Below are 54,875 nucleotides of genomic sequence, written 5' to 3'. Positions count from 1 at the left end.
GGGCGGCGCCGCCGGGACCCTGGCCGGGTACCTGGAGTACGCCCGGCTCGACGCCCCCGGGGAGTCCGGCGAGGACTACCCGGTCCGCCTCGCGGAGGCCTTCGCCGAGGAGACGGGGCTGCGCGCCCCGGTGCTGCCCTGGCACACCGTGCGCACGCCCGTCGCCGAACTGGGCGCCGAACTGGCCCTGGCCTGCGGCGCCCTGGGGAAGATCGCGGTCGACGTGCTCTCCCTGGCCCGGACCGAGGTGGCTGAGGTGGCCGAGCCCGGACCGGCCGGGCGGGGCGCCTCCTCCGCGATGCCGCACAAGCGCAACCCGGTGCTCGCCACGATGGTCCGCTCGGCCGCCCTCCAGGTGCCCGCGCAGGCGGCCGTGCTCGCGCAGTGCCTGCTCGCCGAGGACGAGCGGCCCGCGGGGGTCTGGCACGCCGAATGGCAGCCCCTGCGCGAATGCCTGCGGCTGACCGGCGGGGCGGCGGCCACCGCGGCCGAACTCCTCGAAGGCCTCGCCGTCCACCCGGGACGGATGCGGGAGAACCTCGCCCTGACCGGGGCCCTCACCGCCTCCGAGCGGATCGCCGCCGCCCTCGCGCCCGCCCTGGGCAAGGCCGAGGCCCGCCGGCTCGTCACCGCCTGCTCCCGCCGCTCCGCCGACGAGGGCACCGACCTCGCCGGCCTGCTCGCCGGCAGCGCCCGGGTCACCGCCGTCCTGGACCCCGCCGAGATCGGCGCGCTGCTCGACCCGGCCGGGTACACGGGGGCCTCCGCCGCCCTCGTGGACCGGGCCCTCGCCCACTACCGCTGACACCACCGCCACGCTCCCGGAGAGCGCCCGCACACCCAGGGGGACCCCCATGCTCACCCGACGTCGCCTGCTCGGCGCCGCCCTCGCCACCGGGGGTACCGCCCTCACCGGCGCGGCCCTCACCCCGCTGCTCACCACGCCCGCCGCCGCCGCGGTACCGGTGCTGACGCCCTTCCGGACCGCCATGCCGGTCCCGCCGACCCTGCTGCCGGCCTCCACCGCCAACGGCACCGACACCTACGACATGTACGTGGGCCGGGCCACCACGCAGATCATCCCCGGCGTCGACACGGAGGTGATCACCTTCAACGGCGCGTTCCCCGGCCCCACCATCCGCGCCCGCCGCGGCAGACCGGTCGTCATCCGCCAGAAGAACCGCCTGGACATGCCGGTCTCCATCCACCTCCACGGCGGGCACGTCACCCCGGACAACGACGGCGACCCCATGGCCACCATCGCCCCCGGCACCGCGCGCCTCTACCGGTACGGCAACGACCAGGCCCACGCCCCCCTGTGGTTCCACGACCACGCCCACCACATGGAGTCCGAGCACGTCTACCGCGGCCTGTCCGCCTTCTACCTCCTGAGCGACGACGAGGAACGCGCCCTGCCGCTGCCCTCCGGCCAGTACGACGTGCCGATCGCCCTGCGCGACGTCCGCTTCGACGACGCCGGACAGCTCCTCTACGTGATGGACGACTTCCAGAACCGGAACACCATCCTCGCGAACGGGAAGCCCTGGCCGTACTTCCAGGTCGCCGCCCGCAAATACCGTTTCCGCATACTCAATTCCACCAACATACGCTTCTTCACCCTCCGCCTCTCCGACGGCGGGGAAATCATCCAGATAGGCTCCGACGGCGGACTCCTCGAAACCCCGTACCGCACCGGCACGCTGAGTCTTTCCCCCGGAGAGCGCGTCGACGTCGTCATCGACTTCTCCCGCTACCCGGTGGGCACCCAGCTGGTGCTGGAGAACACCGAGGGCCCCGGGCCGGTCGAGCAGGTCGGCAAGGTGCTGCGCTTCGACGTGACGCGCACCGCCGCCGACACCAGCTCGGTACCGGCCCGGCTGCGCACCCTCCCCGCGCTCCCGCCGGCCACCGTCCACCGCGAGATCACCCTGCGGATGGACGAGGACGGACGGGCCGCCCCCGGCGCGTACATGAACGACCTGGTGTACGACCCGGCCCGGATCGACCAGTCGATCACCTGGGGCAGCACGGAGATCTGGACCGTCAGCAACGTCAACCGGTTCGTCCCGCACAACTTCCACATGCACCTGGTCCAGTTCCGGGTGCTGGAGCGCAACGGCGGGCCGGTCGGCCCCGCGGAGGCCGGGCTCAAGGACACCGTACGGGTCATGCCCGGCGAGACCGTGAAGGTCCAGGCGACCTTCGATTCCTACCGCGGGAAGTACCTCTACCACTGCCATCTCTTCGACCACGCCGCCATGGGAATGATGGCGCAAATGGAGATCTCATGACCTGGTGGCGCCGCAAGAACACCACCGAATCCACCGTATCCACCGAATCCGCCGTATCCGCTGAATTCCTTTCCGACGATTCAAGGAGCATTCCCGTGACCAACGTCGCCGTCATCTACTACTCCTCCACCGGAAACGTCCACAAGATGGCCGAGACCGCCGCCGCGGCCGCCGAGAAGGCGGGTGCCGAAGTCCGGCTGCGCCGCATCGCCGAGACCGCCCCCGCCGACGCCATCGCCTACAACCCGGCCTGGGGCGAGCACCTGGAGGCCACCTCGCACGTGGCCACCGCCACCCTGGACGACCTGGAGTGGGCCGACGCCGTCATCTTCGGCACGCCCGTCCGCTTCGGCCTGCCGGCCGCGCAGCTCAAGGGCTTCCTCGACACGGCGGGCGGCCTCTGGTACCAGGGCAAGCTGGTCAACAAGGTGGTCTCCGCCTTCACCTCCTCCAACACCACGCACGGCGGCCAGGAGTCGACGCTGCTCTCCCTCAACAACGTCTTCACCCACTGGGGTTCGATCATCGTCCCGCCCGGCTACGCCGACCCGGTGCAGTTCGCCGAGTCCAACGGCAACCCGTACGGCGCCAGCAGCGTCTCGGGCGGCACCGGCACCACCCCGCCCACCGACGACAACCTGGCCGCCGTCGAGTTCCAGGCCCGCCGGGCCCACCAGATCGCGACCGCGCTGAAGAAGGGCCTCGCCGCGCTCTGACCGGCGGCAGGCGCAACACCGTTCCGTCCCCGTGAGAACAGCAAGGAGCAGCAGCATGTCCCGGATCGTGATCGCGGGCGGCGGATTCGCCGGCGTGTGGGCCGCCAAGGCGGCGGCCCGCATCCGGCGCCAGGCCGGCCGGGCCGGCGAGGACGTCGAGATCACCCTGATCGCCCCCGGCGAGGACCTCGTCATCCGGCCGCGCCTGTACGAGGCGTCGCCCGAGCGGATGCGGGTCCCGCTGGACGGGGTGCTCGCCCCGCTCGGGGTGCGGCGGCTGCGGGCGGAGGTCACCGACGTCGACCTCCCGGGGCGGCGGGTGCTCCTCGCCGGCCCGGCGGAGCCGGTCCCGTTCGACCGGCTCGTGCTGGCCACCGGCAGCCGGGTGCGCAAGCCCGCGCTGCCGGGGGCCGGCGCCCTGCACTACATCGACACCCTCGACGAGGCGCACGCCCTGGACCGGCGGCTGCGCTCGCTGGACGGACTCCCCGACGCCCCGGGCCGGTTCACCGTCGTGGTGGTCGGCTCGGGGCTGGCGGGCGTCGAGCTCGCCGGGACCCTGCCCGAGCGGCTGGCGGCGTACCCCGGGGCGCGGATCGTCCTGGTCGAACGGGAGGAGCTGCCCGCCCCGGGTCTGGGCGACGCGGCCCGCCCGCTGATCCTCGACGCGTTCGCCCGGGCCGGCGCCGAGTGGCGCACCGGCTGCTCCCCGGTCTCCTACGACGGGACCACCCTGAGCCTGAGCGACGGCACCGCCCTGGAGGCGGCCACCGTGGTGTGGACGGGCGGTCTCGGCGCGAGCCCGCTCACCGCCCGGCTCCCGGGCCCCCGCGACGGGCTGGGCCGGCTGCTCGTGGACGAGCAGCTGCGCCTGCCGGAGGCGGAGGGCGTCTTCGCGGCGGGGGACACCGCGGCCGCGGCCGTGGAGGACGGCCGCACCGCCACCCAGAGCTGCCAGTACGCGATCCCCTCGGGGGCCACCGCCGGGCACAACGCGGTCGCCGACCTCACCGGTGAGCCGGTCGCCCTCTTCCGCCCCGACCCCTACGTGACCTGCGTGGACCTCGGTCCGTCCGAAGCCGTCCTGACCACGGGATGGGACCGCGCGCTGGCCCGCAGCGGCGCGGACGCCAAGGGCCTGAAGCAGCACATCAACACCCGGCTGATCTACCCGTGAGTACCGGGGAGCCGTGTCCGGGCTCACGGTTCCGGCCCGTGGACCCGGATTGACGGAGCGGGGACTTTAGGTGAGCCTTACCTTGCTTCGGCGTGGCAGACGGTGCCGCGCCCCCCGTTCCCCGCCTCCCCCGGAGCACCCGCATGTCCTCGCCGGCCGCCAGACTCGCGCCCCGCCCCGTCCGCCTGTACGACTCCTGGTGGACCGTGGCGGCGGGCGCGCTGTGCGCGCTGGTCCTCCTGGCGGCGGGGCTGTGGTGCTCCCTGCACGTGCAGGCCGACGCGTCCCTGCACTCCGCCGCCCTCTTCGCGCACCTGGCCTCCCTGGTCCTCGGCTTCGGCGCGGTGCTCTCCGCCGACTACTACGGGCTGCTGTGGGCCACCGGCCGCTGCACCCTGGACGAGGTGGTCGCCGCGACCGCCCGACTGCACGTGCCGATCTGGGCCGGCCTGGGCGGACTCGTGGTCAGCGGGCTCATGCTCCACCCCGACGTCCACTCCCCGCTGACCCTCACCAAGCTCGGCCTGGTCGCCGCCCTCACCGTCAACGGCCTCCAGGCGGGCCTGCTGGGCCGCCGCCTGGAAGCCGCCGAGGGCGAGGCGGGCCGCGGGCTGCTGCTCTGGGGCGGGGTGACCGCCCTGGTCTCCCAGGCCTGCTGGTGGGGCGCGGTCGTCATCGGCTTCCTCAACACCAACGGCTGACCGGTCCCGCCCGAGGTGACATCCGGGCCGGCGGCACCGGCCACCGCCCCGGCCGCCGTGGCAGCATCGGCGCCATGCGCTACCGATACGCCACCGAGGCCGACGCGCCCGCCCTGGCCCGGATCTTCGCCGCCAACCACCACGACGCCCTGACCGAGGAGCAGCGCACCGCGCAGGGCTTCGTCCAGGGCACCTTCGACACCGCCACCCTGCGCGACATGGCCGCCGCCGACGAGCTGCTGGTGGCCGACGACGGGCAGGGCCGCCTCGCCGGACTGCTCGCGCTGTCCGTCGCCGCCGACATGGCCGACCCGCCGGCCGCGGTCACCGGACTGCTCCGCGCCCAGCCCGGCCTCGCCTGGCGGGGGCGCCCGCTCGACGAGGTGCCGTGGCTGCTGTACGGACCGGTCGTGGTCGACGCCGCCTTCCGCGGGCACGGGGTGGCCCGCGGCCTGTTCACGGCCGCCGTCGAGACCTCGGCGGGCCGCGCCGAGGCCCTCGTCGCCTTCATCGAGTCCGGCAACGCCCCCTCCTGGCGGGTCCACGTCGACGCCTTCGGCATGACCCCGCTCGGCGACTACACCGTCGCCGGCCGCACCTACCACGCCGTCGCCACCGCCGCCGGGGCCTGACCGGCCCCTGCTCAGCCCTCGATGATCACCAGCGGGAGTTCGCGGGGCCGGGCCGTGGCCTGGTGGTCCTCGAAGCGGGGCCACAGCGCCGTCATGGCCTCCCAGTATGTCTCCCGCTCCACCGGCCCCGCCGTCCGCGCCCAGGCCGGGAAGGCCGCCGTGCCCACCTGGACGCGCACCTCCGGGTGCGCGACGAGGTTCCCGTACCAGGAGGGGTGGTGCGGGCCGCCCGTACCGGCGGCCACCACCAGCAGCCGGCCCGCGTCCCGCCCGTAGACGAGCGGCGTGCGCACCGCCCGGCCGGAGGCCCGGTCCAGGGTGGTCAGCAGCAGGGTGGGGACCCCGTGCCACAGGTGACCGTCCGCTCCGCCGCTCGACACGTACGTCCGCACGTGCTCCAGCCGCGGCCCCGGACGGGGGTCCGCGGGGTGCTCCCAGTCGACGGCAAGGGTGACGCTGTTCATCAGACCTCCCTAGGGCGTCCCCCCTCCGGCCAACGAGCCGTCACCGGTCCCGGATACGCCGCGCCCGCCCCGCACCTGTGCACGAGACGCCGAACGGGTCACGGCCCGGGGGGGCGACCCCGGGCCGTGACCCGCATGCAGCCCGCCCGGCCGGGCGCCGGCTACGGCAGGTAGCGCTCGATGACGGCCGGACCCTTCTCCGCGATCAGCTTCCGGGCCTTCTCGACCCGCTCCGGAGTCGGGTCGTGGCCGGTCGCCATCACCAGGTCCTCGGGGTCGTACGGCCGCTCACCGCCGGTGAAAAGCCGGTCCGACCGGGTGGGCTGCTCGTTGGTTTCACTTTCCATCGGAGACCTCCTACGGTGTCCCAGGCCCCCATCCTCCGGCCCCGGCCCCAAGAACGCACCTCGGCGCCCCCGGACCCCGCCTCAGACGGCGGCGAGCGTCACCGCCGCGCCGATCGCGATCAGCAGCCCGCAGATCGACAGGTTGACCCTCCGGTGCTCCCAGAACACCGCCACGAACTCGCGCAGCGTCGCGCTCGGCAGGAAGTAGCGGGCCGTCGGCGAGCCCACCACCTGCCCGTTGACCCCCGCCTTGCGGGCCATCATCGCGGCCCGGAAGGCGTGGAAGTTGTTGGTGACCACCACGCACCGGTAGCCCGGGTCGGCCGCCAGCATGATCTCCTTCGAGAACAGCATGTTCTCCTCGGTCGTCCGCGACCGGTCCTCCAGCGCGACGTGCTCCGCCTCGACCCCCTCGGCGATCAGCCAGTCCGCCATGGCCCGGGCCTCCGAGACCCGCTCGTCCGAGCCCTTGCCGCCCGACACCAGCAGCACCGGCGGGCGCGAGCCCCGGGCCAGCTGGGCCGCGTGGATCTCCTGCCCCTTGCGCAGCCGCGAGGCCAGCAGCGGCGGCACCCGGTCCCCGCCGATCAGCCCGGAGCCCAGCATCACCACGTGGTCCACGTCCCCGCGCACCTTGATCCGGCCGTAGAGGAAGGCGTACCCGAGGAAGCAAAGGAAGAGGAAGGCCACGTAGGCCACGACCAGGGTCAGGGTCGCCGCCACGCCGGTCAGGACCACGGAGTGGAACAGCGGGACGGCGATCAGCAGCGCGATCATCCCGAAGATCCCGAGCCCCGCCAGCAGCGACAGCAGGTTGGCCGGACGACGCCCCTCCTTGCGGACCATCGTCACCCCGTTGGCGATCAGGAGCCCGCCCATCACCATCGTGCCCACCGTCGGCGCGGCGAACGCGAGCGCGACGATCGGCAGCGCCGCCCAGCCCGGCAGCGCCGTCACCTGGAACAGCAGGGCGGCCGAGAACGTGATGAACGTCAGCCCGAACAGCACCGCGTTGCGGAAGCGGCGGCGGTCCTTGAACGCGCTGACGCACAGGGCGAGGAACAGGAGGGCGGGGAGGACGAAGGCGGCCATGCCGTTCATCGTATGTGCCGCCCGCGGCCCCCCGACGGGACGAAAGTCCTGCTCGAACCGGCTACCGCCGGAAGGGCGTTCTGCGCACCGACCGCCCCGCCAGTACGTCCGTGCGGCGGCCGTCCCGCATCACGAACCGCCCGTCGACCAGCACGTGCGGGATCCCGGTGGGCAGCCCGCGCGGTTCCTCGTACGTGGACCCCGCCGCGACCGTCTCCGGGTCGAACAGCACCAGGTCCGCCCGGTACCCCTCGCGCACCAGCCCCCGGTCGGGCAGCCGCAGCCGCGCCGCCGGCCGGCCCGACAGGTGCGCCACGCACTCCTCCAGCGAGAGCACCCCCAGCTCGCGCACGTAGCGGCCGAGGTAGTGGGGGAAGGTGCCGTACGCCCTCGGGTGCGGCTTCGCCCCGTGCAGGATGCCGTCGGAACCACCGGTGTGGACCCGGTGGCGCATGATCGCCCGGACGTTCCCCTCGTGCCCCACGTGCTGCAGGACGGTCGTGCCCAGCCGGTCCTCCAGCAGCAGCCGGCGCGCCCCCGCCCAGCCGTCGAGCCGGGTGCCGACCCGGTGCGCGTGCGCGGGGCCGGCCGTCCCCGACACCTCGACCGAGGCCCAGTCCACCGGCACCCCGTGGCACCCGTCGGACCCCTCCACCTCCAGCGCGTACCGGATCCGCTCGGCGGTCGCGTCGTCGGCCAGCCGGGCCAGCAGCGCCCCGGGGCCGCCCTCGTGCGCCCAGCCGGGCAGGAGGGCCGAGAGGCTGGTGCAGCCGGGGGTGTAGGGGTAGCTGTCGAGGCTGACGTCGACGCCCTCGGCCAGCGCCGCGTCCAGCAGGGCCAGCAGCTCCGGGGCCCGGCCCTCGTTCTCGGCGAAGTTCATGGTGGCGTGTGCCAGGTGCAGGGCGCAGCCGGTCTCCCGGGCGAGGCCGAGCATCTCGGCGTAGGCGGCGAGGGCGCCGCGCCCGTACGAGCGGTGGTGCGGGCAGTAGTAGCCGCCGTAGCGGGCCACGACCTCGCACAGCCCGGCGAGTTCGGCCCCGGAGGCGTACATGCCGGGGGTGTAGGTCAGCCCCGAGGACAGCCCGACGGCGCCGTCCTCCAGCCCCTCGGCGACCAGCCGCCGCATCCGGTCGGTCTCGGCGGGCGTGGCGGGCCGGTCCTCCCAGCCGAGCACGTGGGCCCGTACGGTCCCCTGCGGGACGAGGTAGGCGGCGTTCACCGCGATGCCCCCGTCCAGCCGGTCGAGGTACTCCCCGACCGTCCTCCAGTCGAAGTCGACGTCGTCCCCGGCCCCGTTCCACCCGGCGATCGCCGTCCGCACCTGCTCCAGCGTCCGGTCGTCCACGGGCGCGTACGACAGCCCGTCCTGGCCGAGGACCTCCAGGGTCACCCCCTGGGCGGCCTTCGCGCTGTGGTCCGGGTCGCGGAGCAGCGCGAGGTCGCTGTGGGCGTGCATGTCGACGAACCCGGGCGCGAGGACGAGCCCGTACGCGTCGACGGTGCGCCGGCCGCCGCCGGGCAGCCGCCCGACGGCGGCGATCCGCCCCTCGTGCACGCCGACGTCGGCGCGGTAGGAGGGCCCGCCGGTCCCGTCGGCGACCCGGGCCCCCCGTATGACGAGGTCCACGACCCGGCCCGCGCCTAGAAGAAGGTCCGCACGTACTCGCGGACCGTCCCGTCGGCGCCGACCACGGGGATCAGCGGCCACTTCTCGAAGATGGTGCAGGGGTGCGACATCCCGAGCGCCACCCAGTCGCCGACCTGCACGTCCTCGGCGGAGTCGGTCTCCAGCCAGGCGTGCTGGTCGGACAGCTTCACCACCCGCACCCCGGTGGCGGCCCGCTCCTCGCCGGTGGACGCGTCCCGCACGAGCTCCGCCTCGGGCAGCCCGAGGTCGTAGGCGATGTCGCGCTTGCCGGCGTTGACGAAGGCCTGGGTCGGGGACGGGCGCGAGACGACCTGCGTCCACAGCCGGAACGCGGGGCGCAGCCCGCCCTCCTCGGGGACCCGGTTGAAGGGGGTGAGGCGGGTGTACCAGCCGTGGTCGTGGGAGACGTACGCGCCGGAGCGCAGCAGCTTGAGCACGGGCCGGGACAGTGCGGGCAGTTCCCCGAACACGTCGGCGACCGCGTCGAACCAGGCGGAGCCGCCGGCGCTGACGACGATCTCCTCGACGTCGTCCGCGAACCGCCCGGCCTTGTCGAACTCCACGGCGAGCCCGGTGAGCCGGCGCAGCCAGGCGTGCACCTTCTCCGGGTCGGCGTCGGGCACCTCGGCCTCGTACCCGGCGATGCCGACGAGGCGCAGCGTGGCCGTGGCGGCGACGGCGTCGGCGACGGCGCGGCAGTCGTCGTCGCTGCGGGCCCCGGTGCGGGCCCCTTCGCCGGCGCCGAGTTCGACGACGACGTCGACCCGGGCGCCCTGCCCCTGGAGGGCGCGGTCCATGAGCTGGACCCCGCGCACGGAGTCGACGTAGCAGACGAAGCGGAACTCGGGGTCGGCGGTGAGCTCGGCGGCGACCCAGCGCAGGGCGGCGGGGTCGACGAGCTCGTTGGCGAGGAAGATCCGCCGGATCCCGAAAGCCCGGTAGACGCGGGCCTGGTGGGGCACGGCGGCGGTGATCCCCCAGGCGCCGTGGTCGAGCTGGCGCTCGAACAGCTGGGGGGCCATGCAGGTCTTGCCGTGCGGGGCGAAGGCCAGCCGGTGGCGGGCGGCGTACTCGCCGAGGGCGGTGAGGTTGTGGGCGAGGGCGTCGGCGTCCAGGGTCAGCACGGGGGTGGTGAACCCGCCGGAGTACAGGTCCCTGGCCTGCGCGGCCAGCTCGCCGACGGTCAGGCCGGCGGCCTCGGCGTCCGGGGGGAGGCCCTTGAAGCGGTGGTCGACGGGCTCGTCGGCGAGGCGTCGGACTGCGTCGCTGGGCATGAGGGGCCTCCTGATGGTGCGGGTGGTGCCGTTGGTGTAACACCGCTGAGGACGAGGGGTCAACGGGCCCTGGTTCCGCCCGAGGTTTGAGGCGACGGGCGCGGAGCGCGCGTACGGGGGTCCGGGGTCTCCCCGGGAAACGGAGAAAGGGCGGGGCGGGGAGAGGCTCCGCGCAGCGGCTGCCCAGCCCAACGGGAGCCACGGGCTAGCGAACCGCTCGAACCCCGGTCACCGGCGGCCCGTACCGCTGACACCATCGGGGAGGCAGCACACCCATCGACCCACCAGAGGACCACGTGAGCGAGAAGACCGCCGTCACCCCCGACTCCCACCCCGCCGCCCCCGCGAAGTTCTCGCACGGCGTGCGCAAGGGCAACATCCTCCAGGTCGCCGGCCAGGTCGGCTACCTGCCCGCGGCCGCCGGGCAGGCGCCCGCCGTCGCCGGGCCCACCCTGCGCGAGCAGACCCTCCAGACGCTGGAGAACGTCCGTTCCGTCCTGGAGGCCGGCGGCGCGAGCTGGGACGACGCGATGATGATCCGCGTCTACCTGACCGACACCGCGCACTTCGCCGAGATGAACGAGATCTACAACGCGTACTTCGACGAGCAGGCGGTCAAGGTGCCCGCCGCCCGCACCACGGTGTACGTCGGCCTGCCCGCCGGCCTGCTCATCGAGATCGACGCCCTCGCGGTGCTCGGCTGACCGCGGCGGCAGGGAGGGGCGCCCCCCTGGCGGTGGGGCGCCCCCGGCCCGTCACCCGCGCCTGGACGCCTGGGCACCTAGACGCAGTACTGGGCTTCCTTGCCGATCGACCGGTACATGCAGTCCGCGTTCTCCAGCAGCTGGAGCACCGCGTCCTTGTTGCGCGCCGTCTCACGGTCGATGACCTCGTCGGGCGGGTAGAAGCCGCCGCCCCCGCCGGTGTCGGACGGGTACATCTCGAAGGTGTAGGCGAAGATCTTCTGGTTGCCCCACAGCCAGTCGTCGATCGTGCCGTCGGTGATGTACAGGTCGCTGGACTGCTCCGGCGTGTAGCCGTTGCTCGCGGCCATGCTCGTGCCGATCTTCTTGTACACCGCGAGGTCGTCCGCGGTCAGCCCCGGCGCGGTGTCGTTGTACGTCCACCCGAAGGGCCACAGCACGAGCTCGCTGTAGGTGTGGAAGTCGATGGCGGCCTTGATCTGCTGCTTGCCGCCGACGATCCGGCTGCGCACGAAGTCGGAGACCACCTTCACCTCGGGCGCCGAGGCGGCCGACGGCCCGCGGTAGGTCTCGGAGCTCTTGCTGCTGCTGGAGCCGCCGCAGCAGCCCCACTTGTAGTCCCAGTTGCGGTTGAGGTCGGTGCCCACGGCGCTGGAGCCGGAGTTGGGCTGCCGGTTCTTGCGCCAGGAGCGGTAGGAGCCGGTGGCGATGTCGTACTCGCCGCCGTCCGGGTTGAGGTCCGGGATGACCCAGATCTCGCGGTTGTTGACCATGTTCGTGATCCGGGAGTCGCTGCCGTACTTGGAGCCGAACTCCTGGAGCAGGTAGAGCGCCATCTCCACGGTCAGGTGCTCGCGGGCGTGCTGGTGGGCGGTGAAGAGGACCTCGGGCTCGTTCTCGTCCGTGCCCACGTTGTCGCTGATCTTGATGGCGACGATGTCCCGGCCCTGGTAGGACTTCCCGATGACCTGCTTGCTCATGATCCCGGGGTACTGGGCGATCCGCTGGTCGATCTCCGCGCTCGCCTCGGCGTAGTTGTGGTACTTGGAGTCCGCCGACGGGAAGTCCATCGGGCGGTTCGCGACCCCGCGCTCCGAGCGGTCGGGCGGGCCGGCCAGCGCGGTCAGCTTGTAGCCGCGGGCGCGCAGCGCCTTGGCCTGTGCCGGGGTCGCGCTGACCACGACCGAGCGGGCGTCGACCTCGTCGATGGAGACCCCGCTGCTCAGCAGGGCCGTGCGCTCGGCGGCCGTGGACGGGCCCTGGACCTCGTACTGGACGATCGCCTCGTCCTGGGTGGCGGTCGAGGGGGTGGGCGGCGGTGCTGCCGTCGCGCTCATGCCGTAGGCGGGTGCGCCGAGCGCGAGCGCCAGCAGGGCGGCCGTGACGGCGGCCCTCCGGCGGGTGTGGAGCCGCATGCGTTCTCCTGGGTGGAGTGTGGGGGTAGCCGTGCGGACGCGCACAGCGTGCTCTTGTGGCATGTCCCGGTCAATAGCCCCGGGCGTACCCGGCGCTGCGCACCGGACCGAATCAGCCACCCCCACACACCTACCGCCTACGGCAGCCCGTGGACCTTCGGACCCACCGCGTTCGACCAGGTACTACCCGCCTTGGCGTCCCAGTTCGTCGACCAGGTCATCGCCCCGCGCAGTCCCGGGTAGGTCTTCGACGGCTTGAAGGACCCGCAGTTCGTCCCCCGGGCCAGGCAGTCCAGGGCGTTGTTCACGATCGTCGGCGAGACGTAGCCGCTGCCCGCGCCGCTGGGGGAGGCGGGGACGCCGATGCCCACCTGCGAGGGGTCGAGCCCGCCCTCCAGCTGGATGCAGGCCAGCGCCGTCAGGAAGTCCACCGAGCCCTGGGAGTAGACCTTGCCGTCGCAGCCGTTCATCGCGCCGCTGTTGTAGTACTGCATGTTCACGACGGTGAGGATGTCCTTCACCGCCAGGGCGGTCTTGAAGTACCCGCCCTGCGTGGACTGCATGTCGATGGTCTGCGGGGCCATCGTCAGGACCAGCGAGGGGCCCGCCTTCGCGGCCAGGGCGCGCAGGGCCTGGGTCATGTAGGTCGGGTTGAGCCCGTTCTCCAGGTCGATGTCGATCCCGCTGAAGCCGTACTCCTGCATCAGGGCCCAGGCGGAGTTCGCCAGGTTCGCCGCGGAGGCGGAGTCGTTGACCGAGATCGTGCCCTTCTCGCCGCCGATGGAGAGGATGACGGACTTGCCGGCCGCCTTCTTCGCCGCGACGTCGGCCTTGAACTGCGCGACGGTGTAGCCGCCGAGTCCGGCCGAGTCCAGGTTGAAGGTGATCGCGCCGGGCGTGGTCGTGGCGTCGGCGAAGGAGACGGCGACGATGTCGTACTGGGCGGAGACGTCGGAGAGCTTCTGGACGGTCGCCCCGTTGTTGAAGTTCTGCCAGTAGCCCGTCAGGGCGTGCCTGGGCACCGAGGGGTTCGGGTTCGGGTTGCCCCCGCCGCCGGTGGTGGTGCCGGTGACCGGCGGGGACTTCGGTCCCTCTCCGGCCGCGTTGTACGCGCTCACCTGGAAGGAGTACGAGGTCGAGGCGGCGAGGCCGCCGATCTGCGTCGAGGTGCCGGTCACCGTCTGGACGCGGGCGCCGTCCTGATACACGTAATAGCCGCTCGCGCCGCTGACGGCGTTCCACGAAAGGGTGAGCGCGTTGTCGCTCTGGCCGGAAACCGTGGCCGCCGAGGGGGCGCCGGGCAGGCTCGGGCCCGGGTCGGTGCCGCCGCCCCCGTCGGGGCCGAAGACGCTGAACTCGTCCACGAGGTAGGCCGGCTGGCCGTACCAGCCGTGCGTCCAGACGGTCACCTTGGTGGTGCTCGGGCCGGTGGTGAAGGTGGTCGACAGCTTCTGCCAGCCGCCGCCCGAGCCGGGGGTCCAGGTGGAGACGTCCTGGGTGCCGGTGCCGGTCGCGCCGAGGTAGACGTAGGAACCCTGCACCTGAGTGCTCAGGGTGTACGTGGAGTTCGGCTTGACCGTGACGGTCTGGCTGCACTGGGCGTTGTCCTGGCCCGCCGGGGTGGCGCGCAGGGCGCCCGCGCCGGCGTAGACGGGCGAGGGGACGACGGCGCCCGAGCCGCCGGAGCAGGTCCAGTCGGAGAGGCCCGACTCGAAGCCTCCGTTGCGGGCGACGTTGACGTCGGCGGCCTGGGCCGGTCCCGCCGCCAGGGCGGTGAGCCCGCCGGCGGCGAGGGTGGCGGCGATCGGCAGGGCGAGGGAGCGTATGCGGTTCACGTGGGCTCCGTGGGGGGAGTGAAGGGGGTGGGACGGAAGGGAGTTCGAGAGCGGTCCCGAGGGAGGGGGAGTGGGGTTCCCCGCGGCCAAGGGCTGGCGCAGCCAAGTTGGTCCAGACCAATCCCGGTGTCAAGGGTGTTTGCGAAGTGGCTTGAAATGAACGGGCTCCGGATCCCTGTTGTCCGGGTTTTTCGTCACCTGTGACATGTGCTTCCGGCACGGGAATCCCCAAGCCCCTGACCAGCCAGGGGTGACGCGGATATGGTGCTGGGGCAAGGGGGAAGGCGCGCCGGGCGTTTGCGGTCGCGCAGTACCGCGCGTGCGCCCCGGCGTACGTGCGCGTAGGTGACGGCCAGGGGAACCGCCGTCGCGTACAGGGTGAACGGGGGGATTCGCGTGCCGACCGCCATCGCTGTCACCAGTGCCGATCTGGTGCTGCCGGCCCCCGACCGGCACACCCCCGGAGCGGCCGTCCTGCACCCGCCCGGCGAGGCCGACCTGGAGGCCGCGCTCGCCGAGACCACCGCCCTGCTGGAGCGCCACGGCCACCTCGTGGCCCTCGTCCCGCCCTGGCTGCCCCCGGCCACCGTACGCCGGCTGCACACCGTACGGGCCATCCTGGAAACCGACCGGATCGCGCTCCTCGACATCGACCTCCCGCCGCTCGGCACGGCCGTGCTGGCCCGTCAGCTGCGCCAGCTCACCGTCAGCGACTTCAGCCCCGGAGTGCTCGCCTCCGCGGCCCGGCTGCTGTCCCACTACATCTACGCGGGCGCGGTGCTGGGCAGCGTCGCCAAACTCGACCGGATCCCCGTCGGGCTCAAGGCCCACGCCCGCTCCTGGTCGCCCAGCGCCCAGTTCGCCGTACTGGCCCACCCCCGGCCGCACCTGGCCCGGATCGGCGCCGCGGCCCCCGCCCACGGCGGCGTCCTGCCACCGGGCCCCGCCTTCGCCACCCACCTCACCTTCGCCCGCGGCACCCTCACCTCCGACTGGGTCACGGCCGAACTGGCCCCCGCCTGGAAGGTGCAGGGCGTCATGGAGAACCCCCTCCCGGCCGACTCCGCACGCTGGTGGGCCACCCCCAAGCTGGTCGAGTTCGCCGCCGCCATCCCGGACGTCTCGGTCCTCTACCAGCTGGTCGCCTCGGTCCGCCGCGAACAGTGCCGCTGGTGCGGCTTCGAGCTCATCGGCGACCGCTGCGGCTTCTGCGCCGCCCCGATCGCCACCCCACCCCCCGAGGCCGGCACCACCCCCCGGCCCCACGCCACAGCCGGCTCCTGACCGCCCGAACGAACGAAGAACGGCGAGGTACGACGGTCCATGAACTCACGCCAGCGCCGCGGCGTCATCCTGCTGCTCCTGTCGGCCGTGTGCGCCCTCGCGGCGTTCGCCGGGGTGCTCGTGGTGATCGGCGACGTCAACTCCAAGGTCGGTGCCGAGGTCGTCGCGTACCGCGTCAAGGGCGACATCGCCCCCTACAGTGCGCTGACCGCCGGGCAGTTCGAGGAGGTCAAGGTCCCCAAGCGGTGGCTGTCGGACACCGCCGTCGGCGACCTCGGGGCCCTCCGGGGCAAGATCGCGCTCACCACCCTGAAGAAGGGCTCCCTGCTCCAGAGCGACATGTTCGTCGACAAGCCCCAGCTCCAGCCCGGGGAGCAGGAGATCGCCATCATGATCGACGCGGCCACCGGCGTGGCCGGGAAGATCACCTCCGGCGCCAAGGTCAACATCATCGCCACCTTCAAGGGCGCCAAGGAGTCCGACCCCGCCCGCTCCGTGATCATCGTGGCCAACGCCCGCGTCCTGAACGTCGGCAAGCTCACCGCCCTCGACAAGGACGGCGACAAGAAGGGCCCCGCCGAGGCCGTCCCGATCACCTTCGCCCTGAACACCAAGGACACCCAGCGCGTCGCCTACGCCGAGTCCTTCGCGGAGCACGTCCGCCTGGCCCTCGTCGCCCCCGGCACCGACTCCGCCCCCAGCCCGACGGACCGCACGTACACCCTCGACGGGGACAAGTGAGGCGCGGATGACCACTCGAATCCTCCCCGCGGCCGGCGACGCCGACGCCGCCCGCTCCATCGTCGCCCTGCTCAGCCAGCTCCCGGACGCCGAGCCCGCCCCGCCCGTCCCCGACTCCACCACCCTCCTCGACACCCTGGGCCGGCTCGCCGCCGAGTCCGTCGACGAGCTGCCCGAGGTCGTCCTCGTGCACGAGCGGATCGGTCCCGTCCCCGCGCTGGAGCTCGTCCGCGAAGTCGCCCTGCGCTTTCCGGCGGTGGGCGTGGTCCTGCTCTCCTCGGACGCCGGGCCCCAGGTGTTCTCCGCCGCCATGGACTCCGGCGCCCGCGGCCTGGTCGGCCTGCCCCTGCACTACGAGGAGCTCGCCGCCCGGGTCGGCGCGGCCGCCCAGTGGTCCGCCGGCGTCCGCCGCCACCTGGGCCGGGGCGCCGAGGTCCTCTCCGGTCCGGGCGGCCGGGTCGTCACCGTCACCGGGGCCAAGGGCGGCGTCGGCACCACCTTCACCGCCGTCCAGTTCGCCCTCGCCGCCGCCGCCTCCGGGCGCCGCACCGCCCTGGTGGACCTCGACCTCCAGGCCGGGGACGTCGGCTCCTACCTCGACGTGCAGTTCCGCCGCTCCATCGCCGACCTCGCCGGCATCCAGGACATCTCGCCCCGCGTCCTGCAGGACGCCGTCTACGAGGACCGCACCGGCCTGGCGCTGCTGCTGGCCCCGGCGGAGGGGGAGCGGGGCGAGGAGCTCGACGAACGCGCCACCCGCCAGGTGCTGAGCGCCCTGCGCGCCCGCTACGAGCTGGTCGTGGTCGACTGCGGCACCCAGGTGACGGGCGCCAACGCCACCGCCGTCGAGCAGGCGGACGTGGCCGTGCTGGTCACCACCCCGGACGTGGTCGCCGTCCGGGCGGCCAAGCGGATGGTGCGGATGTGGGAGCGGCTCCAGGTGCGCAAGGCGGAGGACACCGCGATGGTGGTCAACCGCTGGAGCAAGCAGACCGAGATCCAGCCCTCGCTGATCGAGAAGATCACCAAGACCCGCCCCACCCGCACCCCGGTCCCGGCCGCCTTCAAGGAGCTCCAGGGGGTGGTGGACGCGGGCCGGGTGCAGGACCTCGACAACCGCTCGACGGTCAAGCAGGCCCTGTGGGCGCTGGCCGGGGAGCTGGGCCTGCTGTCGGCCCCGGAGCAGGGCCCCGCCGTCGCGGGCAAGGCCGCCGCGGGCAAGGCCGCCGCGGGCTCGGCCCTGGCGGTCCGGGCGGCGGGGCCGGTGGCGCGGCTGCGGCGCGGCCGGGAGGGCTGAGGGATGCGCCGGTGGCCGGGGGAGCGGGGAAGGGACCGGGGGCAGGTGGCCCTGGAGTTCGTGGGCATGGTGCCGCTGATCCTGCTGCTCCTGGCGGCGGTGTGGGAGTGCGTGCTGATCGGGTACGCCTTCTCACTGGCCGGGAACGCGGCCGACGAGGGGGCGCGGGCGGGCGCGGTGCACGGCGACGACGGTGCCTGCCAGACGGCTGCCGCCGAGCACATCGGGGACGCGTGGGGCATGAAGGCCGACTGCGGCCCGTCCGGCGACGTCTACAAGGCCACGGTCAAGCTCAACATCCCGGTCCTCTACCCCGGCTTGGACATCGGGGTCCCCATCACCGGCGAGGCCGGTGCGGCTATGGAGAAGGAGGCGGAATGAACCGGTACCGACTCCGACGCGGGCCACGGCTCCGGCTCCGTGACGACCGGGGGCAGGTGGCCCTGGAGTACATCGGCTTCGTCCCGATCCTGCTGTTCGTCGCCCTGTGCGGGATCCAGCTGGGCTGGATCGCGTACGTCCACGAACAGGCCGACACGGCCGCGCGCACGGCGGCCCGCGTGGAGGCCCGCAAGGGTTCGGGCGGGGAGGCGGCGGGCGCCGCCGCCGTCCGCGGGGGCCTCGCCCCCGTCGTGGGGGTGAGAAAGGACGCCGACGCCGTCACCGCCACCGTGACGATCAAGATCAACAGCATCGTGCCCGGCCTCGACATACCGGACGCCAAGGCAACAGCCGTCATGCCCAACGACGACCCGAAGGGACCGTGACCGTGAGCCTGCGTTCCCGGGTCAGTACCCCCGACGACCGCCACAGCCCCCGCGAGGACGGCCGGCTCGTCTCCTCCTACCGCGCCAAGCTGCTGGAGGAGATCGACCTCGCCGAGATGTCCGCGCTCGCCCCCGCCGAGCGCCGGGCCCGCCTGGAACGGGTCCTCGGCCACATCATCAGCCGCGAGGGCCCCGTCCTCTCCACCGCCGAACGCGCCCAGCTGATCCGGCGCGTGGTGGACGAGGCCCTCGGCCTCGGCGTGCTCGAACCGCTCCTGGAGGACGCGTCCATCTCCGAGATCATGGTCAACGGCCCCGACCAGATCTTCGTGGAGCGCGCCGGCCGGGTCGAGCAGCTGCCGATCCGGTTCGCCTCGCACGAGCAGCTGATGCAGACCATCGAGCGCATCGTCTCCACCGTCAACCGCCGTGTGGACGAGGCCAATCCGATGGTCGACGCCCGCCTGCCCAGCGGTGAGCGCGTCAACGTCATCATCCCGCCGCTGTCCCTGACCGGCGCGACCCTGACCATCCGCCGCTTCCCCCGCGCCTTCACCCTGCCCGAGATGATCGCCCTCGGCTCCCTGGACGAGCAGATGCTGCTCCTGCTGTCCGGGCTGGTCCAGGCTCGGATGAACCTGATCGTCTCCGGCGCCACCGGCACCGGGAAGACCACCCTCCTCAACGCCCTCTCCGGCCTCATCCCCGAGGGCGAGCGCGTCATCACCATCGAGGACTCCGCCGAGCTCCAGCTCCAGCAGGCGCACGTCATCCGACTCGAATCCCGACCGGCCAACGTCGAGGGCAAGGGCCAGATCACCATCCGCGACCTCGTGCGCAACTCCCTGCGCATGCGCCCCGACCGCATCATCGTCGGCGAGGTCCGCGGCGGCGAGACCCTCGACATGCTCCAGGCCATGTCCACCGGCCACGACGGCTCCCTCGCCACCGTCCACGCCAACAGCTCCCAGGACGCCCTGATGCGCCTGCAGACCCTCGCCTCCATGTCGGAGGTCGAGATCCCCTTCGAGGCGCTCCAAGACCAGATCAACAGCGCCGTCAACGTCATCGTCCAGCTCACCCGCTTCGGTGACGGCTCGCGCCGCATCACCGAGATCTCCGTCCTCGAATCCCACGGCCGCGAACCGTTCCGGATCACCACGGTCTGCCGTTACGTCGCCCAGCCCATGGCCGCCGACGGGCGCGTGCACGGCTACTTCGCCTACGCCCCCCTCCCGCGCCGGATCGCGGAGCGCCTCTACATGAACAACCAGCCGATCCCCCAGGCCTTCGGGGTGGCCCCGCCCGAGGACCACTTCGACCCGCTGACCTCACGGACCCTCCTGTGACCAACCTCGTCCTCCTCACCCTCGGCGCCACCCTGCTGGCCGGCCTGTTCGTGTCCCTCGGGGTGCACGCCTACTCCGCCGGCCTCGCCCAGCGCGCCGCCCTCGTCGAACGCCTCGCCGCCGAAGGAGCCCCGCAGACCGCCGGCCGGCCGCGCCGGTTCCCGGCCGTCGACCGGCGGCTGCGCCGCACGGGGCTCGGCCGGCGCATCGAGGTGAAGCTGGCGACGACCGGCCTGGACCTCACCCCGGGCGAGTTCTTCGTCTACGTGCTGATGGCCGTCGCCGGGGTCTGGCTGGTCTCCGCCGCCCTCCTGGCGCCGTTCTTCGGCCCGGTCGCCGGCCTGATCGGCCTGTGGGCCGCGAACGCCTTCCTCGGCTGGCAGCGGGCCCGCCGCACCGAGCGGTTCATCAACCAGCTCCCGGAGCTCGCCCGGATCCTCGCGAACGCCACCCAGGCCGGGCTGGCCCTGCGCACGGCCATCGGCATCGCCGCCGAGGAGCTGGAGGCACCGGCGGGGGAGGAGCTGTCCCGGGTCGCGGACCGGCTCGCGGTCGGTCACTCCATCGAGGAGGCGCTGGGGGAGATCGTGGACCGGCTGCCCTCCCGGGAGCTGGTCGTCCTCGTCTCCACCCTCGTCCTCTCGGCGCGGGCCGGCGGCGCCATCGTCGGGAGCCTGCGCAACCTGGTGGTGACCCTGGAGCAGCGCAAGGAGACGCGCCGGGAGATCCGTACGCAGCTCTCCCAGGTGACGGTCACCGCCTACCTCGTCCCGGCGATCGGCCTCGGCTCCCTCCTCCTGGTCGACATGATGATGCCGGGCGCCCTGGACCGGATGACGGGCGCCCTGATCGGGCAGACCGCCGTGCTGATCGCGCTCGGCCTCTTCACCCTCGGCTTCGTCCTCATCCGCCGCCTGTCGAAGATCGACGTCTGACGGGAGGACGACGACACCATGACCCCCTACCTCCCCCTCCTCCTCGCCGCGGTGACCGGCCTCGCGGTCTTCGGCGTCCTCCACGGGATCCGCCTCTACCGCGCCGACGTGGAACTCCCCACCGACCTCGCCCTCGCCCTGGAGGTCGGCTCCTCCCGCACCACGGCCGTCGGCTCCCTGGTCGACCGCCTGGGCATCCGCTGGGCGCCCCTCGTCCTGCGGCTGATGGGGCCCAAGCGGGTGGCCCGCAAGCGCGCCCGGATCGACCGGGCCGGCAACCCGGCCGGCCTGACCATCGACCGCTACGCCGCCCGGCGCGCGGTCTACGGCTTCCTGGGCGGCCTCGGCGCCTTCGCGATGCTCCTGAACGGCCAGCTGGTCGCGGCCCTGCTCATGGTCGCGTTCGGGCTGTTCTGGATCGAGGCCGGCCTGTGGTCGGCGATCCGGGTCCGCCGCGACGACATCGAACGCACCCTGCCCGACTTCCTCGACGTCCTCGCCGTCGTCGTCAGCGCCGGGCTCGGCTTCCGGCAGGCGCTGGAACGGGTGGCGGCCAAGTACGAGGGCCCCTGGGCGGACGAGGTCCGCATCACCCTCCAGCAGATGGACATGGGCGTCAGCCGCCGCCAGGCCTTCGACGAGCTGCGCCGCCGCAACGACAGCGAGCAGGTCGCCCAGTTCGTCACAGCCCTCCAGCAGGGCGAGGAACTCGGCTCGCCGATCGTGGACACCCTGATCGCCATCGCCGAGGACATGCGCCGCACGGACGCCCAGAACGCCCGCCGCCGCGCGGCCCGCGCCGTCCCCAAAGCCACCTTCGCGGTCACCATGTTCATGCTCCCCGGGACCCTGATCCTCCTGGTCTGCGGGTTCGTCTACGGGGCGAACGTGGACTTCGGCGCCCTGCTGGGCGGGGGCTGACATGGCCTCCCCGGCCGCCGTCCCCGCAGTCGGCTCCCCACTCCGCCTGCGCGCGAACGCCCTCCAGTCCCTGTGCCGCCAGGTCTTCGCCCTCCGCCTGGTGATGATCCCGCTGGGCGCCCCCCTGGCCCTGTCGCACACCGCCCCCGGCCCCCCGACGTACCTGGTCTCCGGCGCCGTCCTGTCCACCTTCACCCTCTCCTACGCCCTCTTCCGCGACTGGGAGCGCTTCGGCCCCCTGCTGCTGCGCCACCGCTGGCTGCTGGCGGCGGACATGGCCCTGGGCACCCTCCTGCTGATCACCGCCGGGCCCGCCTCTCCGCTGGGCCTGGTGGCCCTGGGCACCCCTCTGCTCGCGGGCCTGGTGTACGGCTGGCGGGGCTCGGCGCTGTACGCGGCGGCTCAGACGGCGGTGGTGGCGGCGCTGGGCGGGGGCCTGCTCCTGTCCCTCCTCTGCGTCCTGTCGGGCGCGGCGGGCTCCTCCGTCCGCGACTTCCTGGTCCGCCTCACCGAAGCCCGCGCGCAGCTGGCGGTGGCGGAGGCGGTCCGGGCCGAACGCGACCGGCTGGCCCGGGAGATGCACGACTCGGTGTCCAAGACCCTGCACGGCCTGGCCCTGACGGCCGACGCCCTGACCCTCACCGAGGACCCGGCGGCCATCCGCGTCCGGGCCGCCCTGCTGGCGGTGGCGGCCCGCCGCGCGGTGACGGAGTCCCGCGCCCTCCTCACGGACCTCCGCGAAGTCCGCCCGGCCGTCCCCCTGGCCCCGGCCCTTTACGCCCTGGCCGCCCCGGGCACGACGGTCGACACCCCGCCCACCCTCCCCAAGCTCCCGGCCCCCGTGGCCCACCACCTCCTCTCCATCGCCTCGGAGGCCCTGGAGAACGCCCGCCGCCACGCGGAGGCCACCCGTGTGACGCTCACGGCGACGGCCACGCCCACCCACCTCGCCCTCACCGTCACGGACGACGGCCGCGGCCTCCCCACCGGGGCCGCGCCGCCCGCCACCCCCGGCCACTACGGCCTGCTCGGCATGCGCGAACGCGCGACGGCGATCGGAGCCGACCTCCACCTGGGCCCCCGCGAAGACGGCCGGCAGGGCACCCGCCTCCACCTGACCCTCCCCCTCCCCCTGACCCTCCCCCTCCGGCTGGAAGGGACCCCTTGATGCCCGCCCTGCGCGTCCTCATCGCCGACGACAACCCGGTTGTCCGGGCCGGCCTGGCCGCACTGCTGGCGGCGGCGGGGGACATAGAGGTGGCGGCCGAGGCCTCGGACGGCCGCGAGGCCCTCGGCCTCACCCGCCGCCACGCCCCGGACCTGATCCTCCTCGACGTCCGCATGCCGGGCGTGGACGGCATCTCGGCCCTGCCGCACCTGGTCCGGCTGGCGCCGGTGCTGATGCTCACGTACAGCCGGGAGTCGGAAATCGTCCGGGAATCGCTCCTGCTGGGCGCGGGCGGCTACCTGGTGCACGGCGAGTTCACGCCGGAGGACCTGGTGAGAGCGGTCCACGACGTCCACGCGGGCCGCCCCCACTTCACGCCAACGGCGGCCGCCACCCTCCTCACGAACCTCCGCACCCCTTCGCAACCGCAACGAACTGTGGCACAGTCTCCGGAGAGGCTGCACAACTCCGTTCTCTTCGGCCTGAGTTCGAGGGAGGTGGAGATCATGGACCTGATCGCGTCCGGGATGAGCAACCAGCAGATCGCGGCGGCGTGCTTCATCAGCGAGAAGACGGTGAAGAACCACATCAACCGCATCTTCGCCAAACTCCAGAGCACGAGCCGCAGCGAAGCGATAGCCCACTGGCTGGGAACCGCCCGCCCGGGGGTGAGTGGACGTGGGTAGACACGGTGCGCAGTGGGTCCGTAATTGGGCCCCGGGACCCTTGGTGACGACCGCTGACTCCCCGTACGGTCCGCAAATCGACAGCGGCACCGGTACGGGAGGGAACCCCCATGTCACACAACTCGCTGCTGAAGGCGTCGGTCGAGGCGAAACTCCGCCTGACCGACTGGACGGACACGGCGGTGTCCCGACTCCGCAAGCGGTACTCGAACCCCGACAGGGGGCAGACCGCGTTCGAGTACCTGGGGATCATCCTGGTGGTCGTGGTGATCATCGGCGCGATCGTCGGCTCCGGCATCGGTACGGCCATCACGAACAAAATCGCCAAGGCCGTGGAGGCCATCAAGGCCGGCGGCTGATATTGCGCCGGCCGCGCGATCGGGGGCAGGCCTTCCCGCTCTATGTGGTCGTGGTGGCAGGTCTGCTCTTCGCGGCGCTCGCCTTCTTTGTCGTGGGGCAGGCGGCTGTGACGCGTAGCGATGCCCAAGGTGCTGCGGATGCAGCTGCCTTGGCGGCGGCGCGTGAGGCCAGGGACACCGTGCTGTTCGGTCTCGATCTCGCCATATTGAAGCCCGAGGACTGGGAGAAGATCGCGGACGCGGATTACCTCAAGGCCGGGGGAGCCTGTGCCCAGGCTGACGCATTCGCTGCGCGCAACGACGCCAGCGCCCAGTGCGAGGCTGCCCCACCCCGATTCACCGTCAAGGTGGAGAGCAACAGGACGGTCGGCGATTCGGTGATTCCGGGCACCAACGGCATGCACGGCACGGCAACTGCCACAGCCCTGGTCGAGTCGAAATGCCACCTGGGGCAGGCGTCCACTCCGATCCCCACACCCACGGCGTCTGCGGGGGGAACCACGCCAGAGCCCACGCCGACCGCGTCAGCGGCCCCCACGGTCACGTTCACCTGCGACAAGGGGGGCCCGATCAAGCTTGACCCGCTGAAGCCGGGCTCTCTGCGTGAGTTGGGGAGGAAACTCTTCAACGTGCGTCTCGTCGGCTGACCAGGAACGAAAGACAAGGAAGCGTCACAGATGGGCATTCGGCACATGGCAAAGGTGCGTGGGGGAGCGACTGTTGCAGCGGCTGCGGTCATGGCGCTGATGCTGACCGGGTGTGGCGGCAACGAGGAGCCGAAGGCGCAACCGGCGCCGGCCGGAGCGCAAGGGCAGTCAGCCGGTGCCTCGCAATCTGCAGCGCCCAGCGGGAGCAAGGCGCCCGGCCCGGCGGTCGTCATCGCCACGGCCAAGGGCCCGGCCGGCATTTCCCTGGAGATCAATTCGGCGGTCCGGGACGCCGGTAACTACGTCACCGTCAGCGGACAGATCAAGAACGACGGCACCGAGGCCTTCGTCGAGACAGCGGCCTGGCGTGGTGACGAGCGGAGCGCCAGCGCGGCCTCGGTCGCAGGTGCCACCTTGGTCGACAAGGCGGGCAAGAAGCGTTACTACGTCCTACGTGACACGGAGGGGCGCTGCTCCTGCACGGTTGGCATCACACGCATCGGACCGGGAGAGTCCATCCCGTTCTTCGCTCAGTTCCCGTCGCCACCCGCAGGCACCAGCGAGGTCGACTTCGGCATTCCCACGTTCGCCACGGCCACCATCAAGATCTCGGGGTGACGCAATGACCCATATCGCCGGCCGGCACCGCACGGCGGCAGCCGTTGCGGTCGCCGGACTCGTCGTAGCGGGCGCCCAGCTCCTCGGAGTGACGGTCGCGCATGCCGACGACGTCACACCATCGGTTCCCCCGGGCACGGAACCGTCCGCTAACGCCCCTCTGCCCGTGGATGCCAAGTCGCCGGGATTGAAGCTTCCGCAGGGGGGTACCCTCGCACCCCCGAAGATCCTGGACCTGGTGGAGGTCGTCGAAGACCTCGGCGGGGAGCAGCGCCGCCAGGAGACCAACCAGAACGTCATGATGGCCCTCCAGTCCGAGGTCCTCTTCCCCGAGAACAGCGCCGTCTTCAACGCCCAGGCCGCCGCCCGCATCCAGGCCATCGCGCAGGAGATCAACACCCAGAAGGCCACCCGCATCCGCGTCTTCGGCTTCACCGACGACCAGGGCAGCTACGAACACGGCAAGGAACTCTCCAAGCAGCGCGCCGACGCCGTCCAGGCGGAACTGGCCAAGACCGTCACCAACCCCGGCGTCACCTACGACGTCCGCGGCTACAGCGAGGACTATCCGATCGCCGACAACAGCACCGAGGAAGGCCGCAAGAAGAACCGCCGCGTCGAGATCACCTTCCCCCGCGGCGCGGCCGGCCAGTAACCGGGACCGGGGCCCCCGCCCCGCGGAGCCCGACGGCGAGTCCCGGCCAAGGCGGCGAATTGGCTGTATCTCGTCTGCCCCCCGACCCCACGCGGGCGCTTAATGGTGCCTCCCGCACCGCACGTGCCGACGTCTGCCGACGTCACGTCTCACGGGGGAGCAGGCACATGGAATCCACGGAGAACACCGGAACCCAACCACCACCGCCGCCGCCACCATCGCCACCGTCACCGCCCCGCCCCACCACCCCCCTCTGGGAGGAGGCACCGGCCGCTCGTGAGGGCGACAGGCTGGTCCTCCAGGTCAGGCGGCGGATGCTGTGGGTGGGTACGGCGGCCATCCCGCTGCACAACATCACCTGGGTCGACGCCTTCCGCATCAAGCCCGACCGGGGCGCCATCTTCGGCCGCACCCTCGTGTGGATGGCCGTCGCCTCCGCCGTCGTGGCCGTAGGCCTCAGCTCCGCCCAGGGAGAGGCCCTCTCCAGCAGCAGGAACACCAACCTCGTCGCCCTGCTCGTCCTGATCGCACTGGTCGTCGCCACCCTCCGGGCCGTACTCGCCTCGCGGGATCCGGTGCTGGCCGTCGCGATGGCCGGGGGCTCGACGGTGATCGTGACCTTGCCGACCGTCGAAGAACTACGGCAGATCGCCGGCCAGATCGTGTACGCGATCAACCACCCGGACGCCGAGTTCACCGCGATCGTCAACCAATTCACCAGCAGCAACACAAACCACTTCGGCCCCGTCGTCAACATGAACGGCGGCAGCGGGAACACGGGGATCAAGCTGTGAGCGACACACCGGACACCAACACCAGCACCCCCACCACCACCACCACGACGAATTACTACGGCGCCGTGGTCAACATGCATGACGGCCGGGAAAACATCGGGATCAACAACTACCGCCCCGTCGTCGACGCCACCGCCCACGACAACGACCTCCGCGCCACCGTCGAGGAACTCGTCCGCCTCCTCGGGGAGCTGCGCCCCCACCTCACCCCCGACCAGGACCGGGCCGTCGACCGGGTCCTGCCCGTGCTCACCGCGGATCCCGCGGCCCTGCCCGAGCGCGGCGGCCTCGTCCTGGGGCGTCTCGCGCAGATCGCGGCCGCCGTCGGTGCGGTGGGCCAGCCCGCCGCGGAGGCGGTGAACCGGCTCCTCGCGCTCCTCGGAGCCTGAGCGGGCGGAGCCGAGGGGGCCCACTGAAATGTAATGGTCCCAACCACAGTTGACCCATATACTCCGCCGCATGTCGCAGACCATGACGATCAGGCGTGCCAGTGCGGACGACGCCGACGCCCTCACCGCACTCGTGCAGCAGTCGGGCGCCTACTCCGGTCCGTACGCCGCGATGGTCGCCGGCTACCGGGTGACGCCCGACTACATCGACCGGCAGGAGGTCTTCGTCGCCCACGACGGCCGGATCCTGGGCTTCTACGCCCTCCTGCCGGACCGGGCCGAACTCGACCTGGCCTTCGTGGCCGATGCCGCGCAGGGGGCGGGGGTCGGACGGCTGCTCATACGGCACATGCTCGACCGGGCGGCCGCCGTCGGCCTCGCGCAGGTGCGGGTCGTGTCGCACCCGCCGGCCGAGGCGTTCTACCGCGCCCTGGGCGCCGAGCGCGTCGGAACGGTCGCCCCCGCGCCGCCGAAGGTGACCTGGGAGCGTCCCGAACTCCGCTTCCTCACGGGCGCCCCGTCCCGCGCGGCGACGTCCGGAACCCGGGTGATCGTCCTCAACGGCGGCTCCAGTTCCGGCAAATCCGGGATCGTGCGGTGCCTGCAAGCCGTCCTGCCCGACCCCTGGCTGGCCTTCGGCGTGGACACGTTGGTCGACGCCATGCCGCCCTCGCTCCGCACCTCGGACGCGGGGATCGGCTTCGCCGACGGCGGCGAGGTCGTCGTCGGCGAGACGTTCCGCACCCTCGACGCCGCCTGGGCCGACGGGATCGCCGCCATGGCCCGGGCCGGGGCCCGGATCGTCGTGGACGACGTCTTCCTCGGCGGCCCGGAGTCCCAGCGGCGCTGGCGCACGGCGCTCCAGGGGCTGGACGTCCTGTGGGTCGGCGTCCGATGCGACGCCGAGGTCGCCGCCGCCCGCGAGATCGCCCGCGGCGACCGCCCCTCGGGGATGGCCGCGGCCCAGGCCGAGTCGGTCCACCGGGGCGTGGTCTACGACCTGGAGGTCGACACCACCCGCACCGAATCCCTGACCTGCGCCCGCACCATCGCCGCGCGCCTCTGACCGGGAGCGGCGCAACACAATTGAACACGTTCAACGACTCTGGCAGTCTGTTGCCCAGCGGCCGCCGCCCATCGCGTGCCGCCCATCCGGCATGCCATGAGGGGGACGGACCGTGGACGAGAGCACGCCGTGGAAGAACCTGGGGATCATCGGGCTGCGGTTCGTCGACCTGGTGGTCCGCTACGCGACCATCTACGTGATCCCCCCGGCGCTCGGGACCGCGCTGCTGTGGCATTCCGGCGAGCCGTGGCGGCTCCTCCTCGTCGTCGGGGTGCCGTCCGTCCTGATCAGCTTCGTCTACGGGCTGACCTCCACCCTGTCGGAGGGTGAGTTCCGGGCCCGGCTCACCGGGTTGCTGCTGCTTCCGCTGCTTCCGCTGCTCCCGGTGTTCCTCTTCGTCCCGCTGATCTTCCCGCCCCTCCTCGCGGCTCAGGCGATCTTCGCCCTCTGGGCGATGCGCGCCCCCTTCCTGGGCCCGTCCCAGCTCCGCCGGCTGGTCCGCGCCGCGGTCGCCAGGCGTCACGGCGATGTGACCCAGGTCATCACAAAAGGGTGACACGGGGCTGTCGCGGACGCCGCCGAACCTTGCCGCATGACGACGACGAAGACGACCCCCGCCCCCGCCCTCCCGCTCACCGACGAGGACTGCCTCGCCGAGACCCTCGCCTTCAACGCCCGCTTCGAGGCCGAGGCCGCGAGCCGGCCCGTCCGCGGGGCCGCCCCCGACGCCGCCCTCCTCGCCCGGCTGCGCCGCGACCGGCTCGCCGGGGACGCCCCGCCCGTGCGGCTCCCGCAGGGGCGGGACCGGACCGTCGCGGGCGGGGTGCGGGTGCGGACCTTCGTGCCAGACGGCGGGCACGCCGAAGGGGTGTACCTGCACATCCACGGCGGCGGCTGGGCCTTCGGCTCCGCCGACGGGCAGGACGAGCGGCTCCGGGGCATCGCTGAGGAGGTCCGGCTGGCCGTCGTGAGCGTGGACTACCGGCTCGCGCCCGAACACCCCTTCCCCGCCGGCCCCGACGACTGCGAGGCCGTCGCCCGCTGGCTCGTCACCCACGCCGCCGCCGAGTTCGGGACCGACCGGCTGCTCATCGGCGGCGAGTCCGCCGGCGCCCACCTCAGCGTCCTGACCCTGCTGCGCCTGCGCGACCGCCACGGCCTCCACGGGGCCTTCCGCGCCGCCCACCTCCTCTTCGGCCCCTACGACCTCTCCATGACCCCGAGCCAGCGCGCCTTCGGCCCCCGCCCCCTCCTCAGCAACACCGAATCCCTCCGCGGCAGTTACGAATTGTTCTCCCCCGGCACCGGCCCGCAGGAGCGCCGCGACCCCGGGCTCTCCCCGCTCTACGCCGACCTGACCGGCCTGCCGCCCGCCCGCATCGTCGTCGGCACGGAGGACCCCCTGCTCGACGACTCCCTCTTCCTCGCCCGGCGCTGGCAGGCGGCGGGCGCACCGGTCCAACTCGGGGTCGTGGCGGGCGCGATGCACGGGTTCACCCTCTTCCCCCTCACCATCACCGAACGGGAGCTCGCGCGCGAACGGCGGTACCTGGCCGCCGCCGTCGCAGCCCGGTAGCGTCGGCCCCATGGACCGCACCACCCGGCTCTACGCCCTCGTGGAGGAACTGCGCGCCTGCGCCCCGCGTCCGCGCCCGGTCGCCGCCCTCGCCGCACGCTTCGAGGTCAGCACCCGCACGGTGCAGCGCGACCTCCAGGCGCTGATGGACGCCGGCGTTCCCGTCCGCACCGCCCTCGGGCGGGGCGGCGGCTGGACCGTCGACCCGGCGATGACCCTGCCCCCGGTCCACTTCACCGCCGACGAGGCCGCGGCCCTGGCCGCCGCCCTCGCCCACGCCGACACCCCCTACGCGGCCGCCGCCCGCACCGCCTACCAGAAGCTCCTCGCCTCGATGACCGGCCCCACCGCGGCGGCGGCCGAAACCCTCGCGGCCCGGATCGTCGCCCTCCCCTCCCGGACGGAGCCGACGGTCCGCGAGGCGGTGGAACGGGCCCTCACCGACGGCACCGTCCTACGGCTCACCTACGTGGACGCGTCCGGCCGCCCGAGCGAACGCGCCGTGGAACCGGCCGGCCTGCTCACCGCCGAGGGCCGCTGGTACCTCATCGCCTGGTGCCGCACCCGCCGGGCGGGCCGCGGCTTCCGCCTGGACCGCATCACATCGGCGACCCCGACCGAAGAACCGTCCCACCCCCACGACCTGCCCACCCTCCTCCGCGGCTCGGCCGCGGCCACCGCGACCCGCCCCGCCGCGTTGGACGTGAGCCCGCGCACGCCCCTGGTTTCGTGACGTGAGGGCCGTCAGGGCCGTGAGCGTCGAAAGGCGTCGTGTCAGTGGGTCCTACAACCCCGGTCCTTGGTCACCGTGTCGAAGAATGCCGTGAACAGTGCCGTTCGGGCTTGTTCGTGCGCGGTACCGCCCGCGTCCAGCAGCAGGTCGCGGTACGTGTCGTCGTAGCTCATGGCGACGTACAGGTCCCCCGCGGCGCAGGCGGTGACGGTGCGCGCGTTCTGCGGAGTGGCCGTCTCGTCTCGGCGTACCCCTTGGGTCAGGCGGGGATCCTCGCTGACGGCCAGGGTGATGCGAGGTCCGCCAGGGCCCTTCAGGGTGAGCTCACAGACCCTGGTCCTGGAGTCGCTTCCGGTCACTCGCTCGGTGCCGGGCTCCGCCCTTCCTCCGAGGAGGGCGGCGTCCGGCAGGCTGAAGCCCGACACGCCGCAGGCGTTGGCCGGATCGGTGGGCCGCGGTTCACCGGAGCCGGACGGACCCTGCAGGCGCAAGGGTGCCTTCAACACACTGCTGTCGGCGCAGCCGAGCCCTTCGGCGACGTGCCTGGCTGCGCTCATCGCCGCCCGGGCCAGATCATCGGGGGCGGCCCGGCCGTGGGTGAGGTTCACCTCGAGCGCCGGTACCTTCGCACGCTGAACGCCGGGTGGTGTCCTGCCGTCGCAGCCGGGAGGAAGCAGGACCCATGCCTGGGTTCCGGAGGCGGCGCCGGTGGCGCCGCCCACGAAGTAGGACGAGGCCGACGGGTCCTTCCACAGTAGCGAGCCGAAGGCGAAGTCAGCTTGCTCGAAGGCGAGTTCTGCCTTCATCTCCGGCTCGGCGGCTCCCAGGAACCTGCTGGTGCGCTGCACGGTGCACGAGAAACCGTAGGGATCCGATTCCTCGTGGACGCTCTTCCCGGTCAGCCTCCCGGGCCCGTCCAGTACGAGGCTCAGCTCCGATGAGGCGAGCGCGTCGTCGCAGAAGCGGCCCTGGCCCATGACGTCGGTGTTCCACCAGATGAGCAGTCCGGCGCAGCCGGCCAGGGCGAGCAGCGCGGCGATTCCTGCGCGCGCGGTTCGCCGACTGATGCGAGTACGCGGGGGGATGGTGGTCACTTCCGTTCTCGCAGGGCGAGGTAGGCACTTTCACGTCCACTGGTGTAGCTCTGCTGAGCCTCTCGCTGGGCCGCTCCGACACTGGTCGCCGACTGATGGGTCTCGTTTCCCCAGCTCAGGAAGAACCTGTCGAGGTCTGTCTGCGCGGCGTCGTTGGCGGAGCTGATGCGCTCACGTGCCAGCAGGCCCTGTTCCGAGGTGACTCCCTTGAGCCATTCGTTCCAGGCCCCGTCAACCGTTCGCTGGGCGAGGTCTCCGACGACGGGTATGCCGGTAATGGCGCCACCGATGACGTGGTACCCGTACACCCGCTTGTCACCGGCCGCGCTCAGGACGGCGTCGCGCTCGCTGAGCGCGATGTCACCGCCTATGGCGTTGATCGCACCGTTGACTTCCCCGATCTTGGCCGCGCGGTTCTTGAGGGCTTCGGGATCGGTGAGGTCCGAGGTGGTGAGCTGCTCCGCCATGTAGCGGCGCTCGGACTCATGAAGGAGGAAGTAGTTCTCCGGATCCTCGGACACGCCTCTCAGCACACGCAGCACACTGCTTCTGCTGTTCTGGATCCTGGAGTCGTCACCTGCGGGCAGCGCATCGTGCTTGCCCACCCTGTCCCCGGGTCCTTCGCCGGCGATGATGTCCACAAGGTCCGGGGAGTAGGACGACAGGGCACGGGCGAGCGGGCCGCGTACGTTCGCGTACTCCTCGCTCTTCAGGACGCTGTCGCCCTGCCCCTTCAGCGCACCCTTGTCGTCCCGGCCGTTTCCGTCGCCGTAGTCGAACAGGTTGACGGCGTCGTGCATGATGCGGGCCTCGGCCTCGGAATGACGGGTGATTTCCGTGCCGAGGGCTCCCGGGGTGTGGCCGGTCGTGCCGGTTTCCAGGATGAGTCCCAGGCCTGCCCTGACGTCCTTGTCGAAGGTGTCGGCGGTTACGTGCTCGCTGTTCCCGATCCACGTGCTGGTGTTCACGTGCCTCCAGTCGCGGTCCTTGAGCAGGTACTGGAGGTTGTCGTTCTTGCCGTCCGGGCCGGGGTCGAGGTAAGAGGTGGCGGCCTCGGGGTTCTTCGACATGATCCCGAGGACACCATCGAGGGGATCGTTGGCGAACCAACCCCGGTTGTCACCACTGAAGTTGCCCGTGAGGTCCCAGATGTCCGGGTTGCCGCCTTGCTTCTTGTCCTCGGCCTTACGGATGTCCTTGGCCAGGTCGTGCAGGAAGGGGGTGGAGTACCCGTCGCCATGCTGCATGAGAGTGGCCAGGCTCTGATAGCCGTGGGCCTGCTGGCCGTGACTCCGGCCGAGGGTGTAGTCGCCGATCTGCTTGAGGTCGTACGAGGCGAGGCCGGCCCTGTCGAGCTGGGTGCGGAAGTTCTTGTAGAACTCGGACTTGGGGTCCTGCATCGCGTTCGACAGCGAGTTCGCGAGCCCCTTCTCCACGGCCAAGTAGCGCTGCTTGTTGCCCTTGTCGTCGCCGTACGCGTGGTCGTTCAGCTTGTTCGTGAGCTTCAGGGTGTTCTCCGCGCCCATTCCGTTGAGGAAGGTCTGGTTGAACTCCTGGCTCTTGGCGTTGTCGCGGAAGGAACGGTCCAGCTCGGCGTAGTCGGCGGCCGTGACGTTCTCGCCGCTGTTGATGCGGGTGGCGATGGCTTGCGCGTTGCGGGCCTCGTAGACCTCGATGTCGCCCTGGGCACCGGCGTTGAAGCCGCCGGCGGTCTCGTCGTGGCCCCCACCGAGGGCGTCCTTGTTGCTGTCGACGACCACCGCGTCGAGGGCGATCTTGACGCCCTGATCGGCCTCCGAGACCGCCTTCACCCGGTCGTCGATGTGCTGCTGCCACTTGGCTACGGCCTCGCGGACGGAGGCCTGGCCGTCCGGGTCGTGGTGGTAGGCGCTGGTCTCGGCAGGGGTGAGCCTGGAGAAGTCGAAGGCGACCCTTCCCGCGTCCGAGACGGTCATGCCGGCCTTGACCGCCTGGTCCCGGGCGCTCTCGACCCGGTTCCTCAGGTCGGTGAACTGCTCGTGGGCGTCGCGTAACAGACTCGCGATCGCCTTCGCCTGGATCTGAGCCGCGGAATACTCGTAACGGGTACCCGCGAAGGTGGATCGGGCCGCACCGGCACTGACGCCGAGCCAGTTCGGCCCGATGGTGATCTTCTGGACGGTGTCGCCGTAGCGGCTCTCGACCTTCTTCAGCTCCTCCGCCATGGCGTCCCACTTGCCGGCGGCCGTCGTCAGCTGGGAGAGGTCGGTGGTCATCACGTGGTGGTACGTCAGCATTTTCGCTCCTAGAGCTCGTTGAGCTTCGAATGCCGTGCGATGGCCTTGAAGGCGTCACCCGTCGCGATGTCGTTGCGCGCGAAGATCCCCGAGGCGCCGCGCAGTGAGCCCTTCTCCGAGGCGAGTCGGCCCATCAGCACCTTGACCTGCCGGTCCCAGGTGTCCGACACCTTCTTCAGGCCCGCCGCCGTGTCCCAGTCCGCGAACGTCTTCACCGCCGTGTTGGTCGCCTCGTCCGCGTACTCCGCCGCCTTCTTGGTGTTCGGCTGCAGCTCGGTCTCGATGGTGTTCGCGGCGTCCGCCTTCTGGGAGGGCGTGGAGGCGAAGTCCGCCGACCCTCCCGGTCCTAACCGGCCCTGGCCGTCCCGTTCCGCTGGCATGTCCCCGCCCTCCCCGATCGGTGGACCGTGATCGTAGAACGGTGGTTCGTCCGCGTTCCAGAAGGAACGCGGAAAGAAGCCGTCAAGATCCCGAGCTCGGGATCCCGACGGCTCGGGGTGGGTCAGCTGCCGCCGGGTTGGAGGACGCCGTTGACGGTGAGGCGGTAGGGGGCGGCGAGCTTGATCGTCTCGGTGGGTTCGTAGTGGTCGACGATGGCGAAGACCGTTGTCGCCCGGGTGCCGACGAGGCGGCGCAGGTGGCGTTCGTCGAGGGTTGCGTGGTGGTCGGTGTCGAGGGGGACGTCGGCGGTCCAGGCGTGCTTGTGGTCGTCCGTGTAGGCCACGAGGCGCAGGCTGATGCCGGGGATCTTGTGGATCTGGTAGTCGCTGATCGTCTGCCAGCCGGTGAGGGTCGAACCGTCGGAGATCGGGGTGGAGCCGGACCTGATGTTGTCGATCCACAGGCCCGGTCGGCTCTCGATGGTGTCGGTCTGGTAGCGGAAGGCGACGAGTACGGTCCGGCCCGCGAGGTCGGAGAGGTCGATGCTCTGGTGGGTCCAGCCGCCCGAGTCCCCGTTGAAGCCGGGCAGGAGGGCGCGCAGCGCCGGGTCGGCGTCACCGGCCAGGGAGGTGACCATGCCCGCGCTGCGGCGTGAGGTGAAGGTGGCTCCGCCGTCGGTGGAGACCTGGACCGCGGCGAGGTCGTAGCCGGGCTCGATGTCCCAGCGGGCGTCGAAGGTGAGGGTGGGGTCGGCCGGGTCGACGGTGATCGGGCGGACGATGCTGCGGTCGAGGTTGACCTCGTCGTTCACGGGGCCGGAGGAGAGGGCGGGGTCGCCAGTGGCGTGGCCGTCCGGGTCGACGGTCCATTCCACCGGGCGGGTGGGGTACACGGCGGGGGCGTCGAAGGTGAGGGACTTCAGGGCGCCGGTGGGGAGGTACGCGCCGGACGCGTCGCGCAGGCGGACGAAGTCCGCGCCGTTGGAGGGGGCACCGGGGCGGGCGTACGCGAAGGGGGTGTCGAGGTTGACCGTGGAGTGGAACGACGGCAGCTGGAAGCGGCTCGGGTCGGCGCCGGTGAGCTTCGCGCCGTCGTCCAGGATCCGGTCGAGGGCCGTCGCGGTGGACCAGTCCCGCAGGATCGCGGAGGGGTCGTCATGGATCCCGTGCCGGGTGAGGGTCTTGGCGAGGCGCTCGAAGCCGGAGCCGCCCCCCTGGAAGAGCAGGTCCCGTACGAACTCCTTCCCGTAGCGGTGTGCCAGGAGGTGGATCAGGGTTTCGGAGGCCCCGTAGTCGCAGAACACGCTGAGCCCCGGGTCGGGCCAGAGGGTCAGCGAGTTCTCGGGCCCGCCCTGCCGCGCGCCGAAGGGGTCGGTGTAGCCGGGCGGCATCGCGGCGTCCTGGCGGCCCTGGTAGCAGGCGGTGGTGAGGCTGGCGAGCGAGTCGACCCTGCGGTCCACGTAGCCGGTGAGCCATTCGGCCCAGTTGGCCGTGCCCTCGACGGTCCAGGAGGGGCCGTCGGTGTCCTGGGCCAGGCTGTGCCAGATCACGTGGTTGTACTCGTGGGCGGTGATGCCCTCGATCTCGTGCGGGATGGGGAAGCCCTGCTGGTTGCGGCAGGGGGCCGGGCCCAGGTTCGGCGGGTGGGCGCCGAGGGTGGTCCGCCAGGCGGAGGCGCGGACGACGAGGAAGTTCCGGTCGACCGCCTCGACGGCATCGCCGAGGAACTCCCCGCCGGACGGGATGTTGTCGACGAGGACGACCACCCGGTCGCCCTTCCCGCGCCAGGCGTCCCCGGGGATGCTCGGGTCGAGCAGCTCCGGCTTGGCGTGGCTCCCGTCACGGGGCTTCGGCACCCCGAACACCTCGGCCTCGCGGGGGCGCATCACGTGCTCGAACTGTTCGCCGAGGTAGCGCAGTTGCTGGTCGGTGACCACGAGGTCGTCGGCGTTGGAGCTGCGGCACTCGTCGCTGTCGACGCGCATGTCCCCGTCCCGGACCCAGAACTCGGCGTGCGGGGTGAGGGAGCGCAGCCGGAACTCCCGCAGCACGGTGGCGGAGTCCCAGTCGATGGTCGGCCAGGTCCGCAGGGTGCCGAGCGGCGCGTCGCCGCCCCCGTACCGCCCGGCCTTGGCCTGCTCGGCCAGGTGGGGGGAGCGGCGGCCGTGGTGGTGGGCGGAGTGGGGGGCGGATCCGGAGTGCCGTCCGGGTGGGGCGGAGGTGTCCGCGTGGGCGTGGGCGGAGGGGAGGACCCAGGTGGCGACGAGTGCGGTCAGGAGGGCGGTCCACCACGCGATGCGGCCGCGCGTGGTGGAGGGGGCGGGCTGGCGCATCATGTCTTCTTCCGGGAGAAGCGGATGATGCGAAAAGCTAGCGAAACGGGATCTTCCGGTCGGGCATGTCGGCCCGGGGTGTGTCGTCAGCCGTCGTCCGGGCCGAGCGGGTGATCGGCCTTGCCGGCCTTGACGCGTGTGCAGTCGTGCGGGGTGCCACCCCGGCTCCGCGATGTCGACACGGTACTGGCTCCGCCAGCCGCGCGCCCTCGGCCGCGCCATCGCGGCAAGGGCTTCGAGGCAGGTCGTCTCGTCGGTGCAGCCGCAGCGGGCCGCCAAGGTGCTCAGCCGCTCCGGGCCGATGGTGCGCACGCCCGACTCGGAGTTGGGATCTTGCCCGCGGTCGACGCCCGGGAGTCCGGCCGCGCATTCCGCCGTCACGCCTGCGTGGAGGCGCATCTCACGCAGCGCGGAACCGAGCCACCGCGGCCCAGACCGCCTCTGAACCCGGCGGGGGACCCCGTGTCCGGGCCGCGCCGCCCCTGTGAAACCCCCTCGCGCCACCGGCGGGCCGGATCCGATACTCCGGGCATGTCATCGCAGTACGAGATCCGGGCGGCCTACGACTCCCACGGCATCACCGTCTACCAGGCCTACCCGGCCCCCATCGCCGACGCCGCCCTGCGCGCGGGCCGGTTCGTCGCGCCGTTCTCCTTCCAGCGGATGACCTGGATCAAGCCGTCCTTCCGCTGGCTGATGCACCGCAGCAACTGGGCCCGCAAGCCCGGCCAGGAACGCGTCCTCGCCGTGCGGATCAGCCGGGCGGGGTGGGAGGAGGCCCTGTCCCGGGCCGTGCTCACCACCGGCGACCCCGCCGCCCTCGCCGGCGCGGCGGTGCACGTCCAGTGGGATCCGGAACGCTCCGTACGCGGGGCGGCGCTGAACCACTACAGCATCCAGGTCGGCGTCGGCCGCCACCTGGTCCGTACCTTCGCCGACGAGTGGACCACCGGCATCACCGACCTCACCCCGCAGGTCCGCAAGGCCGCCGCCCTCATCCAGGGCGGGCAGGCGGCCAGGGCGGCGCGGCTGCTGCCGTGCGAACGGGTCTACCCGCTGCCTCCCGCCCTGGCGGCCCGGGTCAGGCCTTGCGGGGCTGGTTGAAGCGCAGCATGTTCCCGGCCGGGTCGCGGAAGGCGCAGTCGCGGACCCCGTACGGCTGGTCCATCGGCTCCTGGAGGACGTCGGCGCCCGCCGCGCGGATCCGCTCGAAGGTGGCGTCGACGTCGTCGGTGGTGAAGATGACCCCGCGCAGCATGCCCTTGGCCATCAGCTCCGCGACGGCCTGGCGGTCGGCGGGGGTGGCGTTCGGGTCGGCGAGCGGGGGCTCCAGGACGATCTCCACGTCCGGCTGCGCGGGCGAGGCGACGGTCACCCAGCGCATGTTCTCGTACCCGACGTCGTTGCGGACCTCGAGGCCCAGGACGTCCCGGTAGAAGGGGATGGCCTTGTCGTGGTCGTCGACGGCGATGAAGCACTGCGAAAGCTTGATTCCCATGCCCCAGACGCTACGCGGGGCCGCCGGGTTTGGCTTCTCCGTTCCTGACCGGCCGGGTGTGGATCTTGACGATGCAGGCGGGGATGGCGGCGCTGTCGCCGTGGTCGCGGGCCCGGTAGGCGCTCGGGCTCTCGCCGACCAGCTCGGTGAAACGGGAGCTGAACGAGCCCAGCGACGTACAGCCGACCTCGAAGCAGACCTCCGTCACCGACAGGTCGCCGCGCCGCAGCAGGGCCTTGGCCCGTTCGATGCGGCGGGTCATGAGGTAGCCGTAGGGGGTCTCGCCGTAGGCGGCGCGGAAGCTGCGCTGGAAGTGGCCGACCGACATCAGGGCGATGCGCGCCAGGGCGGGGACGTCGAGCGGCTCCGCGTAGTCGCGGTCCATCGCGTCACGCGCCCGGCGGAGCCGGACGAGGTCCTCCAGGTTCATGGCCCCCACCATCTCACAGGGCGAAATCCTCCTGCCAGAGCCGATCTTGGGCGCCTAGGCTGCGCCGCATGTCGCAGCAGTCGCCGCAGCCCGTGAAGCTCCTCGTCCTGATCACCACCCTCCCCGGCCGCGGCCGGGAGCAGCGGGAGGCGTACGAGCGCCTCGCGCCGCTGGTCCGGGCGGAGGAGGGGTGCCTGCGCTACGACCTCCACGGGGTGGCGGACGACCCGGACCGCTTCGTCCTGGTCGAGGAGTGGACCTCGAAGGCCGCCCTGGCCGCCCACGACGCCACCCCCCACATGATCGAAGCCGACGCCACCAGCCCCACCTTCCGCGCGGGCCCGGCCCAGGTCCTGGAACTGACCACCGCCACCACCCCCCTGTCCTGAAGCCCCTTACCCGCTCGTTCGAACGTTCGATGGTGATCGCGCGCATATGATCAACACCATCCGACGTGGGGGGATCGGGATGGTGACCTACAACCACATCATGACCACGAATTTCGGTCTGCTGGTGTCAGCGGCCGCCAAGTGGGAGGCGATGGCGGGCGAACTGCAGAAGGTCGAGAGCCGCTACGGCGAGACCGTGCAGACGATCACGATGGGTGACAACTGGTCGGGTGTCAGTGCCGGTGTCGCCCTGACGAAGTTCACCGCGACCCGCTACGAGTACTCCGCCGCGCAGAGCCAGGCCAAGGCTCTCGCGAGTCTGCTCCGCGGAGCGCACGAGCAGTTCACCGACCTCAAGGCCAAACTGGAGAGCGCCCGCGACGACGCGGTCGCCGCCGGGATGACCGTCTCCGGCGAGGGCCGCGTCGCCTTCGACCACGCCAGGCTCACCCCGGCCGAGCGCAGTGCCTACCAGCACGACCCGGACGGCCAGGCCACCGTCCGGACGGCGGTCGAGGCATGGCAGCAGCACATCGACGACCGGGTGAAAGCGGTGGCCGAGGCCGACACGCACGTCAAGGACGCCCTTGAAGCCGCCGTCGTCGACAGCAACAGGGACGCCCTGGGCAGGGGTGCCGACGAGACCCTCACCGGCTTCAACAACTACGCCGAGGGTGACCTGGCCAAGGCGAAGAAGCACGAACCGGCCGACATCAAGACGCACCCCGACGCCTTCACCGTGACCGGACCCGACATCGGCTGGACCACCAGCGGCCTGAAGTACGGCAAGGAGGGTTCGTTCAAGGGGTACGCCGACCTCTTCCACGTGTCCGGTAAGGGGGAGGACCACTTCGGGGGGCTGAAGCTTTCCGGGGTGGAGGACATCTACGGCGGCGCCAGGGTCACCGGGAACTACGGCCTGACGGACAAGGGCGCGGGCGCCAAGGCCGAGGCGTCGACCGGCCTGCGCTTCCTGCAGGAGGGCCGGGCCGAGTACGGCGCCCACAGCGGTTACGCGCGCCTGGAGGCGTTCGCCGGAGCAGAGGCTTCGAGCACCGCCCAGGCGGGCGAGAACGAGGTCGCCATCGGGGCGAAGAGGTTCGCCGGCGGGAAGATCACCGCCGCCGGGGGTGTGGAATCCGGCGGCCTGGGTGTCGGTCTGACGGGTGAGGGCTGGGTCGGCAAGGGGACGGAGTGGTCCTACGGCTGGAAGCGGGACGCGGGGACCGGTGCGTGGAAGTTCGGTGCCGCCGCCGGCGCGGCCGCGCCGTACGGAGGCAAGCTCGGGCTGGAGATCACGGTCGACCCGGGCAAGATCAGGAAGACGGCCGCCGACGTGGCGCACGAGATAGGCAGCTGGTTCGACTGATGGACGTTTCCGCCGAGGGAGGATCCGTGATGCCCGCGACACTGCCGGTGCCGGTCGAGTTCACCTTGCCGGCGGGCTGGCTGCCCGCGGCCGCCCCGCCCGGTGTGGCCCACGCCGCGGTCCTTCCCGGGCCTGACGCGGGGTTCTCGGCGAACATCACCGTGGACGGCGGATTCCCCCGGGAAGAGGTGACGGCTACGGAGCTCGCGGATGCGTCGGCGGCGCGGATCCGGGAGTTCGCCCGAGAGGTGGCGGTGACCCACCGCAGCGAGTTCGGACCGGCCGACGCGCCGGCGCTGGCCCAGCGCATCACCTTCTCGGCCCTGGAGGGCGGGGCGCGCCGGGACTTCGTCCAGTCCCAGGTCTACCTGTTCCTGCCGGACGAGGAAGACCCGCGCAAGCGCGCGCTCGTACGGCTCGCCCTGACGGCCACCCCCGCCCAGTACGGCGAAGTCCTGGCAGACTTCCAGGACTTCGTGCGCACGGTGCGCACGGTGCGCACGCGGACCGGGGCGGAGGGCTGACGGTGGGGCGGCTGTGGGACAGGTTCATGGGGACGAAGCACCCCGCCGAAGGGGTCAGGCCCGTGCCCGCCGCCGAGTTGCGGGAGGCGCTGTTCGCGGTGGGGGGACCGGACGTCCCGTTCCGGATCCGGCAGGGCTTTCCCAAGGAGAAGGCCGACGTGGTGGCGGAACACCGCATCCCGGAACTGGAGCTCACCGTCAAGGTGCGGATGCGGCTGCTTCCCGTGCGCCGTGAGGTGGAAGTGATCACGGAGCAGTGGGGGAGGGTGTCGTACGAGGGCGGGAACAGGCAGTACGCCCGTGGGGCGGGCACCAGGAGGGCCCGGCAGTGGCAGTTCCAGAAGGGCCCCGACGGGCGCCGGCGGATGGTCGAGACCTTCCGCTACGACTCCCGCGACATGACGGACCCCCTCCAGCGCACGGTCCTCGACGGGGGCTGGGTCTGGCGCCAGGTGATCTTCGGCAGCTGAGGCACCGCCGCACCCCCGCAGCCCGCACCCCGATGGACCCCGTGTCTGTTCTGACCCCTCCTGTCCCGGTTCGGTAGCGTGGTACGGCGTACGCGCCCGACGATCAGGAGGGGCACGCCGGTGCCGGGTTCCAAGCGGAGGACACGGGCGGTGGTGCGGGGTGCCGAGGGGCTGGACGCGCGGCTGCCGCTGGGGGAGGTCGCCAAGGGGGCGGTGCGGAAGGTCTTCCCCGACCACTGGTCCTTCCTCCTCGGCGAGCTCGCCCTCTACAGCTTCGTCGTCCTGCTGCTGACCGGGGTCTACCTGTCCTTCTTCTTCGACCCCTCCCTGCGCGAGAGCGTCTACCACGGCTCGTACGGGCCGCTGCGCGGCGTGCGCATGTCGCAGGCCTACCTCTCCACCCTCCGCATCAGCTTCGACGTCCGGGGCGGCCTGCTGATCCGCCAGGTCCACCACTGGGCGGCGATCGTCTTCCTCGCCGCCATCGGCGCCCACCTGCTGCGCGTCTTCCTCACCGGGGCCTTCCGCCGCCCCCGCGAGCTCAACTGGACGATCGGCGTGACCCTGTTCGCGCTGGCCACGCTGGAGGGGTTCGCCGGCTACTCCCTCCCCGACGACCTGCTGTCCGGCACCGGGCTGCGCATCGCGCAGGGCATCGTGATGTCGGTTCCGGTGGCCGGTTCGTACCTGGCCTTCTTCGCCTTCGGCGGGGAGTTCCCGGGCCTCGACGTCATCCCCCGGCTCTACCCCGTGCACGTCCTGCTGGTGCCCGGCCTGCTGCTGGGCCTGATCACCGTGCACCTGCTGCTCGTCGTGCACCTCAAGCACACCCACTGGCCGGGACCCGGCCGCACCGGCCGCAACGTCGTCGGCCTGCCCTTCTTCCCGCAGTACCTGGCGAAGTCGGGCGGGCTGCTCCTCCTCGTCTCCGGCCTGCTCGCCGCCCTCGCCGCCCTCGCTCAGGTCAACCCTGTCTGGGTGTACGGGCCCTACCGCCCGGACCTGGTCTCCACCGGCTCCCAGCCCGACTGGTACATCGGCTTCCTGGAGGGCTCCCTGCGGCTGATGCCCGGGACCGAGACCCGGCTGTGGGGGCACACGGTGGTGTGGAACCCGTTCGTGGCGGCCGTCCTGCTGCCCGGGGCGTTCTTCACCGTGCTGTACGCCTATCCCTTCTTCGAACGCTGGATCACGGGCGACACCGGCGAGCGGCACCTGTGCGACCGGCCCCGCGACCGGCCCGTCCGCACGGGGCTGGGCGCGGCGGCCCTCGCCTGGTACGCCGTGCTGCTGCTGGCCGGGGCCCAGGACGTCCTCGCGTTCGTCTTCGCCGTGCCCCTGCCGGAGCTGACCTGGACCCTGCGCGCCGCGTTCTTCGTGGTGCCGGCGGCGGTCTTCTGGCTCACCCGGCGGCTCTGCCTGGCCCTCCGGGACCAGGAGCGGGAGCTGCTGACCGGCGGCGCGGGGACGGGCCTGGTGCGCCAGGGCGTCGAGGGCGGCTTCCACCCCGAGCACCGGGCCCTGCCGGCCGGCGAGCGGTACAGGATGCTGGTGGGGGAGCAGCCGCGGCCGCTGGAGGACGACCACGACCCGACCCGCCCGCTGCCGTACCGGGTGCTGAGGCGGGCCCGGGCGGCCGTCAGTTCCTGGTACTACCGCGACCGCGTCCCCTACCCGGTGACGCCCGAGCAGCGCGAGGAGATCGCCGAGGTGACCGCCGGCCCGGACCGCCCGGCGGCCCCGTAGCCCTACTCCGGGTGGTCGAGGTTCTGGAAGGCGAAGCCGAGGATCCCCGACGCCAGGGCCCCGAAGCCGATCAGGAACAGCCACAGTCCCTGGACCACCCCCAGAGCCGTCAGCGCCGCGCCGACGGCGGTCAGGACGGGGTGGTAGCTGCGGTCGGGGAAGAAGGTCCGCCGGCCGGAGGCCTCCGCCACCTCGGCGTCGTCGCGGTCCTCGGGCCGCTCCCCGCCGCGCTGGTGCCGGCGCCACAGGAAGGCGGCGACCAGGGCCGACATCAGGAAGGACACGCACAGCGCGGAGCTGCCCGCCGGGTCGGCGGACAGCAGGCGGTAGACCACGGCGGTGGCCCCGAAGAACAGGGCCGTTCCGGTGAACAGCCAGGCCTCAGCCTTCACGGGGCACCTCCGGGTGGTGCAGGTCGAAGGCCGGGGACTCCGAGCGGATCCGCGGCACGGCGTGGAAGTTGTGGCGGGGCGGCGGGCAGCTCGTCGCCCACTCCAGCGAGCGGCCCCAGCCCCAGGGGTCGTCCACCGTCACCGTCCGGGCCCCGCGCTGGGTCCTCCACACGTTGTAGAGGAAGGGCAGCGTGGAGATCCCCAGCAGGAAGGCGCCGATCGAGGAGAGGGTGTTGAGGAGGGTGAACCCGTCCGACGCCAGGTAGTCGGCGTACCGGCGCGGCATGCCCTGCTCGCCGAGCCAGTGCTGGACGAGGAAGGTCAGCTGGAAGCCGGGGAACAGGGTCCAGAAGTGCAGCCGGCCCAGCCGCTCGTCCAGCATCCGGCCGGTCAGCTTGGGCCACCAGAAGTAGAGCCCGCCGAAGGTGGCGAAGACGATCGTGCCGAACAGGACGTAGTGCAGGTGGGCGACGACGAAATAGCTGTCGGTGAGGTGGAAGTCCAGCGGTGGCGAGGCGATCAGGACCCCGGTCAGCCCGCCCAGCAGGAAGGTGACGAGGAAGCCGGCCGACCACAGCATCGGCGTCTCGAAGGAGAGCGAGCCGTGCCACATCGTGCCGATCCAGTTGAAGAACTTCACCCCCGTCGGCACGGCGATCAGGAAGGACAGCAGGGAGAAGAACGGCAGCAGGACCGCGCCCGTCGCGAACATGTGGTGCGCCCACACCGTCGCCGACAGCCCCGTGATGGCGATGGTCGCCCCGATCAGGGACACGTAGCCGAACATCGGCTTGCGGCTGAAGACCGGGACGATCTCACTGACCACGCCGAAGAACGGCAGGGCCACGATGTAGACCTCCGGATGCCCGAAGAACCAGAACAGGTGCTGCCACAGCAGCGCGCCCCCGTTCGCCGCGTCGAAGACGTGCGCGCCGAACTTGCGGTCCGCCTCCAGGGCCAGCAGGGCGGCCGTGAACACGGGGAACGCCAGCAGCGCCAGGATCGACGTGAACAGCACGTTCCAGGTGAAGATCGGCATCCGGAACAGGGTCATGCCCGGCGCGCGCAGGCAGACGATCGTGGTGATGAAGTTGACCGCGCCGAGGATGGTGCTCAGACCCGCCACGGCCAGCCCCATCGCCCACAGGTCGGGGCCCGTCCCGGGGGAGTACACCGCCCCGTTGAGCGGGGCGTACGCGAACCAGCCGAAGGCCGCCGCCCCGTCGGAGGTCAGGAACCCCGAGACCACCATCAGGCCGCCGAAGAGGTACACCCAGTAGGTGAAGGCGTTCATCCGGGGGAAGGCCACGTCCGGCGCGCCGATCTGCAGCGGCATCACCGCGTTGGCGAAACCGGTGAAGGTCGGCGTCGCGAACAGCAGCATCATGATCGTGGCGTGGACCGTGAACAGCTCGTTGTACTGCTGGTTCGACACGATCTGGAGCCCCGGCCGGGCCAGCTCGGCCCGCATCACCAGCGCCAGCACCCCGGCGAAGAGGAAGAAGCAGAAGGCCGTCACCAGGTAGAGGTTGCCGATCACCTTGTGGTCGGTGGTCGACAGCCAGCGCAGCACCGCCGCGCCCTGCCGGACCCGCCGGCCGGTCCGTGCCTGCGTCTGCGGCGGGGGTGAGGGGTCCAGCGCCGTCATCGGGTCCTCCAGGGAGCCTCGCAGCTTCCCGGCCCCGGGGCCCTGCGGCCCCGCAGCCGGGCGTGCACTCCCTTCGAGTACCGCCGACCCGTCCCGTCACCCGTCCGACGCGCCGGGGCCCGGCCCGGCGCGGCCCCCGTATCCCCCGCCCGGGGGAGCCCCGGCCGCCCGGGCGGCTACTGTCCGCCGTGGGCGCGGGTGATGAGGTCGGTCGCGACCTCCAGGGCCGCCAGCCGGGTCGCCTCCGGGTCGGCCTCGTCCACGTGCTGGAGGAACATCATCCCCGCGTGCAGCGTGAACAGGGCGCTCACGCAGCGGACCTGGTCCGCCAGCGGCCCGTCCTCCGTGCGCAGCAGCTCGACCAGGGTGAAGATGCGCTTCTTGACGATCTCGCCGATGCTCAGCTCGCGCATCGTCGCCTGGTTCTCGTGCATGAACCGGTAGAGCTGCGTGCCCGCGACCATCGCCTCGCTGTAGCGGCGGAGCATCTCGCGCTTGGTCTCCAGCGTCCTCGGCTGCTCCTGCGCCCATTCGATCAGCTCGTCGATGGGCCGCGTGCGGTCCTCGAAGACGCTGATGATGATGTCTTCCTTGGTCTTGAAGTGGTAGTAGAGGGCCGCCTTCGTGACCTCCAGCCGCTCCGCGATCTCGCGCAGCGAGGTCTTCTCGTACCCCTGCTCGGCGAACAGCTCCAGCGCGACGTCCTGGATGCGCTGGCGCGTGTTCCCGCGCCTGACCTGCGGTCCCGTGCCGCTGGAGCTGCTGGACATGTGTCTCCCCACGAACTTACTTGACGCCCGGCTAGTGACGGGTCTACCTTCCCCAGTGTAGTGAACTAGCCGGGCGGCAAGTAAGTGTCCGCGCAGGGAATGAAGAGATCGGTGTCACGGGGAGTGGACATGAGCGACGCAGTCAAGCAGGCCGGACAGGCGGAGGAGGTGAAGCCGCGCAGCGTACGGGTCGTCCTGATGGCCCTCATGATCGCGATGCTGCTCGCGATGCTCGACAACATGATCATCGGCACCGCGATGCCGACCATCGTCGGCGAGCTCGGCGGCCTCGAACACCTCTCCTGGGTGGTCACCGCCTACACCCTGGCCACCGCCGCCTCCACCCCGATCTGGGGCAAGGTCGGCGACATGTACGGGCGCAAGGGCTCCTTCCTCACCTCGATCGTCATCTTCCTCATCGGTTCCGCCCTCAGCGGCATGGCCCAGGACATGGGCCAGCTCATCGGCTTCCGTGCCATCCAGGGCCTGGGCGCCGGCGGTCTGATGGTCGGCGTCATGGCGATCATCGGCGACCTGATCCCGCCCCGTGAGCGCGGCAAGTACCAGGGCATGATGGCCGGCGTGATGGCCCTCGCCATGATCGGCGGCCCGCTGGTCGGCGGCACCATCACCGACCACATGGGCTGGCGCTGGTCCTTCTACATCAACCTCCCCCTCGGCGCCGTCGCCCTCGCGATGGTCAGCGCGGTTCTGCATCTGCCCAAGAAGAAGGCCAAGGGGAAGATCGACTACCTGGGTGCCGCCCTGCTGACCGTGGCCATCACCTCGACCGTCCTCGTGACCACCTGGGGCGGCACCGAGTACGCCTGGGGCTCCGGGGAGATCATCGGCCTGATCGTGGCCGGCGTCCTGGCGATCGCCGCCTTCGTCTACGCCGAGACCAAGGCCGCCGAGCCGGTCATGCCGCTGCACATCTTCCGCAGCCGCAACTTCACCCTGATGTCCGTCATCGGCTTCCTCGTCGGCTTCGCCATGTTCGGCGGCGTGCTCTACCTCCCGCTGTTCCAGCAGGCGGTCCAGGGCGCTTCGGCCACCAACTCCGGCCTGCTGCTCCTGCCGATGCTGCTCTCGATGATGGTCGTCTCGCTCGTCGTCGGCCGGATCACCACCAGCAGCGGCAAGTACAAGGTGTTCCCGATCGTCGGCGGCGCCCTCATGGTCGTCGGCCTGTTCCTCCTCGCGACCATGGACACCGGCACCACCCGCCTGGTCTCCGGCCTCTACATGGCCGTCCTCGGCGCCGGCCTCGGCTTCCTGATGCAGATCACGATGCTGGTCGCGCAGAACAGCGTGGAGATGAAGGACATGGGCGTCGCCTCCTCCTCCGCCACCCTCTTCCGCACCCTCGGCGGCTCCTTCGGCGTGGCCCTGATGGGCTCCCTGTTCACCTCCCGCGTCACGGACACCATGGCCGAGCGCCTCGGCCCGCAGGCCGCCAAGGCCTCCGGCTCCGCCCAGCTCGACGCGGCCAGCCTGGCCAAGCTCCCCGAGGCCGTCCGCGACGCCTACCAGCACGCGGTGGCCGCCGGCACGCACTCGGCGTTCCTGCTCGGCGCGGCCATCGCCGTACTCGGCTTCGCGCTCGCCTGGTTCGTCAAGGAGGTCCCGCTGCGGGGCGCCGGACCGGCCCAGGCCGGCGGCACGGGCGCCCAGGCCGCCTCCCCGGCGGACTCGCTCGCGCACTGACCCGCAGCGCATCGCACCGCACCACCCGAGAGGCGGGTGGGGCCCGGGACTTCCCCGGCCCCACCCGCCTCTCGGCGTGTTCCCAGGGGCCTGCGGGACACCCGTGCCATCAGTGACCAAAAGGGACCAAAGTCCTGATTACCTGGAATTTATAGGGCAATTAAGGGGAACCTTCTCAGGTTCGAAGGCGTCCTGATCCACATGACGCGCACGCAGAAGCACAGCCTCCGAGCCCGGATAGCCGTCGCGGCCTCGGCCGCAGCCGTCGCCGCCACCGTCTGGGGGGTCACCACCCTGCTCCCCGCCGGAGCGGACCACCCCGCCCATGACGCCGCGTCAGGCTCCGGCTCCGCCCCGGCGGACGGAAAGCCGGGCGGCGGCCCCGGCGCGCCGCCCGCGCCCTCCTCCGCCGTGCCCGACACCATCGCGCACGCCTCGGAGGCCGGCGGGAACGCCGTGAACGTCACCATCGACGACGGCCCCGACCCCCGCTGGACCCCCAAGGTCCTCGAAGTCCTCGCCGAGCACGACGTGAAGGCCGTCTTCTGCATGATCGGCCCGCAGGCCAAGGCCCACCCCGACCTGGTCAAGCAGGTCGTCGCGGCCGGACACCGGCTCTGCGACCACACCATGGACCACGACACGACCATGGCCAAGAAGCCCGTCGCCTACCAGGAGGCGCAGATCCTCGACGCGAAGAAGCTGATCGAGGAGGCCGCGGGCGGCGGTGCGAAGGTCGAGTACTACCGCGCCCCCGGCGGGGCCTTCACCCCCGACAGCCGGCGCATCGCCGCGGCCGCCGGGATGCGCCCCCTCGGCTGGAACGTCGACACCAAGGACTTCGGCAAGCCCGGCACCGCCGCCATCGTCGCCAACGTCAAGCGCGAGATCGGCAACGGCCCCACCGTCCTCTTCCACGACGGGGGCGGCGACCGCAGCCAGACCGTCGCCGCCCTCGACCAGGTACTGACCTGGCTGAAGGACGAGGGGCGGCCGACCGGCTTCCCGGTCCGCACCGCCCCCTGACACGCCGCCCTGACACGCCGCCTGACACGTCCCCTGACACGCCGCCGCACGGCGAACGGGTGAGGGTCTGCGCCCCGGCCCCGCCCACGGTGTTCCCTGGTCGCGCACGCAGCCCCGTACGCAGCCCCGTACGCCCGACCCGCCTGGAGGCCCCCGTGATCCCCGTGAACCAGCTGAGCGACCCCGCCGTCCGCGCCTTCGTCACCGCCGTCAACGCGGGCGACCGGCAGGCCTTCGGCGCGGCCCTGGCCCCGGGCGCCACCATGTCCGACGACGGCAGCGACCGCGACGTCAGCGACTGGGCCGACCGCGAGATCTTCTCCTCCAACGGCCACATGGACGTCGAGTCCGAGTCCGACGGCGGCCGCGCCCTGGTCGCCGACTACCGCAACGACACCTGGGGCGCCATGCGCACCGCCTGGCGGTTCAGCGTCGAGGACGGCCGCGTCAGCCGCTTCGAGACCGGCCAGGCCTGACCGGCGGCGCCACGCCTACAGCCCCCGCGCCACCTGGAGCACCGCCGCCGTCAGCGGGCCGTTCTCCGGGGCCGTCCCGCCCGGGAACCCGAAGCGGCGGCGCGTGTACCCGTACGCGATCCCCGTCACCGGGTCGGCGAACCCGTTGGCGCCGGCCGCGCCGCAGTGCCCGAAGGCCTCCGGACCCACCGCGTGCTGCTTCTCGAAGCCCAGCCCGAAGTGGTCCGCCTCCGGCACCACCGCGTCCTGTCCCGGCGTGTGCAGCCGCGCCACCTCGGCCGCCGTCTCCGGCGTCAGCAGCGCGGGCCGCCCGTCCAACCCGCTGATCGCCGCCGCGTACAGGCCCGCGATCCCGCGCGCCGTGCCGACGCCGCCCGCCGAGGCCGGGCCGAGGGCCTTCACCTTCGGGTGGTTGGCGTAGGTGACCATGTCCATGCCGTGGTGCATGTTGAACGACACCTGCATCAGCTCCGGCATCGGACCGCCCGCGGCCAGCAGCTCCAGCTGCGCCGGCGTCGGCAGCATCTCCAGGACCGGCTTCCAGCGCTCCTCCAGCTCGGCCGGCAGCCCCATGTACAGGTCCAGCCCGTACGGCGCCCGCACCCGCTCCTCGTAGACCTCCTGGACCGAACGGCCCGTCACCCGGCGCACCACCTCACCGGTCAGCGCGCCGATCACGAAGGCGTGGTAGCCGTACGCCGTCCCCGGCTCCCAGCGCGGTTCCTGCCCGGCCAGGGCGGCCGCCACGAGGGCGTCGTCCGCCATCAGCTCGTAGGAGAACTCGTCGACGGCGATCAGCCCGGAGCCGTGCGCGACCAGCTGCCGCACCGTCAGCTTCTCCTTGCCGTGGCCCGTGAACTCCGGCCAGTACTCCGACACCGGCCGGTCCAGGTCCAGTACGCCCTCCTGCGCCAGCAGCGCCACCACCAGGTGCGCGGCGCCCTTGGTGATCGAGAAGACCCCGCTGAGGGTGCCCCCGTCGGTGTCCTCGCCGCCCCACAGGTCCACCACGGTCCGGCCGTGGTGGCGTACCGCCAGCTGGGCCTCCGGGGAGTGCGGCTCCGCCGCCACGAAGGCCTCGAACGCCTCGCGGACCGGCTCCCAGCCCGCCTCGACCGTCCCATCGATCGACATGCCCATGACATCCCCCGTACTCGTTCGCGGATCGTTCCGCCCTTCGGCGCTCACACAACCAGAGCCGGTCGGTTCATATGCCCGCCATGGCCGGAATCTGTCACCTGTGCCCCCGCACCCCGCTCACGTACGGGTGAACGCGGCCGACGTGACGTTCCGGCCCCGCCGCGGGCGCCGTTGGGCCGGGCATGACGCGCACCCGCACCGCCGCCCTCACCCTCGTCGCCGCCGTCGCGGCCCTCACCCCCGTCCTCGGCCAGGCGGCCGCCACCGCCGCCGACGGCAAGGGGGAGGGCAAGGGGAACCTCCCCCAGGACCCGGTCGGGAGCGGGAAGGCGTGGAGCAAGGACCAGAAGCACAAGGTGGAGGGGGAGGCCCGGTTCCACCCGGGGGTGCAGTACGAGACCGTCACCCGGCCCGGCCCCGAGGGCGCCCCCGAATGGGAGCGCAAGGTCGGGGACCCGAACACGCTGGCCTGGCTGCCCTCGTACGAGTTCGCCTGGACGGTCTCCGACGTGCTGGTGAACAAGGGCCTGACCACGAAGAACGGCAAGCACGCGCTCGTCCTGCACGCCGTGCTGCGCGACGCCCGGCACACCGCGGTCGCGCAGGTGCACAAGGAGCTTTCCGGCCAGGCGGCGACGGGCCGTCAGAAGGTGGCGGGGAACAAGAGGATCGCGTGCGACACCGGTGACTACACGGTGGAGTGGACGATCGAGCGCCCGGGCTACGCGACGGTGGGCGGCACACTGCGCTGGAACTCCAGCTGCGAGCAGTACCGGACGGCGTTCGCGGCGGAACACGCGGGACGGTAGCCGCGAGGGGGGATCCGGCTCGGGGGATCCGGCCCGGGGGAGGCCTGCCGCCCTGCGCACCTTGTGGGTGCTCGTCGGGCGACCGGGCCACGGCTCCTGGATCGAGGGCCGCAGACCATTCTGCCGTACGGACGAGGCGCGTGACGGGGGCCGAAGGTCCCGTCCCGGCCGTCGTTCAGCCGTTCTTGCGGCCGGCCTCGGCCGCCTTCGCGGCGATGCCCTCCAGCACCGCCTTGGCATCGCCGTTGGGGTCGGTGGCGTGGCCGATGTTGCGCTTGATGGTGTCGCTGACCGTCACCCAGGACGGGTCGTTGACCGGGTAGAGCTGCGCGCCGCGCAGGGCGGTCAGGAACTGCTCGTCGTTGCGGTCGAGGCCGCCGCCCGAAGGGGTGCGCGAGGCCGAGACCGTCGAGGGCAGCAGGTGGTAGCGGCCGGCGAAGTCCGACAGGTTCTTGTCCTGGTAGACGTAGTCCAGGAACTTGCCGATCTCCGCGCCCTTCCCGTTCTGCTTGAACGCCATCATCCAGTCGGCCACGCCCACGGTCGGCGGGTTCTCGCCCGCGCCGAGGGTGTCCGAGACCGGCATGGGGACGGCCTGGACGGTCATGCCCTTGGCGCGGGCCTCGTGCAGCAGCGAGGGGTAGCCGTTGACCATGCCGACCTCGCCGCGCAGGAACGCGGCGAAGGCGTCGGCACGGTTGAGCTGCGAGGGCGGGGTCGGGCCGGTGAGGCCGGGGGTGACCAGCTTCTCCTTGAGCCAGCGGAAGGTCGAGATGTTCTGGTCGGAGGCCAGGCTGTAGTTGCCGCTGCTGTCGGCGTACCCGCCGCCGTTGCTCAGCTCCCAGATCATCGCCTCGGCGTGCGCCTCCTCGGGGCCCAGCGGCAGGGCGATCGGGTACTTCACGCCCTTGTCCTTGAGCGCCTTGGCGTCGGCGGTGAGGTCGGACCAGGTCTTCGGGGGCGAGGTGATCCCGGCCTGCTTGAACAGGGTGTCGTTGTAGAAGAGGAGACGGCTGGACGCCACGAACGGCAGCCCGTAGAGGGTGTTGCCGACGGAACCGGCCTCGGCGAGGGGTTGGAGGAAGTTCGCCTCGGCGCTGATGGAGAGCAGTTCGTCCGCGGAATACAGCTTTCCCTGCGCCGCGAAGTCGGAGTAGGAACCCATCAGCGCCATGTCCGGCGCATTGCCGGCCTTGACCATACGGGAGACCTCGCGGTCGATGTCGGCCCAGGGCAGCAGCTGCACCTGGACCTTGATGCCCGGGTTGGCGGCGGTGAAATCCTTCGTCACCTTGTCCCAGAAAGCCTTGGAGCTGGTCGCCGGCGTATCGCCGTATTCGGCGGCCACCAGGCGCAGCGTACCGCTGTCACCTGTGGCCCCGGCGGAAGATCCGCAGCCGGACAGTGGTACGAGCAGGCCGAACACGGTCGCCGTGGCGGCGGCGCCGAACATTCTTCGTCGCACGGGTGGATACCCCTGATTTTCTTTTGAGTCCGGATATTACTTATGAGTTGCTCCGGGCTGGGGTGTCCCGCCGTGGCCCGTCCTGGCCGGAATTCTCTCCCGACGGCGGCGGAGTTGTTTCCATGGGGTCGGGCTTTGTGGTCAATGCTCCAAAACCCCTTTTCCGCATTTGTGTTTTCGAATATACGGCGATGAAATCGGACGCGCGTAGACCTACCGAAAAGCCCGTTTCCTTGCGGAAACGGCTTCTGTCGCGCGGGTGTCTCGGGGCGCGAGCCTCCCGCGGCTTTCCGCCCCGCGGCCCTAGCGTGGTCGCGTGACGAGGAATCAGGACATGGGGCGGCGAGCGGCCGCCGTGCTCTGCGTGGCGGCGGCACTGCTGGGCCCGGGAAGCCCGGCCGGCGCCTCCGCCCGACCCCCGGGGGCCGGGCCGGTCTACGTCGCCGACCTCAACTCCGACACGGTCTCGGTCGTGGACGCCCGCACCGGCAGGGTCGTGGACGCCGTTCCGGTCGGGCGCGGACCGGACAGCGTGGCCGTCAGCCCGGACGGCTCGCGCGTCTACGTCACCAACTCCGCGGAGGACACCGTCTCGGTGGTCGACGCCCGTACCAGGACGGTCGTCGCCACCGTCGCCGTCGGGGACGAACCGAGCCGGGTGACGGTCTCCCCCGACGGCCGGCGCGTCTACGTCGCCGACGTCGGCTCGGACGAGGTCTCGGTGGTCGACGCCCGCACCCTCGCCGTGACGGACACCATCGCGGTCGGCGACGCCCCGCTGGGCGTGGCCGTGACGGCCGACGGACGCACCCTGTACGTCGCCAACGCCGGCTCCGGCACGGTCTCGGTGGTGCGGACTGCCACCGGCAGGGTCACCGGCACCGTCCGCGTCGGCGGCGGACCGACCGCCCTGGTCCTCACCCCCGACGGCCGCAGCCTGTACGTCTCCAACCTGACCACGGACGACGTGTCGGTGGTCGACGTCCACCGCGGTATGGAAACGGACCGCATCCCGGTCGGGAAGCAGCCCGCGGGGATCGGGGTGCGACCGGACGGCCGCCGGGTGTACGTCGCCGACATCGGGTCCGACGCCGTGTCGGTGATCAGCACCCGCACCCGTGCCGTCACGGCGACCGTCGCGGTGGGCCACGGCCCCAACGGCCTCGCCGTCGGCCCGGACGGCACCCGGGTGTACGTCAGCGACTTCGACTCGGACACCCTGTCGGTCATCGACGCCCGGACGGACCGGGTGAGGCGCACGGTAACGGTCGGCGACGGACCGACGGGCGTGGCGGTGGCCCCCTAGGCCGTCTCTTCCGGATCTTGCCTGGCCCGCGCCGCCCGGCACCGCACCTCGCCGCCTTGGCGGGGCACCAAGTACGTCCAGTACGGCGGCGCCCCGCCAAGGCGCCGATGCACGGCACCGAACGACGCGGGCTTGACCGGCAAGATCCGAAAGAGACGGCCTAGTCGGCGAACTCGCCGGCGTACGGGTCGGGCTCGCCCGTCTCGGGGTTGCGGCCCTCCTGCCAGCGGCGCTGGGCCTTGCGCCAGTGCACGAAGCTGAGGTGGCCGGCGTCCCAGAAGGTGATGCCGACGGGGCTCACGTCGAACTCGTCGGAGCACATCCGCAGCAGGAACTCGGCCATGCCGTACGGGTACACCGCGAAGGCGTCCGCGGTGTGCCGCCCGACGACCAGGACCGGCCAGCGGTCCGGGTCGGGGTCGGTGGTGAGCCAGCACAGGATGTCGGCGCCGGCGGTGACCCCCCAGGCGATGATCGACTCCGGGTCCACGTCGAACGCGGCCCGCCCGCCCCCGGCCTCCCACGCCTGCCGGGCGTTGGCGGTCTCCTCGGCCATCTCGGCCGGGTCCCACTGGAGTCCGGGCTTCGGCAGGGGCAGCAGGATCCCGGCCTCGCCGTTGATGGATCCGGCGCCGAAACGGCCCATGAACGCGACGAAGTCGGCGGGGAAACGGGTGCCCCAGGCGGCCTCGGCCGCCTGCCAGTCGACGTCCTCGTCGGCGCCGTGCGTCGCCGGCATGATCTGCTCAAGCGCCTTGATCCGCGCGTTCTCCGTCATGCCCGCCGCTCCCCTGACACCCCACGTCAACCGCCCCAACCTACCGCCCGGGGGCCGTCGTGACCTAGGGGTGGTCGAAGGGCTCCAGTGAGACTGCGGCGCCGACGCGCAGCCCCCAGCCGGCCATCGCCCCGGCCTCCGCCTCCAGGACGTGGCGGGCGCGGGGGCGGGGGAGGCCGAGGCGGTTCGGGGGCATGGTGGTCACGGCGATGACGCGCAGGCGGCGGTCGAGGTGGGCGACGTCGATGGGGAACCGCATGCGGAAGGTGTGCACGGAGGCGGCGGGGGTGAGCAGGAGGGCGCCCTCCACCCCGTCCCGCCCCAGCAGGCCCCGTGTCCGGGCGCGGTAGGAGGCGGCGATCTCCAGGGGCACGGCGATGTCCCCGATCCGGAGGACCCCGGCCCCGTCCTGGTAACCCATGGCCCCACCCTAGGCTCCGCCTGGCTTGCCCGGGTGCCGCTGCGCGGAGCTTGCTCCCCGCCCCGCCCTTCCTCCGTTCCCACCTCAATCGCCGGTGCGGCTCAAGGATTCGCCTCAATCGCCGGCGGGGCTGGCATTGCCGCGCAG

Annotated in this window: 58 protein-coding genes and 1 pseudogene (1 of these 59 running past the window's edge); 39 read left to right on the top strand and 20 right to left on the bottom strand. The window is 72.0% G+C overall.

The features are described from left to right. The 6 genes from ACFVXK_RS06840 to ACFVXK_RS06815 all read left to right on the top strand — a co-directional run. Window positions 1–805: the final stretch of a lyase family protein gene (locus ACFVXK_RS06840; RefSeq protein WP_389610457.1), read on the top strand. 2,837 nt of this gene lie to the left of the window's left edge; only the last 805 of its 3,642 coding nucleotides appear in the window; its start codon lies off the left edge, out of view; it ends in the stop codon at window positions 803–805. A 49-nt stretch (window positions 806–854) separates the two neighbouring features. Beyond that, window positions 855–2,291: a multicopper oxidase family protein gene (locus tag ACFVXK_RS06835; protein WP_389610456.1), complete on the top strand. Its 1,437-nt coding sequence runs from the start codon at window positions 855–857 to the stop codon at window positions 2,289–2,291. Window positions 2,292–2,386: 95 nt separating this feature from the next. Then, window positions 2,387–3,007: an NAD(P)H:quinone oxidoreductase gene (wrbA, locus tag ACFVXK_RS06830; RefSeq protein WP_389610455.1), complete on the top strand. Its 621-nt coding sequence runs from the start codon at window positions 2,387–2,389 to the stop codon at window positions 3,005–3,007. 55 nt (window positions 3,008–3,062) lie between these two features. Beyond that, on the top strand, window positions 3,063–4,184 hold the full coding sequence (locus tag ACFVXK_RS06825; RefSeq protein ID WP_389610454.1) for an NAD(P)/FAD-dependent oxidoreductase: 1,122 nt from the start codon (window positions 3,063–3,065) through the stop codon (window positions 4,182–4,184). Between the two features lie 143 nt (window positions 4,185–4,327). Further along, window positions 4,328–4,885 carry a hypothetical protein gene (locus ACFVXK_RS06820; RefSeq protein WP_389610453.1) on the top strand — a complete coding sequence of 186 codons (558 nt, stop codon included), beginning with the start codon at window positions 4,328–4,330 and terminating at the stop codon, window positions 4,883–4,885. A gap of 74 nt (window positions 4,886–4,959) precedes the next feature. Further along, a complete protein-coding gene (locus tag ACFVXK_RS06815; protein ID WP_389610452.1) occupies window positions 4,960–5,517 on the top strand; it encodes a GNAT family N-acetyltransferase in 558 nt (185 codons plus the stop codon). An 11-nt stretch (window positions 5,518–5,528) separates the two neighbouring features. Here the strand turns inward: ACFVXK_RS06815 and ACFVXK_RS06810 are convergent, their stop codons facing one another. The 5 genes from ACFVXK_RS06810 to ACFVXK_RS06790 form a co-directional block, all read right to left on the bottom strand. Next, window positions 5,529–5,981 carry a nitroreductase/quinone reductase family protein gene (locus tag ACFVXK_RS06810; RefSeq protein ID WP_389610451.1) on the bottom strand — a complete coding sequence of 151 codons (453 nt, stop codon included), beginning with the start codon at window positions 5,979–5,981 and terminating at the stop codon, window positions 5,529–5,531. Between the two features lie 161 nt (window positions 5,982–6,142). Then, a complete protein-coding gene (locus tag ACFVXK_RS06805; protein ID WP_389610450.1) occupies window positions 6,143–6,328 on the bottom strand; it encodes a hypothetical protein in 186 nt (61 codons plus the stop codon). 81 nt (window positions 6,329–6,409) lie between these two features. Further along, complete coding sequence (locus ACFVXK_RS06800) at window positions 6,410–7,420, bottom strand: YdcF family protein (protein WP_389610449.1); 1,011 nt, start codon at window positions 7,418–7,420, stop codon at window positions 6,410–6,412. Between the two features lie 61 nt (window positions 7,421–7,481). Beyond that, complete coding sequence (locus ACFVXK_RS06795) at window positions 7,482–9,047, bottom strand: amidohydrolase family protein (RefSeq protein ID WP_389610448.1); 1,566 nt, start codon at window positions 9,045–9,047, stop codon at window positions 7,482–7,484. Between the two features lie 14 nt (window positions 9,048–9,061). Further along, window positions 9,062–10,342: an alanine racemase gene (locus tag ACFVXK_RS06790; protein ID WP_389610447.1), complete on the bottom strand. Its 1,281-nt coding sequence runs from the start codon at window positions 10,340–10,342 to the stop codon at window positions 9,062–9,064. Window positions 10,343–10,638: 296 nt separating this feature from the next. On the opposite strand from ACFVXK_RS06790, the gene ACFVXK_RS06785 reads away from it, so the two are divergent. Next, entirely contained in the window at window positions 10,639–11,046 is a 408-nt protein-coding gene (locus ACFVXK_RS06785) for a RidA family protein (protein WP_389610446.1), read from the top strand. Window positions 11,047–11,123: 77 nt separating this feature from the next. Here ACFVXK_RS06785 and ACFVXK_RS06780 read toward each other — a convergent pair whose 3' ends face one another. Together ACFVXK_RS06780 and ACFVXK_RS06775 are read right to left on the bottom strand one after the other, a co-directional pair. After that, a complete protein-coding gene (locus ACFVXK_RS06780) occupies window positions 11,124–12,461 on the bottom strand; it encodes a M14 family metallopeptidase (RefSeq protein WP_389610445.1) in 1,338 nt (445 codons plus the stop codon). Window positions 12,462–12,598: 137 nt separating this feature from the next. Beyond that, the gene (locus ACFVXK_RS06775; RefSeq protein ID WP_389610444.1) at window positions 12,599–14,296 is read right to left on the bottom strand and encodes a chitinase; all 1,698 of its coding nucleotides are present in this window, start codon (window positions 14,294–14,296) and stop codon (window positions 12,599–12,601) included. Window positions 14,297–14,692: 396 nt separating this feature from the next. Between ACFVXK_RS06775 and ACFVXK_RS06770 the strand changes: the two genes are divergently transcribed. The 21 genes and pseudogenes from ACFVXK_RS06770 to ACFVXK_RS06670 all read left to right on the top strand — a co-directional run bounded on the left by ACFVXK_RS06770 (window position 14,693) and on the right by ACFVXK_RS06670 (window position 30,281). Next, the gene (locus ACFVXK_RS06770; RefSeq protein WP_389610443.1) at window positions 14,693–15,580 is read left to right on the top strand and encodes a hypothetical protein; all 888 of its coding nucleotides are present in this window, start codon (window positions 14,693–14,695) and stop codon (window positions 15,578–15,580) included. Between the two features lie 39 nt (window positions 15,581–15,619). Continuing rightward, window positions 15,620–16,321 carry a Flp pilus assembly protein CpaB gene (gene cpaB, locus ACFVXK_RS06765; protein WP_389610442.1) on the top strand — a complete coding sequence of 234 codons (702 nt, stop codon included), beginning with the start codon at window positions 15,620–15,622 and terminating at the stop codon, window positions 16,319–16,321. Between the two features lie 7 nt (window positions 16,322–16,328). After that, a complete protein-coding gene (locus ACFVXK_RS06760) occupies window positions 16,329–17,618 on the top strand; it encodes a CpaE family protein (RefSeq protein WP_389610441.1) in 1,290 nt (429 codons plus the stop codon). Window positions 17,619–17,663: 45 nt separating this feature from the next. Further along, a complete protein-coding gene (locus ACFVXK_RS06755) occupies window positions 17,664–17,999 on the top strand; it encodes a TadE/TadG family type IV pilus assembly protein (protein ID WP_389610440.1) in 336 nt (111 codons plus the stop codon). Continuing rightward, a complete protein-coding gene (locus ACFVXK_RS06750) occupies window positions 17,996–18,385 on the top strand; it encodes a TadE/TadG family type IV pilus assembly protein (RefSeq protein WP_389610439.1) in 390 nt (129 codons plus the stop codon). The genes ACFVXK_RS06755 and ACFVXK_RS06750 overlap by 4 nt, the downstream gene beginning before the upstream one ends. A gap of 2 nt (window positions 18,386–18,387) precedes the next feature. Next, window positions 18,388–19,734, top strand: a complete 1,347-nt coding sequence (locus ACFVXK_RS06745) for a CpaF family protein (RefSeq protein WP_389610438.1) — start codon at window positions 18,388–18,390, stop codon at window positions 19,732–19,734. Continuing rightward, window positions 19,731–20,669: a type II secretion system F family protein gene (locus ACFVXK_RS06740; protein ID WP_389610437.1), complete on the top strand. Its 939-nt coding sequence runs from the start codon at window positions 19,731–19,733 to the stop codon at window positions 20,667–20,669. The genes ACFVXK_RS06745 and ACFVXK_RS06740 overlap by 4 nt, the downstream gene beginning before the upstream one ends. Window positions 20,670–20,687: 18 nt before the next feature. Continuing rightward, window positions 20,688–21,590: a DUF5936 domain-containing protein gene (locus tag ACFVXK_RS06735; protein WP_389610436.1), complete on the top strand. Its 903-nt coding sequence runs from the start codon at window positions 20,688–20,690 to the stop codon at window positions 21,588–21,590. A 1-nt stretch (window position 21,591) separates the two neighbouring features. Beyond that, a complete protein-coding gene (locus ACFVXK_RS06730; protein WP_389610435.1) occupies window positions 21,592–22,758 on the top strand; it encodes a sensor histidine kinase in 1,167 nt (388 codons plus the stop codon). After that, a complete protein-coding gene (locus ACFVXK_RS06725; protein WP_389610434.1) occupies window positions 22,758–23,444 on the top strand; it encodes a response regulator in 687 nt (228 codons plus the stop codon). Before ACFVXK_RS06730 ends, ACFVXK_RS06725 begins: the two co-directional genes overlap by 1 nt. A 110-nt stretch (window positions 23,445–23,554) precedes the next feature. Continuing rightward, window positions 23,555–23,803, top strand: a complete 249-nt coding sequence (locus ACFVXK_RS06720) for a hypothetical protein (RefSeq protein ID WP_389610433.1) — start codon at window positions 23,555–23,557, stop codon at window positions 23,801–23,803. A 2-nt stretch (window positions 23,804–23,805) separates the two neighbouring features. Continuing rightward, window positions 23,806–24,450 carry a pilus assembly protein TadG-related protein gene (locus ACFVXK_RS06715; protein ID WP_389610432.1) on the top strand — a complete coding sequence of 215 codons (645 nt, stop codon included), beginning with the start codon at window positions 23,806–23,808 and terminating at the stop codon, window positions 24,448–24,450. A gap of 90 nt (window positions 24,451–24,540) precedes the next feature. Next, window positions 24,541–25,068, top strand: a complete 528-nt coding sequence (locus ACFVXK_RS06710) for a hypothetical protein (protein WP_389610431.1) — start codon at window positions 24,541–24,543, stop codon at window positions 25,066–25,068. Between the two features lie 238 nt (window positions 25,069–25,306). Beyond that, a complete protein-coding gene (locus tag ACFVXK_RS06705; RefSeq protein WP_389610430.1) occupies window positions 25,307–25,723 on the top strand; it encodes an OmpA family protein in 417 nt (138 codons plus the stop codon). Between the two features lie 167 nt (window positions 25,724–25,890). Next, on the top strand, window positions 25,891–26,517 hold the full coding sequence (locus tag ACFVXK_RS06700; protein WP_389610429.1) for a DUF6232 family protein: 627 nt from the start codon (window positions 25,891–25,893) through the stop codon (window positions 26,515–26,517). Further along, a complete protein-coding gene (locus tag ACFVXK_RS06695) occupies window positions 26,514–26,906 on the top strand; it encodes a hypothetical protein (protein ID WP_389610428.1) in 393 nt (130 codons plus the stop codon). The genes ACFVXK_RS06700 and ACFVXK_RS06695 overlap by 4 nt, the downstream gene beginning before the upstream one ends. 70 nt (window positions 26,907–26,976) lie before the next feature. Next, window positions 26,977–27,345 (top strand): annotated as a pseudogene (locus ACFVXK_RS06690) (GNAT family N-acetyltransferase); the annotation flags it as partial. Between the two features lie 108 nt (window positions 27,346–27,453). Then, window positions 27,454–27,972, top strand: a complete 519-nt coding sequence (gene cpt / locus ACFVXK_RS06685; RefSeq protein WP_389610467.1) for a chloramphenicol phosphotransferase CPT — start codon at window positions 27,454–27,456, stop codon at window positions 27,970–27,972. A gap of 112 nt (window positions 27,973–28,084) precedes the next feature. After that, the gene (locus ACFVXK_RS06680) at window positions 28,085–28,528 is read left to right on the top strand and encodes a hypothetical protein (protein ID WP_389610427.1); all 444 of its coding nucleotides are present in this window, start codon (window positions 28,085–28,087) and stop codon (window positions 28,526–28,528) included. Window positions 28,529–28,564: 36 nt separating this feature from the next. Next, complete coding sequence (locus ACFVXK_RS06675; protein WP_389610426.1) at window positions 28,565–29,548, top strand: alpha/beta hydrolase; 984 nt, start codon at window positions 28,565–28,567, stop codon at window positions 29,546–29,548. Between the two features lie 10 nt (window positions 29,549–29,558). Further along, window positions 29,559–30,281, top strand: a complete 723-nt coding sequence (locus ACFVXK_RS06670) for a helix-turn-helix transcriptional regulator (protein WP_389610425.1) — start codon at window positions 29,559–29,561, stop codon at window positions 30,279–30,281. A 41-nt stretch (window positions 30,282–30,322) separates the two neighbouring features. Here the strand turns inward: ACFVXK_RS06670 and ACFVXK_RS06665 are convergent, their stop codons facing one another. The 4 genes from ACFVXK_RS06665 to ACFVXK_RS06650 all read right to left on the bottom strand — a co-directional run bounded on the left by ACFVXK_RS06665 (window position 30,323) and on the right by ACFVXK_RS06650 (window position 36,367). Continuing rightward, window positions 30,323–31,375 carry a hypothetical protein gene (locus tag ACFVXK_RS06665; protein WP_389610424.1) on the bottom strand — a complete coding sequence of 351 codons (1,053 nt, stop codon included), beginning with the start codon at window positions 31,373–31,375 and terminating at the stop codon, window positions 30,323–30,325. Further along, window positions 31,372–33,651 carry a DUF6571 family protein gene (locus ACFVXK_RS06660; RefSeq protein WP_389610423.1) on the bottom strand — a complete coding sequence of 760 codons (2,280 nt, stop codon included), beginning with the start codon at window positions 33,649–33,651 and terminating at the stop codon, window positions 31,372–31,374. Before ACFVXK_RS06660 ends, ACFVXK_RS06665 begins: the two co-directional genes overlap by 4 nt. Window positions 33,652–33,659: 8 nt before the next feature. Then, complete coding sequence (locus ACFVXK_RS06655; RefSeq protein ID WP_389610422.1) at window positions 33,660–34,031, bottom strand: hypothetical protein; 372 nt, start codon at window positions 34,029–34,031, stop codon at window positions 33,660–33,662. 122 nt (window positions 34,032–34,153) lie between these two features. Then, window positions 34,154–36,367 carry a choice-of-anchor J domain-containing protein gene (locus ACFVXK_RS06650; RefSeq protein WP_389610421.1) on the bottom strand — a complete coding sequence of 738 codons (2,214 nt, stop codon included), beginning with the start codon at window positions 36,365–36,367 and terminating at the stop codon, window positions 34,154–34,156. Between the two features lie 528 nt (window positions 36,368–36,895). On the opposite strand from ACFVXK_RS06650, the gene ACFVXK_RS06645 reads away from it, so the two are divergent. Beyond that, the gene (locus tag ACFVXK_RS06645) at window positions 36,896–37,468 is read left to right on the top strand and encodes a DUF4291 domain-containing protein (RefSeq protein WP_389610420.1); all 573 of its coding nucleotides are present in this window, start codon (window positions 36,896–36,898) and stop codon (window positions 37,466–37,468) included. Here ACFVXK_RS06645 and ACFVXK_RS06640 read toward each other — a convergent pair. Both ACFVXK_RS06640 and ACFVXK_RS06635 read right to left on the bottom strand, forming a co-directional pair. Beyond that, window positions 37,446–37,862: a VOC family protein gene (locus tag ACFVXK_RS06640; RefSeq protein ID WP_389610419.1), complete on the bottom strand. Its 417-nt coding sequence runs from the start codon at window positions 37,860–37,862 to the stop codon at window positions 37,446–37,448. The two genes, ACFVXK_RS06645 and ACFVXK_RS06640, sit on opposite strands and share 23 nt — an antisense overlap. Before the next feature lie 10 nt (window positions 37,863–37,872). Further along, window positions 37,873–38,292 carry a helix-turn-helix transcriptional regulator gene (locus tag ACFVXK_RS06635; RefSeq protein ID WP_358895465.1) on the bottom strand — a complete coding sequence of 140 codons (420 nt, stop codon included), beginning with the start codon at window positions 38,290–38,292 and terminating at the stop codon, window positions 37,873–37,875. Between the two features lie 68 nt (window positions 38,293–38,360). Between ACFVXK_RS06635 and ACFVXK_RS06630 the strand changes: the two genes are divergently transcribed. The 5 genes from ACFVXK_RS06630 (at window position 38,361) to ACFVXK_RS06610 (ending at window position 42,790) form a co-directional block, all read left to right on the top strand. Next, entirely contained in the window at window positions 38,361–38,681 is a 321-nt protein-coding gene (locus ACFVXK_RS06630; RefSeq protein ID WP_389610418.1) for a putative quinol monooxygenase, read from the top strand. Between the two features lie 100 nt (window positions 38,682–38,781). Then, entirely contained in the window at window positions 38,782–40,050 is a 1,269-nt protein-coding gene (locus tag ACFVXK_RS06625; RefSeq protein WP_389610417.1) for a hypothetical protein, read from the top strand. A 29-nt stretch (window positions 40,051–40,079) separates the two neighbouring features. Next, window positions 40,080–40,574 carry a hypothetical protein gene (locus tag ACFVXK_RS06620; RefSeq protein ID WP_389610416.1) on the top strand — a complete coding sequence of 165 codons (495 nt, stop codon included), beginning with the start codon at window positions 40,080–40,082 and terminating at the stop codon, window positions 40,572–40,574. A gap of 26 nt (window positions 40,575–40,600) precedes the next feature. Beyond that, window positions 40,601–41,044: a hypothetical protein gene (locus tag ACFVXK_RS06615; RefSeq protein WP_389610415.1), complete on the top strand. Its 444-nt coding sequence runs from the start codon at window positions 40,601–40,603 to the stop codon at window positions 41,042–41,044. A 120-nt stretch (window positions 41,045–41,164) separates the two neighbouring features. Next, entirely contained in the window at window positions 41,165–42,790 is a 1,626-nt protein-coding gene (locus ACFVXK_RS06610) for a cytochrome bc complex cytochrome b subunit (RefSeq protein WP_389610414.1), read from the top strand. A 2-nt stretch (window positions 42,791–42,792) separates the two neighbouring features. Here the strand turns inward: ACFVXK_RS06610 and ACFVXK_RS06605 are convergent, their stop codons facing one another. The 3 genes from ACFVXK_RS06605 to ACFVXK_RS06595 all read right to left on the bottom strand — a co-directional run bounded on the left by ACFVXK_RS06605 (window position 42,793) and on the right by ACFVXK_RS06595 (window position 45,600). Next, complete coding sequence (locus tag ACFVXK_RS06605; RefSeq protein WP_389610413.1) at window positions 42,793–43,182, bottom strand: cytochrome c oxidase subunit 4; 390 nt, start codon at window positions 43,180–43,182, stop codon at window positions 42,793–42,795. Beyond that, entirely contained in the window at window positions 43,172–44,830 is a 1,659-nt protein-coding gene (ctaD, locus tag ACFVXK_RS06600) for a cytochrome c oxidase subunit I (RefSeq protein ID WP_389610412.1), read from the bottom strand. Before ctaD ends, ACFVXK_RS06605 begins: the two co-directional genes overlap by 11 nt. Before the next feature lie 176 nt (window positions 44,831–45,006). Further along, window positions 45,007–45,600 (bottom strand): TetR/AcrR family transcriptional regulator, encoded by a 594-nt coding sequence (locus ACFVXK_RS06595; RefSeq protein ID WP_389610411.1) that lies wholly within the window; start codon window positions 45,598–45,600, stop codon window positions 45,007–45,009. Window positions 45,601–45,729: 129 nt separating this feature from the next. Between ACFVXK_RS06595 and ACFVXK_RS06590 the strand changes: the two genes are divergently transcribed. The 3 genes from ACFVXK_RS06590 (at window position 45,730) to ACFVXK_RS06580 (ending at window position 48,809) form a co-directional block, all read left to right on the top strand. Continuing rightward, window positions 45,730–47,307 (top strand): MDR family MFS transporter, encoded by a 1,578-nt coding sequence (locus tag ACFVXK_RS06590; RefSeq protein WP_389610410.1) that lies wholly within the window; start codon window positions 45,730–45,732, stop codon window positions 47,305–47,307. Window positions 47,308–47,508: 201 nt separating this feature from the next. Continuing rightward, window positions 47,509–48,333, top strand: coding sequence for a polysaccharide deacetylase family protein (locus ACFVXK_RS06585; protein WP_389610409.1), 825 nt, complete (start codon window positions 47,509–47,511; stop codon window positions 48,331–48,333). Window positions 48,334–48,488: 155 nt separating this feature from the next. Then, entirely contained in the window at window positions 48,489–48,809 is a 321-nt protein-coding gene (locus tag ACFVXK_RS06580; RefSeq protein ID WP_389610408.1) for a nuclear transport factor 2 family protein, read from the top strand. A gap of 15 nt (window positions 48,810–48,824) precedes the next feature. Here ACFVXK_RS06580 and ACFVXK_RS06575 read toward each other — a convergent pair whose 3' ends face one another. After that, complete coding sequence (locus tag ACFVXK_RS06575) at window positions 48,825–49,943, bottom strand: serine hydrolase domain-containing protein (protein WP_389610407.1); 1,119 nt, start codon at window positions 49,941–49,943, stop codon at window positions 48,825–48,827. Between the two features lie 188 nt (window positions 49,944–50,131). Between ACFVXK_RS06575 and ACFVXK_RS06570 the strand changes: the two genes are divergently transcribed. Further along, complete coding sequence (locus ACFVXK_RS06570; protein WP_389610406.1) at window positions 50,132–50,758, top strand: hypothetical protein; 627 nt, start codon at window positions 50,132–50,134, stop codon at window positions 50,756–50,758. A gap of 175 nt (window positions 50,759–50,933) precedes the next feature. On the opposite strand, the gene ACFVXK_RS06565 is transcribed toward ACFVXK_RS06570, so the two are convergent. After that, a complete protein-coding gene (locus ACFVXK_RS06565; RefSeq protein ID WP_389610466.1) occupies window positions 50,934–52,211 on the bottom strand; it encodes an extracellular solute-binding protein in 1,278 nt (425 codons plus the stop codon). 328 nt (window positions 52,212–52,539) lie between these two features. Between ACFVXK_RS06565 and ACFVXK_RS06560 the strand changes: the two genes are divergently transcribed. Further along, window positions 52,540–53,529 (top strand): beta-propeller fold lactonase family protein, encoded by a 990-nt coding sequence (locus tag ACFVXK_RS06560; RefSeq protein WP_389610405.1) that lies wholly within the window; start codon window positions 52,540–52,542, stop codon window positions 53,527–53,529. A gap of 160 nt (window positions 53,530–53,689) precedes the next feature. Here ACFVXK_RS06560 and ACFVXK_RS06555 read toward each other — a convergent pair whose 3' ends face one another. Next, entirely contained in the window at window positions 53,690–54,307 is a 618-nt protein-coding gene (locus ACFVXK_RS06555; protein ID WP_389610404.1) for an SMI1/KNR4 family protein, read from the bottom strand. Between the two features lie 64 nt (window positions 54,308–54,371). Next, window positions 54,372–54,728 (bottom strand): DUF192 domain-containing protein, encoded by a 357-nt coding sequence (locus ACFVXK_RS06550; protein ID WP_389610403.1) that lies wholly within the window; start codon window positions 54,726–54,728, stop codon window positions 54,372–54,374. Window positions 54,729–54,875: the final 147 nt, after the last annotated feature.

It is taken from the genome of Streptomyces sp. NPDC058157 (genome assembly GCF_042884105.1).
Lineage (GTDB): Bacteria > Actinomycetota > Actinomycetes > Streptomycetales > Streptomycetaceae > Streptomyces.
This window is presented reverse-complemented; position numbering and strand designations above follow the sequence as displayed.

Excerpts from the sequence above, each read along its gene's own strand:
- ACFVXK_RS06550 (WP_389610403.1), bottom strand. The coding sequence starts at position 54,728 with ATGGGTTACCAGGACGGGGCCGGGGTCCTCCGGATCGGGGACATCGCC.
- ACFVXK_RS06575 (WP_389610407.1), bottom strand. The coding sequence starts at position 49,943 with ATGTCGATCGATGGGACGGTCGAGGCGGGCTGGGAGCCGGTCCGCGAG.
- ACFVXK_RS06670 (WP_389610425.1), top strand. The coding sequence starts at position 29,559 with ATGGACCGCACCACCCGGCTCTACGCCCTCGTGGAGGAACTGCGCGCC.
- ACFVXK_RS06655 (WP_389610422.1), bottom strand. The coding sequence starts at position 34,031 with ATGCCAGCGGAACGGGACGGCCAGGGCCGGTTAGGACCGGGAGGGTCG.
- ACFVXK_RS06595 (WP_389610411.1), bottom strand. The coding sequence starts at position 45,600 with ATGTCCAGCAGCTCCAGCGGCACGGGACCGCAGGTCAGGCGCGGGAAC.
- ACFVXK_RS06750 (WP_389610439.1), top strand. The coding sequence starts at position 17,996 with ATGAACCGGTACCGACTCCGACGCGGGCCACGGCTCCGGCTCCGTGAC.
- ACFVXK_RS06800 (WP_389610449.1), bottom strand. The coding sequence starts at position 7,420 with ATGGCCGCCTTCGTCCTCCCCGCCCTCCTGTTCCTCGCCCTGTGCGTC.
- ACFVXK_RS06660 (WP_389610423.1), bottom strand. The coding sequence starts at position 33,651 with ATGCTGACGTACCACCACGTGATGACCACCGACCTCTCCCAGCTGACG.
- ACFVXK_RS06675 (WP_389610426.1), top strand. The coding sequence starts at position 28,565 with ATGACGACGACGAAGACGACCCCCGCCCCCGCCCTCCCGCTCACCGAC.
- ACFVXK_RS06790 (WP_389610447.1), bottom strand. The coding sequence starts at position 10,342 with ATGCCCAGCGACGCAGTCCGACGCCTCGCCGACGAGCCCGTCGACCAC.
- ACFVXK_RS06635 (WP_358895465.1), bottom strand. The coding sequence starts at position 38,292 with ATGAACCTGGAGGACCTCGTCCGGCTCCGCCGGGCGCGTGACGCGATG.
- ACFVXK_RS06760 (WP_389610441.1), top strand. The coding sequence starts at position 16,329 with ATGACCACTCGAATCCTCCCCGCGGCCGGCGACGCCGACGCCGCCCGC.
- ctaD (WP_389610412.1), bottom strand. The coding sequence starts at position 44,830 with ATGACGGCGCTGGACCCCTCACCCCCGCCGCAGACGCAGGCACGGACC.
- ACFVXK_RS06650 (WP_389610421.1), bottom strand. The coding sequence starts at position 36,367 with ATGATGCGCCAGCCCGCCCCCTCCACCACGCGCGGCCGCATCGCGTGG.
- cpaB (WP_389610442.1), top strand. The coding sequence starts at position 15,620 with ATGAACTCACGCCAGCGCCGCGGCGTCATCCTGCTGCTCCTGTCGGCC.
- ACFVXK_RS06805 (WP_389610450.1), bottom strand. The coding sequence starts at position 6,328 with ATGGAAAGTGAAACCAACGAGCAGCCCACCCGGTCGGACCGGCTTTTC.
- ACFVXK_RS06780 (WP_389610445.1), bottom strand. The coding sequence starts at position 12,461 with ATGCGGCTCCACACCCGCCGGAGGGCCGCCGTCACGGCCGCCCTGCTG.
- ACFVXK_RS06620 (WP_389610416.1), top strand. The coding sequence starts at position 40,080 with ATGCCCGCGACACTGCCGGTGCCGGTCGAGTTCACCTTGCCGGCGGGC.
- ACFVXK_RS06625 (WP_389610417.1), top strand. The coding sequence starts at position 38,782 with ATGACCACGAATTTCGGTCTGCTGGTGTCAGCGGCCGCCAAGTGGGAG.
- ACFVXK_RS06700 (WP_389610429.1), top strand. The coding sequence starts at position 25,891 with ATGGAATCCACGGAGAACACCGGAACCCAACCACCACCGCCGCCGCCA.
- ACFVXK_RS06720 (WP_389610433.1), top strand. The coding sequence starts at position 23,555 with ATGTCACACAACTCGCTGCTGAAGGCGTCGGTCGAGGCGAAACTCCGC.
- ACFVXK_RS06735 (WP_389610436.1), top strand. The coding sequence starts at position 20,688 with ATGACCCCCTACCTCCCCCTCCTCCTCGCCGCGGTGACCGGCCTCGCG.
- ACFVXK_RS06615 (WP_389610415.1), top strand. The coding sequence starts at position 40,601 with ATGGGGACGAAGCACCCCGCCGAAGGGGTCAGGCCCGTGCCCGCCGCC.
- ACFVXK_RS06565 (WP_389610466.1), bottom strand. The coding sequence starts at position 52,211 with ATGTTCGGCGCCGCCGCCACGGCGACCGTGTTCGGCCTGCTCGTACCA.
- ACFVXK_RS06820 (WP_389610453.1), top strand. The coding sequence starts at position 4,328 with ATGTCCTCGCCGGCCGCCAGACTCGCGCCCCGCCCCGTCCGCCTGTAC.
- ACFVXK_RS06710 (WP_389610431.1), top strand. The coding sequence starts at position 24,541 with ATGGCGCTGATGCTGACCGGGTGTGGCGGCAACGAGGAGCCGAAGGCG.
- ACFVXK_RS06835 (WP_389610456.1), top strand. The coding sequence starts at position 855 with ATGCTCACCCGACGTCGCCTGCTCGGCGCCGCCCTCGCCACCGGGGGT.
- ACFVXK_RS06570 (WP_389610406.1), top strand. The coding sequence starts at position 50,132 with ATGACGCGCACCCGCACCGCCGCCCTCACCCTCGTCGCCGCCGTCGCG.
- ACFVXK_RS06585 (WP_389610409.1), top strand. The coding sequence starts at position 47,509 with ATGACGCGCACGCAGAAGCACAGCCTCCGAGCCCGGATAGCCGTCGCG.
- ACFVXK_RS06590 (WP_389610410.1), top strand. The coding sequence starts at position 45,730 with ATGAGCGACGCAGTCAAGCAGGCCGGACAGGCGGAGGAGGTGAAGCCG.
- ACFVXK_RS06825 (WP_389610454.1), top strand. The coding sequence starts at position 3,063 with ATGTCCCGGATCGTGATCGCGGGCGGCGGATTCGCCGGCGTGTGGGCC.
- ACFVXK_RS06555 (WP_389610404.1), bottom strand. The coding sequence starts at position 54,307 with ATGACGGAGAACGCGCGGATCAAGGCGCTTGAGCAGATCATGCCGGCG.
- ACFVXK_RS06640 (WP_389610419.1), bottom strand. The coding sequence starts at position 37,862 with ATGGGAATCAAGCTTTCGCAGTGCTTCATCGCCGTCGACGACCACGAC.
- ACFVXK_RS06725 (WP_389610434.1), top strand. The coding sequence starts at position 22,758 with ATGCCCGCCCTGCGCGTCCTCATCGCCGACGACAACCCGGTTGTCCGG.
- ACFVXK_RS06810 (WP_389610451.1), bottom strand. The coding sequence starts at position 5,981 with ATGAACAGCGTCACCCTTGCCGTCGACTGGGAGCACCCCGCGGACCCC.
- ACFVXK_RS06630 (WP_389610418.1), top strand. The coding sequence starts at position 38,361 with ATGTCGCAGCAGTCGCCGCAGCCCGTGAAGCTCCTCGTCCTGATCACC.
- ACFVXK_RS06730 (WP_389610435.1), top strand. The coding sequence starts at position 21,592 with ATGGCCTCCCCGGCCGCCGTCCCCGCAGTCGGCTCCCCACTCCGCCTG.
- ACFVXK_RS06815 (WP_389610452.1), top strand. The coding sequence starts at position 4,960 with ATGCGCTACCGATACGCCACCGAGGCCGACGCGCCCGCCCTGGCCCGG.
- ACFVXK_RS06645 (WP_389610420.1), top strand. The coding sequence starts at position 36,896 with ATGTCATCGCAGTACGAGATCCGGGCGGCCTACGACTCCCACGGCATC.